Consider the following 56,720-nt stretch of genomic DNA (forward strand, 5'->3'; position numbering starts at 1 on the left):
GTAGCCGCACGAGTCGCTCACCCGCTCCACGTCGACCACGATCACCGCCCGCGCGGCCGGGTTGGCCGGGAACCGCGCCGCCCACGCGCCGTACTCCTCATCGTAGATGCTCACCACACGACCCTGGCCGTGCAGGCGTACGACGTTGGGCTCGCGCGCGAACGAGCAGAACATCAGCGTGATGCGGCCGTTCTCCCGGACGTGCGCAATGGTCTCCGCGCCGCTCGCCGTGAGGTCGAGGTAGGCGACCGTGTGCTCGTCGACCACCACGAAGGAGTCGGCCAGGCCCTTGGGCGAGAGGTTGACGTGTCCCCCTGCGCCCAGCGGCGCCGTCGCCACGAAGAAGACGTGCTGGGCCTCGATGAACGTCCGAAGACGTGCGTCGATCCCGTCGTGCACCTTGCCCATCGTCGGCCGTCAGCTGGTGACGGCGCCGTGGGCGGCCGACTGGACGACCTTGGCGTACTTGCCGAGCACCCCGCGGGTGTACTTCGGGGGCAGCGGCTCCCACCCCTCCTTGCGGCGTGCCAGCTCGGCGTCGTCGATCTCGACCTCGAGCGTGCAGTTGGCGACGTCGAGGGTGATGGGGTCACCGTCGGCCACGAACGCGATCGGACCACCGTCGACGGCCTCGGGGGCGATGTGGCCCACGCACAGGCCGGTGGTGCCGCCGGAGAACCGGCCGTCGGTGACGAGCAGGACGTCCTTGCCGAGGCCGGCGCCCTTGATGGCGCCGGTGATGGCCAGCATCTCGCGCATGCCGGGGCCGCCCTTGGGGCCCTCGTAGCGGATGACCACGACGTCGCGTGCCTTGATCTCGCCGGCCGCGAGCGCGTCGAGCGCCTTGCGCTCACCGTCGAAGACGCGGGCGGTGCCGGTGAAGGTCGTGTCGTCGAAGCCAGCGCTCTTGACCACGGCGCCCTCGGGTGCCAGCGAGCCCCGCAGGACCGTGATGCCGCCGGTGGCGTGGATCGGCTTGTCGAGCGCACGCAGGACGTCGCCGTCGAGGCCCTTCGGGTTGAGCGCCTCGAGGTTCTCGCGCATGGTCTTGCCGGTCACGGTGAGCGTGTCGCCGTGCATCAGGCCCGCGTCGAGCAGCGCCTTCATCACGACCGGGATGCCGCCGATCTTGTCGACGTCGTTCATGACGTAGCGCCCGAAGGGCTTCAGGTCGCCGAGGTGCGGGACCTTCTCGCCGATGCGGTTGAAGTCGTCGAGCTCGAGGTCGACGTCCGCCTCCCGGGCGATGGCAAGCAGGTGGAGTACGGCGTTGGTCGAGCCGCCGAGGGCCATGACGACGGCGATGGCGTTCTCGAAGGCTGGCTTGGTCATGATCTGGCGGGCCGTGATGCCCTGGCGCAGCATCTCGACGACCGCCTCACCGGAACGGTGGGCGAACCCGTCGCGACGGCGGTCCACGGCCGGCGGGGCCGCGCTGCCGGGCAGGCTCATCCCGAGCGCCTCGGCGACGCTGGCCATGGTGTTGGCGGTGTACATGCCGCCGCAGGCGCCCTCACCGGGACAGATCGCCCGCTCGACGCGGTCGACCTCCTCACGGGTGATCTTGCCCGCGAGACAGGCGCCGACAGCCTCGAAGGCGTCGATGATCGTGACGTCGTTGCCGTCGACGGACCCGGGCATGGTCGAGCCTGCGTAGAGGAAGACGCTGGCCAGGTCGAGGCGGGCTGCTGCCATCAGCATGCCCGGGAGCGACTTGTCGCAGCCCGCGAGCAGGACGCTGCCGTCGAGGCGCTCGGCCATCATCACGGTCTCGACCGAGTCGGCGATGACCTCGCGCGACACCAGCGAGAAGTGCATGCCCTCGTGGCCCATCGAGATGCCGTCCGAGACCGAGATCGTGCCGAACTCGAGCGGGTATCCCCCGCCGGCGTGCACGCCGTTCTTCACGGCCTTGGCCAACCGGTCCAGGCTCAGGTTGCAGGGGGTGATCTCGTTCCAGCTGGACGCGACACCGATCTGCGGCTTGACCCAGTCGTCGTCGCCCATCCCTACCGCACGGAGCATGCCACGGGCGGCGGCCTTCTCCAGACCGTCGGTGACGTCGCGCGAACGGGGCTTCATGTCGTGCTGCTGGGTCATGGCGGCAAGGCTACTGGCGCGGGGCGTCGGTCCCGCCTCGCGTCTCAGCCGGTGCCTGCCAGAAGAGACCCGCGCCGCGACCGATCCTGACCTCGTGGGGAAGGATCGGGAACGAGCCAGCCCGGCGGTTGCGTGACTTCCTCGAGTCGGCGTAGGCCCATTCGGGGATCGGCAGCACATTGCGCCGGGGCGGTCGCCAGCCCTCCCGCGCCTCCGCCACCAGCTCCTCCCACGTGGGGTGGTCGGCGACATCGGCGAGTGTCGGTCGGCGACCCAGCTGCCACCAGGTGCTGTACCTCACCCGCGGCAGGTCGAGGTCCTCGGAGCGGGCAAGAATCGCGGAGTACCACGAGGTCGTCTCCGAACCCTCAGGCGCCCACCAGCCCTGCGCCCAGACATACGTGTGTGCCGGGTATCGCCGGCCTGCCGCATCCCTAGCGGCACCTTCTCGCATGGGCCGCACCCGCTCACCGTCGCGCCGCACGGCAGCCAGCTCCAACTCTACCAGCTCCAGAACTCGCACCATCATCCGCGCCCCGGGCGTTGTCCGCCCCGTCTCCCACTTGGCCACGGCCGACTGCGACACGCCCAGCTCCTGCGCCAGGTCACGCTGGGAGAGCTTCGCCAGGCGGCGTACGCGCCGGATCAACCCGGCGACATCACCGGCCCGGCCGGTCATGGCGTCCTGCTGCTCGCTGCTGGTCCCCTGCTTGGTGCTCGATCCCTGCTGCTCGATCTCCATCCCATCTCCCCGATGGTCGCTCGTCCTGTCCGGAGACCCATCACAGCAGGGGGCACCGACAACACGCTTGGACCTGAGTCCTCAGAGGACTCAGGTCCAAGCGTGGCGGGGAGGGGTCTCCCCGTTGCCGGGATCAGCGCGACTCGGCGGACGTCAGTCCAGCGTCGCGGCGCGGACGACCATCACGTCGGGGAGGTCCTTGTGGATCTCCTGCCAGGTGCGGCCCTCGTCGGGCGAGCACCACACGGCTCCGTTGCGGCCCCCGAAGTAGAGCCCGGCGTCCTGGTGGTCGTCGGCACACATCGCGTCGCGCATCACGGCCGCGTAGAACCCGTCGGGCAGTGCGCCCTCGCCCAGCTGTTCCCACGAGGAGCCGCCGTCGGTGGTACGGCAGACGCGAGCTCTGCCGTCGACGGGCCAGCGTGCGCCGGCGTCGGCGATCGGGAAGGTGTAGGCAGTGTTCGCCCGGTGTGGGTGGGTGACCATCGCGAATCCGAACTCCGAGGGGAGGCCGGGGGCGATGTCCTGCCAGGAGGCGCCGCCGTCGTCGGAGCGGTAGACGCCGCCGTGGTTCTGGAGGAAGAGCCGGTCGGGGTCCGAGGAGTCGCGGGCCACCTTGTGCACGCACTGGCCGAACTCGGGGTAGTTGCGCTCCCCCGGCATGAACTCGGCCTTGATCCCCTTGTTGGAGGCGGACCAGGAGGCGCCGCCGTCCTCGGTGCGATAGACCCCACCGGTCGAGAGCGCGGCGAGGACCGACGAGCCGTCGGTGGGGTGCGGGAGGATCGTGTGGAAGGCCTGACCGCCGAAGCCCTCGTTCCACTCGGCGCGGTGCGGGTGGTCCCACAGGCCGCGCACGAGGGAGAACGACTCACCGCGGTCCTCGGAGCGGAAGATCGCGCCGGGCTCGGTGCCCGCCCAGACCACGTCGTCGCCGACGCCGGGCACGAGCTGCCAGACACGGGCCAGGGTTGCCGGCGAACCGTCCGGGAGCTGCGCGTCGTCGGGGAAGCGGATCGCACCGTTGGCGGTCTCCTCCCACGTCTGCCCGAGGTCGTCGGAGCGACGCACCTGCGGGCCGAACCAGCTGGACGAGCAGCCGGCGAACAACCGAGGAGTCGACCCGCGACGGTCGATCAGGACGGAGTAGACCTCCTCCATCGGGAAGTGTGGTCCCGACCAGGACCAAGCGGTGCGCGCGGCATCCGAGGTGCCGATCCACAGTCCCTTCCGCGTGCCCACCAGTGCGATCGTGCTGGTCATCGAATCTCCCCCTCGACTGCCGTTCCTACTAGGAATAGTCCTAGTAGGAACAGTAGTCTGATCCGACCATGGGTCAAGGCCTTCCAGTCACCTCCTACGCCCTGCTCGGGCTGCTCACCTTCGGCGACGCGCTGACGGGCTACGAGCTCAAGCAGCGAGCCGATGCGACCCTGCGGTTCTACTGGGTCTCCCCCGCGATGAGCCAGGTCTACAGCGAGCTCGCCAGGCTCGCCGAGCACGGGCTCGTCACGCCCAGCGGCGAAGGCCGCGGGACGACGTACACGATCAGCGACGCCGGCCGGGAGGCACTCACGACCTGGATGCGCGAGAGCGCGCCGGGGTTCCCCGTCCTCAAGCACCCGGTCGCGCTGCGGCTGCTGCTCGGGCACGTCGTGGACCGGGAGACGACCGTGGCCATGCTCCGCGACCACGTGCTCGCCCTCGAGAAGGAGGAGGCGGCCCTGGTCGAGGTCCGCGACGGCCTGCGTGGCCACGACGGCCCGGGCGAGATCTTCCGGCACCCGAGCCTCGTCGCCGACTGGGGCCTGGACTACTTCGAGAACGAGCGCCGTATCGTCGGCGACCTGATCCGGCGCCTGGAGGACGAGGGCCCGTAGGCCCAGGAGGACGCGCGTGACCCGAGCCGTGTGGTTGGTCGTCATCGGCATCGTGTCGGTCCAGGCCGGCGCCGCCATCGCCAAGGACCTCTTCGGCACGATCTCACCGACCTCGATGGTGTTCCTGCGCCTGGTCACCAGCACCCTCGTGCTGCTCGCGATCGCCCGTCCCTCGTGGCGGGGACGCAGCCGCGCCGACTGGCTGGTCGTGGCCGCCTTCGGCGCCAGCCTCGGCCTGATGAACTGGGCGATCTACCAGTCCTTCGCCCGCATCCCCCTCGGCATCGCGGTGACGATCGAGTTCATCGGCCCGCTCACCTTGGCCGTGCTCGGCTCGCGCCGGGCCCGCGACCTGATCTGGGTCGTCCTGGCGGCCGCGGGTGTCGCGCTGCTCGGCTTCGAGCCGGCCGACCTCGACCCGGTCGGCGTCGCGTTCGCCCTGCTGGCCGGGTCGGCATGGGCGGCCTACATCCTGCTCAGTGCGCAGACCGGGCAGCGCTGGCCGGGCTTCGACGGCCTCGCGATCGCCAGCGCCTTCGCGACGTTGCTGCTCACCGCTCCGGCGATCGTGTCGGGGGGTACGGCGCTGCTCGACCCCCGCGTCCTGCTCATCGGCGCCCTGGTCGGCGTGCTCAGCTCGGTCATCCCCTACAGCTGCGAGCTGGTGGCCCTCAGGTCCCTGGCACCCAGCGTGTTCGGCATCTTGATGAGCCTGGAGCCGGCCGCGGCGGCGCTGGCGGCGATCGTAGTGCTGCAGGAGCTGCTCGCCCCGACGCAGTGGCTCGCCGTGGCCTGCGTGGTCGTGGCGAGCGTCGGCGCCACGCGCAGTCGTCCGGTCCTCAGCGAGCCCGCGCCCGACTGACGGCCGCTGGGGCACAATCTGCGCATGGAGAAGACGACCCCCGGGCCGGTCAGCACCGACGCCCGAGTCCGTTTCGTCGACGTACTGTCCGACGACGGCACTCGCATCCGAGCCTGGACCAACGACCCCGAGGGCACCATCGACGGCCCGACCGTCGTGCTCTGCAACGGCCTCGGCACCAACCCGTGGGCGTGGCCGGCCCTGCTGGATCCCGACTGCGGCATCCGGGTCGTCTCCTGGAACCACCGCGGCGTCGGCGGCTCGGCGCGGCCGCTGGACACGAGCCGTGTCGGCATCAGCGAGTTCGTCGAGGACGGCTTGTCGGTGATGGACCACTTCGGCATCGACCGGGCCGTGCTGATGGGGTGGTCGATGGGCGTCAACACGATGTTCGAGCTCGCGCTGCGCCACCCCGAGCGGGTCACCGGGCTGTTCGCAGTCTGCGGCGTCCCGGGCAACACCTTCGGCACCATGCTCGGCCCGCTGCACGTCCCGCGTTGGGCGGCCCGGGTCGCCACGGTCAACCTGGCCCGGGCGGTCAAGCTCGGCGGACGCGCGCTGACCCCGATCGCCAGCCGGCTGCCCGTCGGCCCGAAGACCGTCAGCGTCCTGGGCCACACCGGTTTCATGCTCCCGCTGGCCGATCCCGCGATGACGGCGCGCGCGATCAAGGAGTTCCTCACGACGCCCGTCGAGTGGTACTTCCACCTCGCGATCAAGACCTCCGAGCACCCCCGCGTCTCCCTGAGCGCGATCACTGTGCCGGCGTTCTTCGTCGCCGGGACCTACGACCTGCTGGCCGGCGCCCGCGACATGGCCTCCGCGGCCGCGCGGATGAAGGAGGCGACCTACGTCGAGCTCCGGGCCAGCCACTTCGTCCAGATGGAACAACCCGAGGTCGTCCACCAGCTGCTCGTCGAGTTCGTCGAGCGCGTCGGCTGATGTCCCGCGCCCGCGCCGGACTCCCGATCGCGCTGCTGCTAGCGCTCGCCGGCTGCGGCGACCTGACCGACTCACCGCGCGACCCGGACGGCAGTGCCGGTACGGCGACGTCCGACCCGGCTCCGTCCTCGCCGGCCACCTCACCGCAGACCCGCACCGGCAAGCCCCGCGTCACCGGCACCGTGGCCAGCGGGCTCTCGGTCCCGTGGGGCATCGCCTTCCTGCCGGACGGCTCGGCGATCGTGACCGAGCGCGACTCCCGCCGGGTGCTGCTGCTGACGCCCCGCACCGGCGGCGAGGCCGAGGTGACCGAGCTCGGCGAGCTGGACCAGGCGGCCCCCGAGGTCGAGGCCGGCCTGCTGGGCGTGGCGGTCTCTCCCGACTTCGCGACCGACAGCACCGTGTTCTTCTACGCCACCACCGCCGAGGACAACAGCGTCTTCCGGGCCACCCTGGACGGCGACGAGCTCAGCGAGCCGACGCCGATCCTGACCGGCATCCCCAAGGGCGTCATCCACGACGGGGGCCGGCTGGCGTTCGGCCCCGACGGCTTCCTCTACGTCTCCACCGGTGAGACCGGCGAGCCGGACCTGGCCCAGGACCCCGAGTCGCTCGCCGGCAAGATCCTGCGCATCACCGCCGACGGCGACCCTGCTCCGGGCAACCCCGACGAGGGCTCCCCCGTGTGGTCGATCGGGCACCGCAACGTGCAGGGCCTCGCCTTCGACGAGTCCGGCCAGCTGTGGGCCAGCGAGTTCGGCGACCAGACCTTCGACGAGCTCAACCGGGTCACGAAGGGCGGCAACCACGGCTGGCCGGCCGTCGAGGGCCGCGGCGGCGCACCGGACTACGTCGACCCGCTGGTCACCTGGTCCACGGAGGAGGCGTCCCCCTCCGGCCTCGCCTTCGCGAACGGCTCGCTGTGGATGGCGGCACTGCGTGGGGAGACCCTCTGGCGGATCCCCCTGGACGGGGACACGACCGGCGAGCCGGTCGACCTCTTCACCGGCGACCACGGCCGGATCCGCACCGTCGTCACGACGCCCGACGGCGACCTCTGGGTCGCCACGTCCAACCGAGACGGCCGCGGGGACCCGGCGGACGAGGACGACCGCATCCTGCTGGTGTCACCCGGCGGTTGAGGAGGTCGCGCAGCGACCGTCACGAAACCCGGTTGATCACGCTGCGCTTCGATGCCCGGCGCAACGTGGTGAGGATCGCCGGCCCGAGCACGACCAGCGCGACCGAGGTGGTGATCGCCCGGCCGGTGTCCCAGCTGCCGGTCGAGGTCAACAGCGTGTAGACCCCGAAGCGGTGCAGGTTCTCGAGCAGCGGGGCGCCGGCGACGTACGACAACGATCCCTCGTGGCCCTGGACCACGATGCCGAGCGTGAACGGCCAGCTCGACAGGTTCATCAAGATGCCGAACAGGTAGGACGCCACGATCCCGTAGACCACGAGCGCGGCGACCTCCACACGACCTGAGAGGCGGCGCGGCAGGAAGCCCGCGCCCATCCCGATCCAGGCGGAGACGAGCATCTGGAACGGCAGCCACGGCCCGACGCCGCCGGTCATCAGCGCGGACGCGAACAGCGATGTGCAGCCGAGCACGAAGCCGAAGGCCGGGCCGAACACCCGCCCGGCGAGGATCAGCAGGAAGAACACGAGCTCGATCCCCGCGACCCCGGCGCCCAGCCCGCGCAGCACGGCGTTGATCGCGGAGAGCACCCCGAGGACGGCCAGCACCCGCGCGTCCATCCCGCCCTCGCTGAACTCCGCGAGCACGACCACGATCACCAGCGGCAGGAGGGCCAGGAAGATGAAGGGCGGGTCGATGCGCGCTGTCTCGGGGACGTCGAGGAGCAGCGGCCAGCCGAGCATCATCAGCCCGGCGAGCGAAGCGATCCCCAGCACCGCCGCGGAGCGCGGCCGGATCGGGAGCGCGGCCCGAACCGTGGGTCGAGCTCCGTCGAGACCGCTCACGACGACTCCAGGGCGGCGACGACCTCGTCGACCCGCAGCCACGGCGGCCCGAGGATCTTGGTGACCTGCGGGGCGTAGGACGGCGACGCGGCGACGACCTCGCGCGCCGGTCCGGACGAAACGACCTCGCCGTCGGCGAGGACCACCACGTCGTCGGCGACGGTCGCGACGAACTCGACGTCATGGGTGGCGATCAGCACAGCGTGCTCGTCGTCGGCCAGCTCGGCGACGATCCGCGCGAGCCCGGCCTTGGCGGTGTAGTCGAGCCCGCGGGTGGGCTCGTCGAGGAGGAGCACGCGCGGTCGCGCGGTCAGCACGATCGCCAGCGCCAGCGCCAGCCGCTGGCCCTCGGAGAGGTCGCGCGGATGCATGGTGGCGTCGATCCCCGGCACGAGGTGGTCGAGCAGGCCCCGGCAGGTGCCCGCGGTGCCCCCGGCCCCGGTGTCGGCGGCGGCGCACTCCTCGGCGACGGTCTCGAGATAGAGCAGGTCGGCGGCCGTCTGCGGCACGAGCCCGACGAGGGCGCGCCGGCCCGCGGCATCGAGGCGGCCGGGGTCCCGGCCGGCGACGGAGACGCTGCCGGAGCGTCGGGACTGGGTGCCCTGCAACGCCCAGATCAGCGTCGACTTGCCGGCGCCGTTGCGCCCCATCAGCGCCGTGACGTGACCGCTGCGGAGGTCGAGGTCGACCCCGTCGAGGACGACGTTGCGGCCGTGGGCGACGGTCAGCCCACGGGCCGACAGCACGGTCGACCCGGCAGGCGGCTCCTCGACGACGGGCGCCGGGAGGGCGAGCGACCTGGCTGCACGGCGGGCGTCGCGGACGCTCAGCGGCAGCGGCGACCAGCCCGCTGCCCGCCCGAGCTCGATGATCGGCGGCACCACGGGCGAGGTGGCGAGCACCACCGCGGGGGTGTCGACGAGCACTCCCCCGTCGCCGGTCAGCAGGCAGATGCGGTCGGCGAAGGGGACGACCCGCTCCAGCCGGTGCTCGGCGAGCAGGACGGTCAGGCCCAGATCGTGCACAAGTCGGGTCAGCGTCGCCAGCACGTCCTCGGCCGCGGTCGGGTCGAGCGCCGAGGTCGGCTCGTCGAGCACGAGCACGCGCGGGTGGGTGGTGAGCACCGCGCCGATCGCGACGCGCTGCTGCTGGCCGCCCGAGAGCGTGCGTAGGTCGCGGTTGCGCAGGTCGGCGATGCCCAGCAGGTCGAGCGTCTCCTCGACGCGGCGGCGCATGGTGTCGCCCGGCAGGCCCAGCTGCTCCATGCCGTAGGCGAGCTCCTCCTCGACCGTGTCGGTGACAAAACCCGCGACCGGGTCCTGGCCGACGTAGCCGACGACGTGTGCGCGCTCGCGCGGCGGCTGGTCGATGACGCTGACGCCGTCGATGAGTACGTCGCCGGACAGCGTTCCTCCGCTGAACCGCGGCACCAGGCCGGTCAGGACGCCGAGCAGCGTCGACTTGCCGACGCCGGTGCGACCGGAGACCAGCACCAGCTCGCCCTCCTCGAGGGTGAGGTCGATGCCGCGCAGGATCGGGCGCTGCTCTTCGGACTGCCCAGCGCCGTACGCGAAGTGGATGTCGCGGAGCTCGATCATCCGCCGACCTCCAGAGGTGTCGAGATGGGCTGACGCGGCGGCGGCGCCGCGAGCGCGGGGACGAGCCCGAGGAGCGCACCGCCGAGGGCGAGCACGCTGAGGTAGGGCATGGCCGACACGGACGGGTAGACCACCAGCGGCTCGGCGCGGCCGAGCTGCCAGATGACGACGCCGACGGCGAGCCCGGACCCGGCCACGACGAGCTCGGCGAGCCGCCATCGGTCGGGGCGGTAGCGCGTGCGCTCGACCCGACGGCCGGCGCTGACGAGCCCGATCACCGCGACCACGACCCCGCCGACCAGGAACGGCACTCCCAGCCACCGGGGTGCGGTGCGGTCGAGGAAGGCGAACGTGCCGACGCACAGCCCGCAGAGCGCGCCGAGCAGGAGGACACCCGTGGTCCATCGCTGGCCGCGCGTCGCCGTACCAGCGCGACCGTAGCCCCGCGCGTCCATGCCGGCGGCCAACGACAGGGAGCGTTCGAGGGCGTCCTCGAGCACCGGCACCAGGAAGCGGCGGAGCCGACCGACGCGACTGCTGGCGTCACCGCGCAGCGCCTGGGCCGCGCGGACGCGGCGGGCGCTGTCGGCCAGCTGCGGGAACACGGTCACGGCCACGACGAGCGCGGTGCCGATCTCGTAGAGCGCCGGCGGGACCGACTTGAGCAGCCGCTTCGGGTTGGCCAGCGAGTTGGCCGCGCCGATGCAGATCACGATGGCGGCGAGACGCAGTCCGTCGTAGAGACCGGCGAGGAGCGCCTCCTGCGTGATCGGCCCGAGCAGTCGCACACCCGCGACCCAGTCGGGCAGCGGGATCGCAGGCAGGTCGACCAGCACCCGGCCGTGGCTCGCGCCGCCGAAGAGGATCCGGAACGCGACCCGGATGATCACGATCATCAGCCCGAGCAGGAGGTAGAGCCGGAACGACCGCGCCCACGGGTGGTCGGAACGGCGCGCCATCACCACCATCGCGGCGGTCGTGACCAGCAGCACGAGCAGCAGCGGGTTGGTCGTCAGCGTCGCCGCCGCCGCCAGCCCGACGGCCCAGATCCACCACGCGACCGGGTGCAGGTCGCGCGACAGCCGGGGCTGGGCGCGGGGCGTCATCAGCTGCGCGTACGCCGACGCGCAGCGTAGGCCGACATGCCGATCGCCACCAGCAGCATCGCGAGGATCGCGAGCGTGAGCCAGGTCGGGACGCGGCCCGACTCCTCCTCCGCAGCGCGCGGCTCGGTCGTCGGGGAATCAGTGGGCGTCGTGGTTGACGGCGCCGGTGCGGACGTGTCGCTCGGGGAGTTCGTCGCGGTGGTCGAGGACGGCGCGGAGGGGCTGGACGGTGTCCGATCGGTCGTCGCAGGGCCGCTCGGATCGGCGGTCGCGGACGCGCTCGGGGCGGACTCCGTGGGCGTGGCCGTCGGGGTCGTCGGGGCCGATGACGTGGCCGATGGCGTCGGAGTCGTCGTGGGGGTGCGTGCCGGCTGCGGAGTCGGCTTCTTCGTGGGCGACGGAGTTGGCTTCTCGCTGGGGCTGGGCGCCGCCTGCACCGGTGCGGCGACTGCCGGCGTGCGGCGCGCCGCGCCCTGCTGCCAGGCGAGGGCGACGGCACCGCCGTCAGGGACGTCGAGGGACGTGACCGCCTCGCTGGAGTAGTTCCACGCGCCACTGGTGCCGTCGGTCCACCACAGGCTCCAGTAGGCATCGGGTGGCGGGGTGTTCACGCACGGGTCGCTCGCGGGGGCACCGTTGACCCGGCACACGAACCCGGGGAATCGCTGCACCTCGGTGAGGGCGAACCCGCTCTGCTCGAAACGGGTGGCAGCGACCTCGCCGGAGCCGGGGTCGCAGACCGTGGCGATGCTGCCGCCGAGTGCCCCGGGATCGACGACCACGCTCACCCCGGAGGTGGTGGAGCAGGCCGCCGACGAGGCCGGGGCCTGGCTGAGCACGCACGCCGCCGCGACCACGAGCGGAACGGTGGTCGCGGCGGCGATGCGGGACAGAAGACCTCGGGTCAACTCAGTTGCGCACCTGGATGGTGGTCTTGGCGGCGGTGTCAGCCGTCTTGACCTTCACGATGCGGCTGCGGTTGCCGGTGGGCAGCTCGAGCTTGCGAGCAACCGGGCCGGCACTGGCCTTGCCCACGATCCGCTTGAAGTCACCCTTGACAGCCAGGCAGGCACGCTCGCCCGGGGCCAGGCCGCTGACCTTGAAGCGCACCTTGTCGCCGGCCTCGCCACTCGTGCGACGGCTCGAGACGCTCAGCGCGTCCACGGCGGCGGGTGCCCACTGGAGCACGGCCATCGCCTGGGCGGTGGCACGGCGCCACTGGTAGGCGGTCTTGTCGGTGATGCCGTCGTTGCGGGCATCGCGGACGTCCTTGGGCTGGTAGGCGATGGCTCCGGTGTCCTTGGTCAGCGCGCTGCGGCACTTGTTCTTCTCGATCGGCTGCTGCTTGCGGACCCACACGGCCGCCCTGGTGGCCGCCTCGCGGTTCTTGAGGAGGCCGAGCGCCCAGCCGGCCAGGCCGGTGCTGTTGGTGTTGACACCCAGGTCACCGCCGCCGAACGCGCCGTTCGCCTTCTGCTGGGCGGCCAGCCAGGTGCCCGCCTTCGCGACGGCAGCGACGACGGTCTTGTCGCGACTGCCCGACTCCAGGAGGTTGACGACGGCCAGTGCCGTGGAGTCGAGGCTTGCCGCGGAGTCCGCCTGGCCCTCGATGCAGCCCTGGGCAGGGGCGGCCTTGTCCTTGGTGAAGGACTCGCGGAAGAATCCGGAGGCGCACTGCTGGGCCAGCAGGAACGCGGTGGCGTCGGCGGCCCGCTTGGACTTGGCCTCGATCAGTGCCCGGGCGGCGTAGCCCTGGCCGATCACGTTGGCGAAGTCACCGAAGGACGACTTGTCCTCGATGCGACCGGTGATCGGGGCGGTCGCACTGACGCGCTCCTCGAGCCGGGTGACCAGGTTGACCCCGCCGTACGACGTGGTGTTGGCGCCGGCGACGCGCGCGAACGTGGCCGCCTTGGCGGTGGCTCCGGCGTAGGTGCTGCCGGCGTCGCCGAAGGCGTCGCCCGCGATGTACTCGTTGATCTTGGGCTGCAGTGCGGTGTTGACCGTGGTGACACCGGACTTGTCGCCGGCCTGGTCGAGGGCGAGACCGGTGTCGATGCTCAGGCCGTAGTCGGTGAACCCGTCAGAGACCATGAGGCCGCTCGTGAGCTCACGCTTGAGCCACGTGCCGGCCAGGGTGATGGCGCCGTCGTCGGTCTTGGCAGGGGCAGGTGCGGGGGCCGCCATGGTGGGCTGCCCCATGACGGTCACCGCCAGGGTGGATGCGGCCAGCAGTGCGCCAGCGGTGCGCAGGGAGTGAGACATGATTTCCTTCCCGCTGTGCGGGAAGCGCCTGACGGCGGCGACCCGCTGGTTCCTCGCAGCGTGGGTTCATGCGCTCGCAACGGGCGGTCCGGCTCGCGCTCCGACCTGGATCGGAACGCCTACGGTTGCGGGTCAGCGCCGGGCTTGGACCGGCTTCCCCGCTGCGGGCGGTTGATGGTGTTGTCGAGCGCAGCGTACAAGACGCCGTCAGGTCAGCTTCTCCAAGATGAGCTCGCGCACCCGACCGGCATCGGCCTGGCCGCGCATCTCCTTCATCACCGCTCCGATGAGCGCGCCGGCGGCGGCGACCTTGCCGTCGCGGATCTTGTCCGCGACGTCCGGGTTGGCGGCGATCGCGTTGTCGATCGCAGCGCCCAGGGCGCCGTCGTCCGACACGATCGCCAGCCCGCGCTGGGCCACGATCTCCTCGGGCGTGCCCTCGGCGGCGTACAAGCCCTCGAAGACCTGGCGCGCCAGCTTGTCGTTGAGCGAACCGGCATCGATCAGCTTCTGTACGGCGACGACGTCGGCCGGCGAGACGCCGAGCCCGGCGATGTCGGTGCCGGTGTCGTTGGCGCGACGGGCGAGCTCGGAGAGCCACCACTTGCGCGCGACCTGCGGGGTCGCACCGGCGGCGATGGTCTCCTCCACGAGGCCGAACGCGCCGGCTCCGATGGTGTCGCGCATCTCGAGGTCGGAGAAGCCCCACTCGCCCTGCAGGCGCTGGCGCTTGACGGTCGGGTTCTCCGGCAGCGTGCCGCGGAGCTCCTCGACCCACTCGCGGCTCGGCGCGACCGGGACGAGGTCGGGCTCGGGGAAGTAGCGGTAGTCCTCGGCGTCGGACTTCTCGCGGCCGCTGGTGGTGACGCCGGTGTCCTCGTGCCAGTGGCGGGTCTCCTGGAGGATCGAGCCCCCGGAGTCGAGGATCGCGGCGTGCCGCTGCATCTCGTAGCGCACGGCGCGCTCGACCGAACGGAGCGAGTTGACGTTCTTGGTCTCGGTGCGGGTGCCGAGGCCGCCGCTGCCGGCCGGGGCCAGCGAGAGGTTGACGTCGGCGCGGATCGAGCCCTGGTCCATCCGGGCGTCGGAGACACCGAGGGCGACGATCAGCTCACGGAGCTGGGCGACGTAGGCCTTCGCCACGGCCGGCGCGTTGGCGCGGGTGCCCATGATCGGGCGGGTGACGATCTCGATCAGGGGGATGCCGGCGCGGTTGTAGTCGACCAGCGAGTAGTCGGCGCCGTGGATGCGGCCGGTGGCGCCACCGACGTGCAGCGACTTGCCGGTGTCCTCCTCCATGTGGGCGCGCTCGATCTCGACCCGCACGACCTCGATGCCGCCGTCCTCGGTCGGCACGTTGACGTCCATGTAGCCGTCGAAGGCGATGGGCTCGTCGTACTGCGAGGTCTGGAAGTTCTTCGGCATGTCCGGGTAGAAGTAGTTCTTCCGGGCGAAGCGGCACCACCCGGCGATCTCGCAGTTGAGCGCGAGGCCGATGCGCATGGCCGACTCGACGGCGATCCGGTTGACGACCGGCATGGCGCCCGGCAGGCCCAGGCAGGTCGGGCAGACCTGGGTGTTGGGCTCGGCGCCGAACTCGGTCGGGCAGCCGCAGAACATCTTCGAGTTGGTGTTCAGCTCGACGTGGACCTCGAGGCCCATCGCCGGGTCGAACTTCGCCAGCGACTCCTCGAAGGTGAGCAAGGTGTCGGTCATCGGGTCTCCTCGGCGATCTCGGGAAGGGCGGGAGCCTTGTCGAGCAGCGGAGCGCCCCACTCCTGCGCGAGCAGGGTCTCGAGCGCGGCACCGACGCGGTAGAGGCGCTCGTCCTCGAGCGCGGGGGCGAGGATCTGGAAGCCGGCAGGCAGCCCGTCCTCGTCGGCGAGGCCGCTCGGGACCGAGATGCCGGGGACGCCGGCCAGGTTGGCGGGGATCGTCGCGAGGTCGTTGAGGTACATCGCGATCGGGTCGTCGAGCTTCTCCCCCAGCTTGAAGGCCGTGGTCGGAGCGGTCGGCGAGACCAGCACGTCGACCTGCTCGAAGGCCGCCTCGAAGTCGCGACTGATCAGCGTGCGCACCTTCTGGGCCTGGCCGTAGTAGGCGTCGTAGTAGCCGCTGGACAGGGCGTAGGTGCCGAGGATGATGCGGCGCTTCACCTCGTCGCCGAAGCCGGCGTCGCGGCTGGCGCGCATGACGTCCTCGGCGCTCGGGTCGCCGTCGGGCACGACGCGCAGGCCGTAGCGCATGGCGTCGAACTTGGCGAGGTTGGAGGACGCCTCCGCCGGCAGGATGAGGTAGTAGGCCGCCATCGCGTGCACGAAGCTCGGGCAGGAGACCTTGACGACCTCGGCGCCGGCCTTGACCAGCAGGTCGATCGACTCCTGGAAGCGGGCCATCACGCCGTCCTGCCAGCCGTCCCCGGCCAGCTCGGTGATGACGCCGATCTTGACGCCGGTCATGTCACCGGTCGCACCGGTCGTGGCCGCGTCGGTGAACGAGGGCCACGCCTGGTCGATGGAGGTCGAGTCGCGCGGGTCGTGCCCGCCGATGATGTCGTGCAGCAGCGCCGAGTCGAGGACGGTCCGGGCGACCGGGCCCGCCTGGTCGAGGCTGTTGGCGAGGGCAACGAGACCGTAGCGGGACACTCCGCCGTACGTCGGCTTCACGCCGACCGTGCCGGTGACCGCGCCGGGCTGGCGGATCGAGCCGCCGGTGTCGGTGCCGATGGCGAGCGGCGCCTCGAAGGCAGCCACGGCCGCGGCCGAGCCACCGCCGGAGCCGCCGGGGATCCGGTCGAGGTCCCACGGGTTGCGGGTGGGGCCGTAGGCCGAGTGCTCGGTGGAGGAGCCCATGGCGAACTCGTCCATGTTGGTCTTGCCAAGGATCGGGAGACCGGCGGCCTTGAGCTTCGCCACGACGGTCGCGTCGTACGGCGGGATCCAGCCCTCGAGGATCTTCGACCCGCACGTCGTGGGCAGGCCCTCGGTGGCGAGCACGTCCTTGACCGCGATCGGCACGCCGTCGAGCGGGCTCAGCGTCTCACCGGCCGCGCGGCGGGCGTCGGAGGCGGCAGCCTGGTCGAGCGCGCCCTCGCGGTCGATGTGCAAGAAGGCGTGGACAGCGCCGTCGACCGCGGCGATGCGGTCGAGGTGGAGCTCGGTGAGCTCGACGCTGGTGGTGGTGCCGTCGGCGAGCGCCTGCGCCATCTCGGCGGCGGTGTTTCGGATCGTGATCGCGTTGCTCACTGCTCGTCCCCCAGGATCCGCGGGACGGAGAACCGCTGCTGGTCGACAGCGGGCGCCATGGCGAGCGCCTGCTCGGCGGTCAGGCCGGGCGTCACGACGTCGTCGCGGAAGACGTTGGTCAGCGGCAGCGCGTGCGACGTCGGCGGGACGTCGTCACCGGCCACGCCGTTGATGGAGGCGACGGATTCGAGGATCACGCTCAGCTGGGGGGCGAGGTGATCGAGCTCTGCGTCGTCGAGGTCGATGCGGGCGAGGTTCGCGAGGTGCGCGACCTCGTCTCTGGTGATCTCGGGCATGGGCTGAATCCTAGGTGCGGCCAACCGATGTGCCGCACGCGGCGTCTGTTGGGGTGACAATCCATTCGAGGAGGACTGATGGCTCGACCACCCTCTGGCGCGCGACACGACGGTGACTTCACCGAGTTCGTGCAGGCCAGCTGGCCGGGGCTCTACCGCACGGCCTACCTGCTGCTCGGCGATCGCGGCCTGGCCGAGGACCTGGCGCAGACCGCCCTGGCCAAGACGTACGCCGCCTGGTCGCGCATCGACGACCGCGCCGCCGCTCCGGCCTACGCCCGCCGAACCCTGGTCAACACGGCCTCGTCGTGGTTCCGCAAGAAGGGCTGGCGCAACGAGCTGCCGACCTCGTCGATGCCCGAATCGGCGTACGCCGTGGACCCCAGCACCCGGCCCGCGGTCATCGACGCCCTGGGCCAGCTGCCGCCGCGACAACGCGCGGTCGTGGTCCTCCGCTACTACGAGGACCTCTCCGTCGTCGAGACCGCCGACGCCCTCGGCTGCTCGACCGGGACGGTCAAGAGCCAGACCTACGAGGCCTTCGCCAAGCTGCGCGTGCTGCTCGGCGATGCCGTGATTCCCGAGACCCTGGGAGCCCACCATGACTGAACGACTCACCGCCCTGCTCCGCGACGAGGCGGCCGCGCTCGACGTGCCGTCGGTCGACCACGCGACCATCCTCGGCCGGGGTCGACAAGCCCGCACCCGCCGCCGCGCGACGGTGTTCCTCGCCGCCGCAGCGGTCGTGGCCGTCATCGGCACCGGCACCGCGCTGGCGCTCGGCGGCTCCGATGGTCCCGGGGACGACAAGGCCACCGACTCGATCGCTTCGACGGAGTCGGCACGCGACGTCGTGGCGTACGGCGCCGGCTCGACCGTCGTCGTCGACGGCGTGAGCGCCACCATCCCGGACACCCTGCACTCGCTGCACTACACGTCGGTCGGCGTGCTGACCCGCAGCAATCCCAACGACGGTGCCTCCGACGGCTCGGGTCCCGAGAGCCTGACCCTGGTCGCCGCCGACGGCACCACGACCGACCTCGGCACGATCCCGGAGGGGGTCGGTCCGGCCACGGATCCCGACGAGCCGGTCTACGCACTGGCCGAGAAGTCGGGCGACGGCTTCCGGGTCGTGGTCCGCGATGCCACCACCGGTGACGAGGTGGGCTCGGTCCCGCTGCCCGACCTGCCGATGAGCTACTGGCCGGTGCCACCGCTCGCCCTCGACGGCGACGTCGTCTACGCCGGGTTCGAGGAGGAGGCCTACGCCGTCAACTGGCGCACGGGTGAGAAGCAGCCCGCGGACGGACTCGGCGGTGGGATGCCGCAGGTCAGCGGCGGCTTCGCGGTCGACTCCGGCGAGAAGCTCGTCGACGGCCGCCCCGAGCTGGTCGTGTCGGTCGTCGATGCAGCCACGGGCGCCAGCGCCCTCGTCGTCCCACTGGAGGAGGGTGAGTACGGCTTCGGCACCCTCTCCCCCGACGGGAAGTACCTGCGCTTCACCCGGGACGGGATCAACGCCGACGGCGTCGACATCTACGACGTCGCCACGCAGCAGCGCGTGACCCTCGCGGGCGATCCGTACGCCTGGGGCTGGACGTCCGACGGCAGGCCCTACCGGGTGTCGGGCACGGAGGTCGAGGTGTGCGACCCGGTGACGGCTGCCTGCACGACCGAGGCTGGACCTGGTGTGGGGCAGAACCTGAGGCTCGGCGGGAACGCCTACGACAGCTGAGCTCGGCCGCGACGGCGGTGGCGACCCCTCGGGTCCGCCACCGCCCTCGCTCGTCGGGACACAATGCGTGTCATGACCTTCGCCAGCGCACGCGAGCTCGACGCCGACGACCTCGACCTCGTGGCCCTGGCCACCCGCACGATCGACGCGAACACGGATGCGGCGCCACCCGAGGACGACGGCATCCACACCGTCGGCGCCGCGGTGCGGGCTGGCGACGGGCGGATGTTCGCGGGCGTCAACGTCTACCACTTCACCGGCGGGCCCTGCGCCGAGCTGGTGGCGCTGGGGGCCGCGCGAGCCAACGGGGCGCGCGAGATCGTGACCATCGTCGCGGTGGGCGACGGCGGCCGGGGCATCCTGGCGCCGTGTGGTCGCGACCGCCAGGTCCTCGTCGACTACCACCCGGCCTGCCGCGTGCTCGTCCTGACCGCGGACGGCCCGCGCAGCGTGCTCGTCACCGACCTGCTCCCCGGCGCCTACGTGCGCAACGGGAGCGCGGGCTCCCCGACGGCCTAGCGCCGGTCCTCAACAGCTCTTGCGGCGCTCGATCAGCTTGCACGTGTCCTTGCCGCCCTTGCCGAACCCGAGGTCGAAGCCCCTGCCGCCGATCAGCAGGTCCTTCTCGTCGGATCCGGTGAGTACGTCGGAGCCACCGCGCGCCTTGATGATCGCGCGGAAGTCGGGGTGGGCGTCGATGACCTCGCCCTTCTTCGTGCCCTTGTAGATCGTCTTGGCGTTGCCCGGCAGCGAGACCTCGGTGAAGCTCTGGATCTTGCCGACGACGGTGAAGGACTGCAGCTTGGTGATCGTGGTCCGGCCCTTGCGCTGGTCGATGCGCACGGTCGGGAAGAGGGCCGGGTTGGCGTAGGCGACGAGGCGCAGCTTGTCCTGCCCGCTGTTGCCGACGACGTCGAAGCCGGCCTCCCCCGGCACCGGCACGGTCACGGTGTCCCCGCCGGAGCCGCCCTTGATGAAGGTCTTGTTGAGCGAGGTGTTGGTGATGACGTCGCTGCCCTGCCCGCCGATCAGGGTGTCGTAGCCGGCCACGCTGGTGATCTTGTCGGCGCCGGAGCCGCCGTCGACGATGTCGTTGCCAGCGCTGTCGTCGCCGTCGGGGGTGATGACGTCGTCGCCGTCCTGGCCGAAGATCTGGTCGTCACCGGCCATGCCGTGGAGCCGGTCGGACTTGTAGGTCCCGCGGATGACGTCGTTGAAGGGTGTCCCGACGAAGCCGATCGGCGAACCGGCCGCGATCACGATCGTGTCGGCGCCGTCGGCGCCCACCGTGGCCGGAACGGCGCGCAGGTCGACCACCGCAGCGGTGGGAGCGCCGGCGTAGCTGATGGTGTCGGGCTTGACGTCGATGCCGGGCGAGACCGCGCGGGCGTCGTAGCCGGGGTCGACGTAGTCGTTGCCGGCACCCGGGACGATCGTGTCGCCGGCGCGGTGGAAGCGACCGAACTTGTCGGCGGCATAGCCGTCGAGCTCACCGAAGATGCGGTCGTCGTCGGGGCCGCCCGAGATCCGGTCGGCCCCGCCACCGCCGCAGATGAGGTCGTTGCCCGCGAGCCCGGAGATCGTGTCGTTGCCGTCGCCGGCCCAGATGACGTCACGCTTCGCCGTACCGGTCAGCTTGTTGGCCTTGGCGTTGCCGACGATCGATGCCTTCTCCCCCGCACACGTCGGAGCAGCCGCGTGGGCGGGTGCTCCCAGCGCGACGACGGGCAGGCCCAGGACCACAGCAGCGGTGATGGTGGGGAGCAGACGCATTTCAAACCTCCGAGAAGACGACCTCTGTGGTTCCTAACCACAGGTGGGACGTCGCAAACCTGGTCGGAGTTGTCCTACGCCTCACTGGCGACGGCCGGGCCGTCGGCCAGCAGGGCGTCGAAGCCTGCTTCGTCGAGGATGGGCACGCCGAGCTGCTCGGCCTTCTCCGCCTTGGACCCGGCGTTGTCGCCGACCACGACGTAGTCGGTCTTCTTCGACACCGAGCCCGAGGCCTTGCCACCGCGCACGATGATCGCCTCCTTGACCGAGTCACGGGTGTAGCCCTCGAGCGAGCCGGTGACCACGATCGTGAGCCCTTCGAGGGTGCGGCTGACCGAGGCGTCGCGCTCGTCCTGCATGGTCACCCCGGCCTCGCGCCACTTGCGCACGATCTCCTTGTGCCAGTCGGCCTCGGGCCCGTCGAACCACTCGCGCACCGACGCCGCGATCGTCGGCCCCACTCCGTCGGTGTTGGCCAGCGTCGCCTCGTCGGCCTCCTCGATCGCCTGCATGGAGCCGAACTGGGTCGCCAGTGCCCGCGCGGCGGTCGGTCCGACGTGGCGGATCGACAACGCGACGACGACCCGCCACAGCGGCACGGCCTTCGCCTTGTCGAGGTTGTCGAGCAGGCGTTGACCGTTGGCGGACAGCTCCCTGGATCCCGGTTCCTGAGGAGACGCGCCAGCGCCGTCTCGAAGGGCTCCCTTCTTCGCCGCGCGCGTGAACAGGTCGGTGGTCAGCAGCTGGTCAGCGGTGAGGCCGAAGATGTCACCCTCGTTGGCGATCACCTCGGCATCGATCAGCGCGACGGCGGCCTCATAGCCCAGGCCCTCGATGTCGAAGGCACCACGACCGGCCACGAAGAAGGTGCGCTCGCGCACCTGGGCTGGACACTTCGCGTAGTTGGGGCAGCGCATGTCCTTGTCGCCGTCCTTCTGCTGGACCAGCGGGGTCTCGCACGCCGGGCAGGTCGTCGGCGCGACCCACGGCTCCAGACCCTCGGGGCGCAGCGCGAGCACCGGGCCGACGATCTCGGGGATCACGTCACCGGCCTTGCGCAGCACCACGGTGTCCCCCGGGCTCCCGGGCCGGACGTCCTTGCGCTGCACCTCGTGGAAGTTGTGCAGCGTGGCGTTCTCGACGGTGGAGCCCGCGACCCTCGTCGGCTCCATGACGCCGTACGGCGTGACGCGACCGGTGCGCCCGACGTTGACGCGGATCTCGAGGAGCCGCGCGTTGACCTCCTCGGGCGGGTACTTGAACGCGATCGCCCAGCGCGGTGCACGGCTCGTCGAGCCGAGCCGTCGCTGCAGCGAGACGTCGTCGACCTTCACCACGACGCCGTCGATCTCGTAGCCGACGATCGTGTGGCGGTGCTCCCCCACGTGCTCGATGTAGGCCTCGACGTCGGCCAGGCCTGAGACGACCTTGACCTGGTCGGAGGTCGGCAGGCCCCAGGCCCGCATGGCGGCGTAGGACGCGGACTGCGCCGTGGGCTCGAAGCCCTGCCGGGCGCCGAGCCCGTGGCAGACCATGCCGAGGGCACGGGTCGCGGTGACCTTGGGGTCCTTCTGGCGCAGCGAGCCGGCCGCGGCGTTGCGGGGGTTGGCGAACAGTGGCTTGCCGGCGTCGGCCATCGAGGCGTTGAGCCGCTCGAAGGCGGCGGCCGGGAGGAACACCTCGCCGCGCACCTCGACGAGCTCCGGGACCGGGAACTCGTCGGTGCCGCTCAGGCGGTGCGGGACCGAGTCGATGGTCTTGACGTTGGGCGTGACGTCCTCGCCGGTGCGGCCGTCGCCGCGGGTCAGGGCGCGGACCAGGCGGCCCTGCTCGTAGAGGAGGTTGATCGCCAGGCCGTCGACCTTGAGCTCGCAGAGCAGGTCGGCGGACGCCACACCGTCGCGGGCGAGCCGGGCGTGCCACGACGCCAGCTCCTCGAAGGAGAAGGCGTTGTCGAGGCTCTCCATCCGCTGGAGGTGGTCGACGGCGGTGAACTCGGTCGACACCGCACCGCCCACCGTCTGGGTCGGCGAGTCAGGGGTCCGCAGCTCCGGGTGGGCCTCCTCGAGCGCTTCCAGCTCGCGCATCGACACGTCGAACTCGGCGTCGGACAGCGTCGGGTCGTCGAGGACGTAGTAGCGCCAGCGGGCGTCCTCCACCTGCTCGCTCAGCTCCTGGTGACGCTCACGGGCCTCGGGCGCCGCGGGCTCGACGGCTGGGCTCTCCGACTCATTCATGGGGCTAGTTTGCCCGTCCGCACCGACACCCGGCTGCAGGGCCGACGCGTGCAGGCACGCCCACTCGTCCCGAACCTGGGGAAGTTTGCCGCGCGTTCGATGAAACGAAGTTGTTCCATCGGAATATTTCCCCTACTTTCCTGCTTGGGAACGAAACCGTTTCGTTTCATCACGACAGGAGCACCACCATGACGTCCCCGGAACCGCAGGCGACGCGCCCGCGCATCGAGGGCGACCGTGAGCAGGAGATCCTCACCTCCACCCTCGACGTGCTCGCCGAGGTCGGCTACGACCGCCTGACCATGGACGCCGTCGCCTCGGCTGCCAAGGCCAGCAAGGCCACGCTCTACCGCCGCTGGAACGGCAAGGTGAGCCTGGTCATCGACGCCCTGCTCTCCCAGAAGCAGCCGAGCGAGGTGCCGGACACGGGCACCCTGCGCGGTGACCTGATGGCCGCCTACTGCGGCATGGGCGGCTTCGGCGACGCCCGCGCCGTCTCCACCTTCACCAGCGTGCTGACCGCGATGGTGCGCGACGAGGAGTTCGCCGAGGCCTACCGCCGCGACGTGCTCGCGCCCAAGGTGGCGGCCAGCTCCGCGATCTTCGCCCGTGCCCTCGAGCGCGGAGAGCTGGGCGCGGGCGCGGACATCTCCGTCCTCGCGCCGGCCCTGGCCGGCATCGTCATGCACCGCTTCTTCCTCCACGGCGAAGAACCCAACGAGGAGCGCATCGCGCGAATCGTCGACCAGATCATCATTCCGGCCGCAACCTGTCCGCATCTGCCGACAGCCTCAGACCAGTTCCCCACCGACCCCACTGAGAAGGAAACTTCATGACTGACACCGCAGAGGTCACCCCCGAGGTGACCCCGGAGGAGCACAAGCGCCTGCGCTGGGCGCTCGTCCTCATCTCGCTCGCCCAGCTGATGGTGGTGCTCGACAGCACCATCGCCAACATCGCCCTGCCCTTCATCGGCCAGGACCTCGACATCTCCCAGTCCAACCTGCAGTGGATCGTGACCGGCTACGCCCTCGCCTTCGGTGGCCTGCTGCTCCTCGGTGGTCGCCTCGGCGACCTCTACGGCCGCCGCCGGATCTTCATGATCGGTGTCACGATCTTCGCGATCGCCTCCCTGGCCGGTGGCCTCGCGCAGAACGAGGCCATGCTGCTGTCGTCGCGGGCCGTCCAGGGCCTCGGTGCCGCACTCGCCTCCCCCGCCGCCCTGGCGCTGATCACCACGACGTTCCCGGCCGGCAAGGAGCGCAACCGCGCCTTCGCCGTCTACGCCATGATGTCCGGCGCGGGTGCCGCGGTCGGCCTGATCCTCGGTGGCTGGCTCACCGGCATCCACGACCTCGAGCTGCTCGGCACGCCCGTCAACGGCTGGCGCCTGACCTTCTTCATCGTCGTCCCGATCGGCCTGGTCGCCGCCGCTTTCGCACCCCGCTACTTCCAGGAGTCCGAGCGTCACCCCGGCGAGCTCGACATCCCCGGCGCGATCACCGGCACCCTCGGTCTGCTGGGCCTCGTCTACGGCTTCTCCCGCGCCGGTGACGCCGCCCACGGCTGGAGCGACCCGGTGACCCTCGCGTCGCTCGCGGGTGGTGTGGCCCTGCTGGCGATCTTCGCGGTGATCGAGTCGCGCGTGGAGCACCCGCTGCTGCCCATCCGCATCTTCGCCAACCAGACGCGTGCCGCGTCGTTCGCGGCGATGATGCTGATGCCGGCCGCGATGTTCTCGATGTTCTTCTTCCTCAGCCTCTACATCCAGAACATCATGGGCTACTCCCCGCTCAAGGCCGGCGTCGCGTTCCTGCCGTTCAGCGTCGGCATCGTCATCTCGGCCACCATCGTGTCCAACCTGGTGAGCCGGATCGATCCGCGCTTCATCGCCGGCACCGGTACGGCGATGGCCGCTGCCGCACTGTTCGGGTTCTCCCGCCTCAGCGTCCCGGACGGCGCCGACAGCGTGTTGTCCGCGCTGACGAGCGGCGCATACCTCGGTGCCGACGTGAACTACTGGACGAGCATCTTCCCGTTCATCATGTTGATGTCGCTCGGCATGGGCGCGGTCTTCGTGCCGCTCACCCTGACGGCCGTGCACCACGTGCGCTCCGAGGACTCCGGCATCGGCTCCGGCGTGCTCAACACGATGCAGCAGGTCGGCGGCGCCCTCGGCCTCGCGATCATGTCCACGGTCGCGAGCAACTACGCCACCAGCCACGCCGACAAGATCGCGCCCGGCATCGCCCAGGGCCTCGGCACCAACCCCGAGCCCGGACTCCTCGAGGCCGCTCTCCAGCTGGGCTCGTTCCCGAGCGGCGCAGCCGCGGCCTTCTTCTTCGGGACGTTCCTGATGCTGGCCGGCTCGGCCATCGTGTGGCTGTTCCTCGACGTGAAGCACGAGGAGCTCGCCACCGACGGTCCCGCGAGCGTCCCGGGTCACTGAGCAACCCCATGAAGCGTCCACGCCGACCCGCCCGAGCCGCTCGGGTGGGTCGGCGTGTCCAATCCGGAGGGGCGGGCGGCTCCGAAGGGATCCACGTGAGCGAACCCACCCTGACGACCTACGCCGCCGGCGGGCCTGCCGAGGCCGTCGTGCTGATGCTCCACGGCGGCAAGCCCCGCTCGCGGCAGCCCGTCGACCGCCGCAGCGCGTCGTGGCGTCGCTCGGAGTGGATGGCGCGGTCGATCGCCGCCAAGGCACACGCCGCCGAGGCGCACGTGTGGTTGCTGCGCTACCGCGAGCGCGGCTGGAACGGCGGCCGGGACCGGATCGAGGACGCCCGCTGGTCACTGGATGCGGTGCGTACGGCGCACGGCGACGTACCCGTCGTGCTGCTGGGCCACTCCATGGGCGCTCGGGTGGCGGTCCATGTCGCCGACGACCCGTCCGTGGTCGGCGTCGTCGGGCTGGCGCCGTGGTGGGCGGCCGAGGACCCCGTCTCCACGCTGTCCGGCCGGGCCCTGGTCGCAGCCCACGGTCGCCGGGACCGCATCACCTCGTTCGCCGAGACCACCCGCTACGTCGAGCGCGCCAAGGGCATCGCCACCGCCGTCGAGCTCGTCGACATGGGCGCGCTGGGCCACTACATGCTGACCGGGGTCGAGGCCTGGAACACCGTCGCCTCGACCTCCGCCCTGCAGCTGCTACGGCTGCACCAGGACGCTCGCGACTCGTAGGCCGCGCGCTCAGAGGTGACCGGCGACGTCCCGGCTCAGGGACAGCGCCCGGCGGCTCCAGTCGGGCGACGCCCCGGCGAGGCCGCACGACGGCGTGATCACCAGTCGATCCGACACCTCGGCAGGGTCGAGGCCGAGCATGTCGAGCCAGCGCAGGACCTGCTCGGTCAGCACCGCATCGGTGGGAGCGGTGGTCGGATCGGTCGAGGGCACGACCCCGAGGGCGACGACGAGCCCGTCGTCGAGCGCCTGCGCCATCGCGTCGAGGTCCTTCGGGGTCAACATGGCGTGGTCCACGGACAGTCCGCGCGCACCGGCGTCGGCGACCAGGCCCCAGGGCACCCCGGGGGCGCACGAGTGCACCCACGGCTCCGCGCCCGCGTCCGCGATCGCACCCAGGACGATCCCCAGCGCAGCCGAGGCCTCGGGCGGGTGCACCGTGCGGTGGCGCCCGAAGCCGGAGGCGGTCGGCACCTGGGCGGCCAGGACCGCGGGCAGCATCGGCTCGTCGACCTGGACGATCAGCCGCTCCACGCCGGTCAGCCGGCGTCGCAGGTCGGCGACGTGACCACGCAGGCCCTCGGCCAGCGCCTCGGCCAGCTCACGGCGGGCGCCGTGGTCGGAGAGCACCTTGTCCCCGCGCGGCTTCTCCACCGTCGCGGCCAGGGTCCACGGTCCGGCGACCTGAGCCTTGAACGCCCCGGTGAAGCCCTGCGCCTGCTCCTCGACCTGGTCGAGGTCCTGCGCGAGCAGCGACCGGGCCCGGCGGTGGTCGATGCCGGACGCGTCGGTGAGCCGCCACCCGGCCGGCTGGAGGTCGACTCCCAGGCCGTCGACGATCGCGAGCGCGCGACCGGTCATGTTCGCGGTCACTCCCCTGCCGGGCAGCTCCGGCACGAACGCCAGGTCGGGCACCTCGCCCAACGTGAAGCGCACCGCCTCGGCGTACGCCCGGTCGTCGTCCCCGGGCAGGGAGCCGACGCCGGTCGCGAGGGTCACGCGCTGGCCTGCTCGAGCTCGGCGCTGCGGGCGGTCGCGCTGATGGTGGCCGAGCCGACGACGCGGGTGCCGTCGTAGATCACGGCTGCCTGGCCGGGGGCGATCCCCTCGGCCGGGTCGAGCAGCTCGATCTCGACACGCGGTCCGTCATGCCGATCGGCACCGATCGATGCGGATCCGGATGACGGATCCGCAGGGACCACGCGGACGTTCGCGCGGTGCTCGCGACCGTGGGCGCGCAGCTGCACGGTCACCTCGGGTCCGTCGAGCACGGACGGGACGGTGCCGCACCAGCGCGGCTTGATGCCGGCGATCCGGTCGATGCGCAGCCCTTCGCGCGGGCCCACTGAGACGGTGCCGGAGACCGGCTCGATGTCGAGGACGAAGCGCGGCTTGCCGTCGGCGGCGGGCACGCCGAGGCGCAGGCCCCGGCGCTGGCCGATGGTGAAGCCGACCGTGCCGTCGTGCTGTCCGAGCACGTCGCCGGTCGTCGAGTCGACGATGTCACCGCCGGTGTTGGGATTGCGGTCGCCGAGCTTCTCCTTGAGCCACCCGGCGTTGTCCCCGTCGGCGACGAAGCAGATGTCGTGGGAGTCGGGCTTGTCGGCGACCAGCAGCCCGCGCTCGGCCGCCTCGAGGCGTACGACCGGCTTGGTGGTGTCGCCGAGCGGGAAGAGCGAGTGCGCCAGCTGGTCCTGGGTGAGGACCCCGAGGACGTAGGACTGGTCCTTGCCCATGTCGACCGCGCGATGCATCTCGATCAGGCCGTCGGCGCCGGTGCGGAGCTGGGCGTAGTGGCCGGTCGCGACCGCGTCGAAGCCGAGCGCGAGGCCGCGGTCGAGGACGGCCGCGAACTTGATCTTCTCGTTGCAGCGCAGGCACGGGTTGGGGGTGCGGCCGGCTGCGTACTCGTCCATGAAGTCCTCGACCACGTCCTCGTGGAAGCGGTCGGAGAGGTCCCAGACGTAGAAGGGGATGCCGATGATGTCGGCCGCGCGGCGGGCGTCGTTGCTGTCCTCGATGGTGCAGCACCCGCGCGCGCCGGTGCGGTAGGACTTCGGGTTGCGCGAGAGCGCGAGGTGTATCCCGGTGACGTCGTGACCGACCTCGGCGGCGCGGGCAGCGGCGACGGCGGAGTCGACCCCGCCCGACATGGCAGCGAGGACCTTCATCAACGTGCCTTTGCCGTCCTGGCCCGCTCGACGACCGGACCGATCGCCTCGACGACCGCGTCGATGTCGGCGGCGGTGCTGGTGTGGCCGAGGGAGAACCGCAGCGAGTGGCGCGCGGCCTCCTCGTCACAACCCATCGCGAGCAGCACGTGTGACGGCTGGGGCACCCCGGCGCTGCAGGCCGAGCCGGTCGAGCACTCGATCCCGCGGGCGTCGAGCAGCATCAGGAGCGAGTCGCCCTCGCAGCCGGGGAAGCCGAGGTGGGCGTTGCCCGGGAGGCGCCGCTCGGGGTCGCCGTGCAGGTGTGCCTCGGGGACGACCTCCACCACGCGGCGTACGAGGTCGTCGCGCAGCGCACGCAGGCGGCTGGCGTGCTCGTCCTGGTTCTTGACCGACTCCTCGATGGCCGCAGCCAGGCCGGCGATCGCCGGCGGGTCGAGGGTGCCGCTGCGGATGTCGCGCTCCTGCCCGCCGCCGTGGACGAGCGCGGAGACCTGGAGGTCGCGGCGCACGATCAGGGCACCGACGCCGTAGGGGCCGCCGACCTTGTGCCCGGTCAGGCTGAGGGCGTCGACACCGGACGCGGCGAAGTCGACGGGTACGGCGCCGATGGCCTGAACCGCGTCGGTGTGGACCGGGATGCCGTGCTCGGCGGCCAGCGCGACGACCTCGGCGATGGGCTGCAGCGTGCCGACCTCGTTGTTGGCCCACATCACGGAGATGAGCGCGACCGAGGCGGGATCGCGCTCGACGGCCTCGCGGAGCGCGTCGAGGCGCAGGTGGGCCTGCTGGTCGACCGGCATCAGCTCGACCTGGGCACCCTCGGCCTCGCCGAGCCAGACCAGGGGGTCGAGGACGGCGTGGTGCTCGATCGCGGTGGACAGGATGCGGACGCGGCGCGGGTCCTCGGCCCGTCGGGCCCAGTAGATTCCCTTGAGCGCGAGGTTGTCGGACTCGGTGCCGCCGGCCGTGAAGACCACGTCGCCCGGACGACAGCCCAGGGCCCGGGCGATGGTCTCGCGGGCCTCCTCGACGACGCGGCGCGCGTTGCGGCCCGAGGCGTGCAGCGAGTTGGCGTTGCCCACCTCGACCAGTCGCGCGGTCAGTGCCTCGATCGCGACCGGCAGCATCGGCGTGGTCGCGGCGTGGTCGAGATAGACGGGTGCGGTGTTCATGACCGACCAAGCCTATCCGGCACCGGGGCGCGGACGACTTTCCGCGACGCCGGGCTCACTGCGCCATCGTGCCCGACAGCCACGGGTGGTCGGCGCGCTCGAGGTGTACGGCGCCGCGCAGCCAGTCCCGGGCCCCGGCATCCAGCAGGGGCCAGGTGGAGGCGAGGTCGGCGGTGTCCTTGGGACGCAGCAGTCGCGCCTTGTGGTGCAGGACCACCTCGGGTCGCATGTAGCGGATCGCGTCGTCGGCGACCCAGGTGACGTCGGCCAGCGGCACGACGTGGTCGGGGTCGCGGCGACTGACCCACAACCCGTCGCGGTCCTCGGAGAGGATGCAGTCGAGGAACCACGGGGCCGTCGCGTGGTCGCGCAGCCACACCTGCCCGGCGTCCACGTGCGGCTCGGGCCAGTCGTCGTTGAGCGGGCGGATGGCGCCGCTGCCGGCGCTCCAGATGTGGTGCCGGTCCCCCACGTGCTCGCGGAACAGCGCCAGGTCCCGCCGCCAGATCACGAGATCGATGTCCTCGTGCGGGCGCGACACCCCGGTGAACGCCTCGATCGCCCAGCCGCCGACGATCCACCACTCCCCCGGATAGCCGGCCATGAAGTCGGCCGTGCCCGCCGGGTCGAGCGCCTGCCAGTCGCCGTACAGCCTGCGAAAGGCGAGCTCCTCGACGTCCTCCTCGGTGGTTGCCACGCGGGCAACCTACCGCTGGCGGTGGAGGTTCAGAGGACGATCAGGTCGTCGCGGTGCACGACCTCGCGCTCGTACGCCGATCCGAGCTCTCGCTTCAGGTCCTTGCTCGACCTGCCGAGCAGGCCGGGCAGCTCGTCGGCGTCGAAGTTGACGAGACCACGCGCCACCGCTGCGCCCGACGCGTCGACCAGCGACACCGGATCACCAGCGCTGAAGACACCGGTCACGGCGGTGATGCCGGCGGCGAGGAGGGAGGCGCGGCGCTCGGTGACAGCCGCGACGGCGCCCGGGTCGAGCACGAGCGAGCCCTTGGGCTCGGTGGCGTGCGCGAGCCAGAGGAGACGGGTGGGGCGGCGCTTGCCGGTGGGGAGGAAGACGGTGCCCACCTCAGCACCTGCCAGCGCGGCCTCCGCCTGGTCGGCAGAGGTGAGGATGACCGGGATGCCGGCACCCGTGGCGATCCGGGCGGCATCGACCTTGGTGACCATGCCGCCGGTGCCGACGCCCGCGGTGCCGGGTGTGCCGATCGAGACGGTGGCCAGGTCGTTCGCCGAGCGCACCACCGGCACGAGCTGCGAACCCGCGCGGCTCGGGGGTCCGTCGTAGAGGCCGTCGACGTCGGAGAGCAGGACCAGCAGGTCGGCGTGCACGAGGTGCGCGACCAGCGCGGCCAGCCGGTCGTTGTCACCGAAGCGGATCTCGGAGGTGGCGACCGTGTCGTTCTCGTTGACGATCGGCAGGACGCCGAGCTCGAGCAGCTTGGCGAACGTCTGGTAGGCGTTGCGGTAGTGGGCGCGCCGGATGACGTCGTCCACCGTGAGGAGCACCTGCCCGGTGACGAGGTCGTGGCGGGCGAACTCCTCCTGGTAGCGGTGCGAGAGGAGTCCCTGCCCGACCGAGGCCGCCGCCTGCTGGGTGGCGAGCGAGCGCGGGCGCTTCGTCAGGCCCAGCGGGGCCAGCCCGGCGGCGATCGCCCCGGACGAGACCAGCACGACCTCGGCTCCGCGGGCACGCACCGAGGCGAGCACGTCGACGAGCCGGCTCATGCGCGCCGGGTCGATCCCGCCGGCCGCCGTGGTCAGCGACGACGAGCCGACCTTGACGACGACACGGCGTGCCTCACCGACGAGGGCGCTGCGGTCCAGCGTCGAGCGCTGGGCCACCCGATCGGTCACTCCTCACCGTCCCAGTCGGGGTCGTCCTTCGAGCCGATCTCGTAGGACATCGGCCCGATCCCGGAGCTGGTGACGGTCTTGGGCGTGGCGGCCTTGCCGGAGCGGTCGATGCGGCGGGCCACGTCGGCGCGCGTCTCGTTCTCGGCGCGCTCGGGCATCTGCTCCTGGATGTCCTTGCGACGGGTGGCCGCGGGACGCTCCTCGCGCAGGCGCTCGTCCTCGCCGCGGCGACCGAGCATCTCGGCGCCGGCCTCGATGCCGGGCTTGAAGTCGAAGACCACCGCGTTGTCCAGCGGGCCGATGAGCACGGGGTCGCCCTCCTCGGCGCCGAGCTTGGCGAGCTGGGCCTCGATGCCGAGACGGGTGAGGCGGTCGGCCAGGAAGCCCACGGCCTCCTCGTTGCCGAAGTCGGTCTGGCGGACCCAGCGCTCGGGCTTCTCGCCGCGCACGTGCCAGCCCTCGGGGCGCTCGGTGATCTCGAAGTCGCCGCCGCCGTCGAGCCCGGGGGGCCGGATCACGATGCGGGTGGCCTCCACGACCGGGCGCTCCGCCCGGGCCTGGCCGACGATCTCGCCCATGGCATAGATCAGGGCGGGCATGCCGACGCCAGAAGCTGCGCTGACCGGGAAGACGCGCAGGCCGCGTGCCTCGAGGTCCTCACGGACCATCTCGGCGATCTCGTTGCCGTCGGGTACGTCGACCTTGTTGAGCGCCACCAGCCGGGGACGATCCTCCAGGCCGCCGTAGCGGCTCAGCTCGTTCTCGATGACGTCGAGGTCGTCGAGCGGGTTGCGACCCGGCTCGATGGTGGCGGTGTCGATGACGTGCACCAGGGCGGCGCAGCGCTCGATGTGGCGCAGGAAGTCGTGGCCGAGGCCGCGACCGTCGGCAGCGCCCTCGATCAGGCCGGGCACGTCGGCGACGGTCAGGGTCACGTCGCCCGCGCGGACGACCCCGAGGTTGGGCACGAGGGTGGTGAACGGGTAGTCGGCGATCTTGGGCCGCGCCCGCGACATCGCGGCGATCAGCGAGGACTTGCCGGCGCTGGGGAAGCCGACCAGGCCGATGTCGGCCACGACCTTGAGCTCGAGACGGACCTCGACCTCCTCGCCGGGCTCGCCAAGGAGCGCGAAGCCGGGCGCCTTGCGCTTGGCACTGGCCAGCGCGGCGTTGCCGAGGCCGCCACGACCACCCCGGGCGATCACCATCTCGGTGCCGGCCCCGACCATGTCGCCGAGGATCTCGCCGTCGAGGTTCTTGACCAGCGTCCCGTCGGGCACGGGCAGGTAGAGGTCCCCGCCGTGCGCACCGTTGCGGTGGTTGCCGGCGCCGTGGCCGCCGTGGTCGGCCTTGCGCTTGTTGCCGTGGTGGTAGTCGATCAGCGTGGTGATGTCGGGGTCCACGCGCAGGATCACCGAGCCACCGGGGCCGCCGTTGCCGCCGTCGGGGCCACCGAGGGGCTTGAACTTCTCCCGGTGGACCGACGCGACACCGTGCCCACCCCGGCCGGCGCTGATGTGCAGCGTGACCTGGTCGACGAAGGTGGGTACAGCCATGGGAGTTCCTAACGAAGATGAAATGGCGCGAAGGGCGTTCCCCAGAGTCTAGGGACGCCCTTCGCGAAAGAAGTGGTGCGTTTGTCTAAAGGTTTCGTCACTCACCGGGGAGGATGTTGACGACCTTGCGGCCACGCTTGGTGCCGAACTGCACGGCACCCGCGATGAGCGCGAAGAGGGTGTCGTCGCCACCGCGGCCCACACCCGAACCCGGGTGGAAGTGGGTGCCACGCTGGCGGACGATGATCTCGCCCGCGTTGACGGCCTGGCCGCCGAAGCGCTTCACACCGAGGCGCTGGCTGTTGGAGTCGCGGCCGTTCTTGGTGGACGCGGCGCCCTTCTTGTGAGCCATGAGTTCAGTCCTTTATCAGCAGATAAGAGAGCTCCGAGCGTGAGCTCAGAGGGAGATGTCGGTGACCTTGACCTGGGTGTACTTCTGGCGGTGACCCTGGCGCTTCTTGTAGCCGGTCTTGTTCTTGAACTTCTGGATGACGATCTTCGGACCCTTGGTGGCGCCGAGGATCTCGACGGTCACCGCCGCCTTGTCGAGGCCGGTCGCGGTGACGGTCTCGCCGTCGACAACCATCACCACGGGGAGAGTCAGGGAGCTGCCGACCGCGTTGGCCTTCAGGTCCATCTTGTCGATCTCGATGACGTCGCCAACAGCAACCTTCTGCTGCTTGCTGCCACTGCGCACAACTGCGTACACGGCGGACTCACTCTCCTCAGGCCTTGTGGTTGCCAATTGACTGGCACGGTGAAAAACACGGTGAAAATTCGGGGTTCGGCTCCTGCTCGGGCTTCGCGACGAGATGTCAGCAGAGGCCATGCAGGAGGGGCACGCCGGGGCGCACGAGGAGCAACTTTACGGCTCCGAAGCCAACCGGGTCAAAACGAGCCGACCCGAGCGGGCTTCAGCGCTTGCGAGTGCCCTTCTTCTTGATCGGGACGTGCTCGACGTGGGGCGCCTCGTCGTGCTCGCCGTCGTGGTCGTTGCCGGGCTCGAGGTCGGCCGTTCCCGGCTCCACGATGCCCGTCTGCGGCACGTCACCGGCCGCGCCCACGGGCGCGGCGACCGGCGGACCGGCAGGTCGGGTCGCGGACCGACGACGCGTGCGCGTCACGACCTGCGGCTTCGTCGGCTCGGGGGCCTCAGTCGTCGCAGGAGCCGGCTGCGCACCTTTGGGCTGCTCGGCCTCGGGCTGGTCGACCGCGGGCGCCTCGGCGGCCGGTACGTCGACCGCGACCGGGGCAGCGGCCTCGGCCGGTGCCGGGGTCTCCGTGGGGGCCGTGGGGGCCGTCGTGGGGGCCTCGGTCGCGACCCGCCTGGGCTGGCGGGTGCGCCTGGAGGTCTGCACGCGGGGCTGCTCGGCCTGGGGGGCCTCCGTGGCCTCCGTGGGCTCGGTGGTCTCGGGCGTCTCGACGCTCGCGGCAGCCGCGACCGGCGCCTCGCTGGCGGCAGGAACGGGTGCGTCCTGCGTCGGCTCGACCTCGGGCTTCTCCGAGCGCGGCATCGCGGCGACGTCCTTGGGCGACGGGGCAGCACCCTGGCCACCGTTGCCGCCGTTGCCGCCGTTGCCACCCTGTCCGGCGTTGCCGGAACCGTTGCCGGAGCCGTTGCCGGCGTTGTCCTGTCCGTCGCGGCCACGGCCACGGTTGCGTCGTCCGCTGCTGCGGCGATCGCCGTCGTCGCCCTCGCCCTTGGGCTCGACGGGCTCGCTGGTGATCACGACGCCGCGTCCCTGGCAGTGGTCGCAGTCGGAGCTGAACGCCTCGAGCAGACCCGTGCCGATGCGCTTGCGGGTCATCTGGACCAGGCCCAGGGACGTGACCTCGGCGACCTGGTGGCGGGTGCGGTCGCGACCGAGGCACTCCACCAGGCGGCGTACGACCAGGTCACGGTTGGACTCGAGGACCATGTCGATGAAGTCGACGACGATGATGCCGCCGATGTCGCGCAGCCGGAGCTGGCGGACGATCTCCTCGGCGGCCTCGAGGTTGTTCTTGGTCACCGTCTCCTCGAGGTTGCCCCCGGAGCCGGTGAACTTGCCGGTGTTGACGTCGACGACCGTCATCGCCTCGGTGCGGTCGATGATCAGCGAGCCGCCCGAGGGCAGCCAGACCTTGCGGTCGAGGCCCTTGGCGATCTGCTCCTCGATGCGGTAGGTGGCGAAGACGTCCTTGCCGGACGCACGCCCCTCGGTGGCCGGCTCGAACTTCTCCAGCCGGTCCTGCAGGTCGGGGGCCACGTGGGAGACGTATCCCTGCACGGTGTCCCAGGCGTCGTCGCCCTCGATGACGAGCTTGGCGAAGTCCTCGGTGAAGAGGTCGCGGACCACCTTGAGGGTCAGGTCGGGCTCGCCGTACAGCAGTTGCGGGGACTGGCCCTTGGCCTTGGCCTCGATGTCGTCCCAGCGAGCCTTGAGCCGCTCGACGTCGTGGGTGAGCTCGTCCTCGCTCGCACCCTCGGCTGCCGTGCGGACGATGACGCCCGCGGTGTCCGGGACGATCTCCTTGAGCAGCGTCTTGAGGCGGTTGCGCTCGGTGTCGGGCAGCTTGCGGGAGATGCCGCTGGTGGTGCCGTCGGGGACGTAGACCAGGAAGCGACCCGCGAGGCTGATCTGCGAGGTCAGGCGGGCGCCCTTGTGGCCGACGGGGTCCTTGGTGACCTGCACGAGGACCGACTGGCCGCTGGAGAGCACCGACTCGATCTTGCGCTGCTGGCCGTCCTTGTGGCCGAGCGCGGCCCAGTTGACCTCACCGGCGTAGAGCACGGCGTTGCGGCCCTTGCCGATGTCGATGAAGGCGGCCTCCATCGACGGCAGGACGTTCTGCACGCGGCCGAGGTAGACGTTGCCGATCAGCGACGTCTGCGACTCGCGGGCGACGTAGTGCTCGACGAGGACCTTGTCCTCCAGCACGGCGATCTGGGTCAGCTCCTTGCGCTGGCGGATCACCATCACGCGGTCGACCGACTCGCGGCGGGCCAGGAACTCGGCCTCGCTGACGATCGGGGCGCGGCGGCGACCGGCCTCGCGGCCCTCGCGACGGCGCTGCTTCTTGGCCTCGAGCCGGGTCGAGCCGGCGAGCGCGGTGATCTGGTCCTCGGGGGCGCGGCGGTTGCGGACGCGGGTGACGGTGTTGGGCTCGTCGTCGCGCTCGTCGGAACCCTCTTCGCCGGCACGGCGACGACGACGGCGGCGGCGCGAGGTGCCGTCGCCCTGCTCGCCCTGCTCGTTCTGGTCGCCCTGGTCGGCGTCGGTGGCCTTGTCGGCCTCGTCGGCCTCGTCCTCGGACTCGTCGTCGGAGTCGTTGTCCTGGCTGTCGGTCGAACCCTCGCCACCCTTGCGGCGGCGGCGACCGCCACGACGGCGGCGGCGACGGGCGGGGCCGGTGCCGTCGGTGTCGGAGTCGCTGTCACCCTCGGCGGTGCCGTCGGTGTCGGTGTCCTGGTCGGCCTGGTCGGTCTCGACCTCGTCCTCGTCCGCGGTCTCGGGACGGGCTGCGGCCTTCTTGGCCGGCGCCTTCTTGGCCGCAGTGCGCTTGGCGGCGGCCTTCTTGGCCGGCGGGGTGTCGCTGGCGGCCTCGGTCTCGGCGGCGGTCTCGGTGTCGGCGGCGGTCTCGGCGGCGACCTCCTCGACCGGGGCTGCGGCGACCTTCTTGGTCGTGCGGGTGCGTCGCGTCGAGGTCACGACCGGCGCCTGGAAGAGGGGCACAGCCGTGCTGGCGGCACCGGTCTCGGTCGCCTCGGCGGTCTCGTCGAGGGCCGGGCTCTCGACCTCGGCGGCCTTCTTCGTGGTCTTCTTCGCCGCCGTCTTCTTGGCCGCGGGGGCCTTCGCAGCAGCGGGAGCCTTGGCCGACGCGGTCTTCGCGGCGGCCGTCTTCTTGGCGGCAGCCTTCTTCGCGGGCGCCTTCTTGGCGACCGGCGCGTCGGCTGCGTCGCTCGTGGTGTCGGGGATCAGCGCGTCCTGGACGCTGGCGTCCTGAGCAGCGGACGTCTTCTTCGCGGCGCTGGAGCGGGTGCGCGTCGTCTTCTTCACCGTCGGCGCGGCGGGGGTCTCCACCGGCTCGGCGGCCGGGGCGACCACGGTGGCCGGCTCGGCGACCGGGCTGGCCGCGCTCGCACGCGTCGTCGCGGTCTTGCGCGGCGCCGCCTTGCGCGTCGTCTTCTTCACGACCGGAGCGGCCGGGGCGGAGGCCTCGGGCGAACCAGCGGGCTCAGAGCCGCCGGTGGTGGTGTTGTCGTTGTCGTTCGGGTTGTCGTCGAGCATGTCGCTCTCCTCGCCGGCACCCGGATCGAAGCCGGGACCGTGTCGGCGCCTCGAGACCCGGGTGAGGGGCGTCGGACGCAAAGCCTTCGTATGGCGGCGACACCCTCCGCGTGCGCGTCATCCGATGCGCGTCGGTCGCCATTCCGCGGTCGCTGGGCCTGGAGAGTGCATCACTGTCACTGATGCACGAGCCGCGTCGCGGAGCTGGTGACGAACAACATCTGGATGTGCCGGACCTTGAGGGGGCCCGGCGAGAACGTCGTCGGCTCGTCGTGGATGGCGGACCATCCGCGTCGAACGTGGCGAGTATCGCACACTCGCTCCCAAACCCCGGCAACGTTGACCCGGCGCAACGCGTGCCGCGTCGGCTAGAGGAGGGGGTCGCCGATGGCGCCGGAATCCTCGAGGGGACCCTGGGCGAGCCGCGTCATCAGCGGGGCCTCACCCATCGCCGTACCGGAGATCGAGGTCAGCGCGCTGAGCACGTCATCGGGGCGGACCGCGGGGACGCCGTGGCGCAGGACCAGCTCGAGGGCGGCTCCCTCGCGCTCGGTGGAGGCGTCGGCCGCCAGGTCGAGCACGGCGCCGCGCGCATCGAACTCGCGCAGCCCCTTCTTCGTCATCCGCTCGACCAGCACCTCGTCGGCGGCCAGGAAGGCCTCGACCGCGGCCCGCACGTCGGCGAGCGGCGCCGAGACGTCGATCCGCCAGCGGCTGGCCTCCAGGCGGTCGGCCAGCGACCCGCCGGGCGACTCCACGACCTCGAGGATGTCGAGGCCGGGCGGCAGCGCCTCGTCGAGCAGCGCGTGCACCTCGGCGGGGACCAGCACCTCGGCCAGCGCGATCTCGAGGTATTCGGCCTCGCTCGCCGAACCGGTCGGCGCTGCGCCCGCGTAGGACATCCGCGGGTGCGGGTTGAACCCCGACGAGTAGGCCATCGGGATGCGCGCACGGAAGACCGCGCGCTCGAAGGCGCGGCTGAAGTCGCGGTGACTGGTGAACCGGAGGCGGCCTCGCTTGGCGTAGCGCACACGAAGTCGCTGGACCGGGGGCGGCTGCTGAGGTGGATCCTTGCGTGCCATATCGCCGCACAGGCTAGCCGTGGGCAGCCGCAGTTGCCGACTTCAGGGCAGCCTCACGGCAACTTCGACTCACGCATCAGTCGCGACGCGTAGATGCTGTTGACGATCTCCCCGTCCAGCCACGCCGTGAGCCGGGCGGCCTCGTGCTCGAGCGCGGCCCGCCCGTCGGCACCGACGTCGTCGCACAGCACCACCCGGACCGACGCGTCGAGGTCCTGCACCCAGCAGCCCACGACCCGGCCGTTCCACCACGCGGTCGTGCCGCCGTTGCCGTTGGTGTCGAAGAGGTACGGCGTGTGGCCGGGGTCCAAGTAGAAGTCGCGCTGCTTCCAGCCCATCAGGGTCGGGTCGAGCGCCGGCAGCAGCGCGGCCCAGGGCTCGACGGCCGGCTCGGGGGCGGCGTCGTCGCGCAGCAGCCAACCGGTGTCGCCGGAGTCGAGGGTGACCGTGACCGCGCCGACGTCGACCAGCGCCCGGCGGACCGCGGACTTGGTCGAGCCCAACCACCACACGATGTCGGTCTCGGTCCCGGGCCCGAAGGTGCGCAGCCAGCGGCGTACGAGCTCGGCATAGCCGGCCGCCTCGTCGAGCGGTGCGGGCGACTCCCCCAACCACGCCGTCATCGACGTCCACCTCGGCTGCGAGACCCGCCAGTGGCTGCCGTTCTGGCCGCGCACGATGCGGGCGTCCGCGCCGAGCTGGGTGAGCACGCGCGGTGCGATCGGGACCTCTCCCGCCCACTTCGTCCCGACGCCGATGTCGACCCGGCCGGCCAGCTCGCCCAGCTCCTCGCGCAGCGACTTCGCACCCAGCTCGTCCCCGCCTGCGAGCCGGGCGAGGACGGCCGCACGCGCCTCGCGCAGCCACGCGTCGCCGTCGGCGGCCAGCCCGCTCACCACCACGTCCTTGGCGATCCTCTTCCACTCCTGGGCCGCGACCCTGGCGGAGGCACTCCCCCACGCCGCCGGCAGCAGGTCGCGCGGGAAGACGAACAGCGTCCGGCGCATGGCCAGCTGCTTGACCAGGCTGCGGTCGTCGTAGAGCGCCCGGTCCACGTCGGCCCGGGTCAGGCCGTCCACCCGCGCCTGCAGGGAGAGGTACGGCGTCGGCGGCTCGGTCGAGTGCAGGACGGTCATCGCCCGGGTGGCTGCGAGCGCGTCGGCGACGCGGTGCCCAGGATGGAGGGCGTGCCGTCGCGCGAGGCGGGTGCGGCGCTCGTCGTCGTCGACGTGGCGGACCGGTCCGTTCATGGCTGCGGGCACCTCAGCGACTCACATGGCGATGCTGTCGAGGCCTGCGAGCGCCGGCGAGGCGGCGTACAGCAGGAGGGCCGCGAGGGCGACGACGACCGAGGTGCGGCTGCGCAGCAGGAGTGCGGCGAAGGCGAGGCCCAGCGGGAAGAGGGCCAGGCCGTAGCGGAACTGGATCCCGATGTACTGCCCCGTCGTCACGAACACCATCAGGTCGAGCACGATCGGCGCCAGCGCGGCGCCGAGCAGGAAGCCGGGCGCCAGCTGGCGCACGAACGGCAGCTGCGGGCGGGCCAGGCCGGTCCAGATCGCGAGCGCCGAGCCGGACATCGCCATCAGGAACCACAGGCCCGGTGCGAGCAGCGGCCCCTCGCCGAGCAGGCTGAGGAAGCGGATGCTGTCGGTCACCAGGGCGGCCGGGGCGAGCGAGTCGACGGCGTAGTCGCCGGGCGGGGGCGGCTCGACGAGCTGGGTGGCCTTCACGACGAGCATCCAGGCGACCGTGAACGCCACCGTGCTGCCGGCCAGGGCCACGCCGGCCACGAGGGCGCGCAGGCGGACGGCGGCACCCAGCGGATGTTCCCCGGCGGCCGCAGCGCCGGCGCCGCGCAGCCGGGGCCAGGCCATGACGGCGAGCAGCGCGATGCCGAGCCCGACGACGACCGCGATGTTGGACCCCTTGACCCCCGCGACGCCGAGACCGGCGAGGACCAGGGTCCACCAGGGCCACTCGGCGCGCAGGAAGCGCAGGGTGGCCAGCGCCGCGAAGGCGCCGACCGGGATGTCGAGGGCGTGCGGGGTGATGAACGTGTACTGCTGGAGGAACGCCGGCACCAGCAGCGGCGTGAGCGCGACCACCAGGGAGCCGGCGCGGGTGGCGCCCACGGCGCGGAACAGCAGGAACAGCGACCACATGCTCAACGCGGCCCACAAGATGCCCACCAGGCGGCCCGTGGTGACGGCGTTGTCGGTGATCCCGGTGGCCAGCAGCACGCCCGTCACCGCGCCGGTGGCGACGAAGTAGGGCGGCGGGTCCGACGCGGCCGAGTTGGCGATCAGGACCGGCTCGTTGCCGAAGCAGGGAGCCGGCTGGGGCGGCACGACCCGGATGATCCCGCGGCAGGCCCGGGTCCCCTGCGCCCACGGGCCGATCACCTCACCGTTGCGCATCCAGACGTCGCCGGTGGCGACCTGGTGCACCCGCTCGGCGTACTGCCACTCGTCGAAGATGCTCAGCTCGCGGTTGTGCGTCGCCTCGTGGGCGATCAGCGGAGTCGCCAGCAGCGCGAACATGAGCAGCAGCAGTGCGTGCGCCCGCCAGCCCCGCATCCCGCGCGCCCGCTCGACGAGCGCACCCGACCTTCCCCCTGAGTTCACGCCGGGGAGTATGCCGCAGTTCCAGATTGCTACGATCCCCCGCGTGCCGCGAACTGAATCACCACCCCGCGTGCTCGTCATCGTCCCGGCGTGGAACGAGCAGGACAGCGTGGGCCGGACGGTTCGCGAGATCCTCGAGGTCCACCCCGAGGTCGACGTCCTCGTCGTCGACGACGGCTCTGGCGACGCGACAGCCGAACGAGCAGAAGCAGCCGGTGCCCGCGTGGCCCGGCTGCCCTTCAACCTCGGGGTCGGCGGAGCCATGCGCACCGGCTACCGCCACGCCGTGCGCGAGGGCTACGACATCGCCGTCCAGATCGATGCCGACGGCCAGCACGACCCGCGCTTCCTGCCGGCGCTGATCGCCGAGCTCGACCACGCCGACATCTGCATCGGGGTGCGGTTCGCCAAGCCCGACGACCCCTACACCGTGCGCGGTCCGCGCCGCTGGGCGATGTTCCTCCTGGCCAAGGTGCTCAGCCGGCTGGCCGGCACCCGGCTCACCGACGTCACCTCCGGCTTCCGCGCCTGCAACCGCCGCGCCATGACCGTCTTCGCCGAGCACTACCCCGCCGAGTACCTCGGCGACACCGTCGAGTCGCTCGTCATCGCCACCCGTGTGGGCTGCACGGTCACCCAGGTGCCGATCGACATGCGCCGCCGGATCGCCGGGACGGCCAGCGCCTCCCCGATCCGCGCAGCGGTGTTCCTGTTCCGTGCCGTCGTCGCCCTCGGCCTGGCCCTCGTCCGCAAGTGGCCGGCCAGCTTCGACGAGGGTGTCGTCGCCGAAGACGGCCCGCTCCCCCTGGACGCGGCATGACGAGCGCCAACGTGCTGGGCCTGGCCGCAGCGATCATCGTCGTCGTCACGCTCTTCGAGATGCTGCGCCGCCACCGGCTGCGCGAGAAGTACGCCCTGATCTGGTTCGTCCTGGCGATGGGCTCGCTGGCCATCGCGGCGTTCCCGGCGATCCTGTTCGGCCTCTCCGACCTGCTCAACGTGCAGGTGCCGTCCAACCTGATCTTCTTCATCGCCTCGCTGCTGCTGCTCGCGATGAGCCTGCAGCACAGCTTCGAGATCGGGAAGCTCGAGGAGCGCACCCGGACCCTCGCCGAGGAGGTCGCCCTGCTGCGGCTGAACGCCGACGCGACCGAGCGCCCGACCGACCCGATCGACCGCAGTGCCGAATGACGCGGACCGGGACGAGTTCCTGCACGTCCTGATCCCCTACTGGGGCGACCCGGCACTGCTCAACGCCACCATGGCGACGGTGCTGTCCCAGAGCGACCCGCGCTGGCGGGTGACCATCGTCGACGACGGTTATCCCGACCCGACGGCCCGACAGACCTACGAGCACCACGCCGACCCGCGGGTCTCCTACGTCCGCAACGAGGTCAACCTCGGCATCGCGGGCAACTTCGAGAAGTGCCGCACCCTCGCGACGGGGCGGCTCGCGATGTTCCTCGGCTGTGACGACCTGCTCCACGACGACTTCGTCGCGACCGTCTGGCGCCACCACACGGCGTACGGCGATGTCGAGATGATCCAGGTCGGCGTGCGCGTCATCGGCGGTGACGGCCAGCCCGCGAACGGCCTCGCCGACCGGGTGAAGGCGTTGATCCGGCCCCGGATCACGGGACCGACGGTGCTCGGCGGCGAGCGTCTCGCGTCCAGCCTGCTGCGCGGCAACTGGCTCTACTGGCCCTCGCTCGTCTTCCGGGTCGACGCACTCGCGCCCCGCTCGTTCCGTGCGGACCTGCCGATCATCCTCGACCTCGCGCTGATCATGGACGCGGTGATGGCCGGCAACCGCCTGCTCCTCGCTCCCGAGGTCTGCTTCGACTACCGCCGCCACGACGAGAGCGCCTCGTCGACCAGCCTGTTGCAGGGCGACCGGCTCGCTGACGAGCGGCGCTGGTTCGGCGAGGTGGCTGCCACGCTCCGCGCCCGCGGCTGGTCCCGTGCGGCCCGGTCGGCGCGCACGCACTGGACGTCACGGTTGCACGCGGTGTCGCTGCTCCCGGTCGCACTGCGCAGCCGCTCCCGTGCGGCGACCGCACGCGTGCTGCGCCACGTCCTGTCCCGCTGACGCGTCAGGCTGGAGCGGTCACGGGCTCGCTGGGCACTGCCGCGCCCGGCACGGGCCGCTCGACGGTCCGGAGCAGGGAACGGCTGAGGACCAACCACGTGAGCACGACCAGCACCGTGAGCAGGGCGAACTGCACCTCGGCTGTCAGCGGCGGCTCCCAGCCCCCGTCGAAGGCGTCACCGGACGCGCCACCGACGTTGCGGCGCAGCTGCACGAAGTAGGCCCGGACGTGGACGTAGGCCAGCAACCCGGTGACCGGCACGAAGGCGAAGGCGATCCGTTCGGTGAGGGGGTGCTCGGACTGCGCGGCCACCATCGCGGCCATCGTCGGCACCAGGATCAGCAGCGGGATCGTGTAGCGCCCCTGCCAGACCGGGCCGACCGAGTTCCACTGGGCCGCCTGGATCGCGACCGGCACGAAGTAGGCCGCCGCGATCAGCGTCGCGATGGCGACGAGGCGGCGGCGATCCACGAAGGTGGCGAGGATGCCGATCAGGAACACCGCGGCTGCGATGTAGAAGGTGTAGTCACGCGGCGACAGCGTCGTGTCGAGCCACCCGAACTGGCCCACGACCTCGTTGAGGCCGCCGTCGATCCGCGCTGCCGACAGCGACCACGCCTGCGAGGCCGACACCTGGGCCGCGACCGGGGTGCCCGACAGGGCGCCGGCCGAGCTGAACGTCCAGGCGCAGTTGACCAGGCTGGCGACGATCGGCAGCGCCGTCCACGCGAGCATCCGACGTTCGAGGAGCCGCTTGACGAGGACGCCGCCGAAGGCGACGAGCAGCACGCCCAGCCAGATGGCCAGCCAGACCGGGGAGATCATCCGGGTGATGCACACGACGCTGCCGGCGAGCAGCGCGTGCCGCAGCAGCGTCGGCGAGATCGGCGAGTCGGGACGCAGCAGCGCCGCGAGGCTGCTCGCGCCGACCGCGGCCATCGCGGTGATCTCGAGGGAGTTGGGGTTCACGACGCCGCCGAGGTAGCCCACCATCGGCGAGCAGCCGATGACGACACCCGTGACCGCGATCGCGGGGCGGCGCATGGTGCACGCCGCGGCCAGTGCCCAGGCGAGGAAGAACGAGCTGATCAGCAGCGCGGCGACGCGCTCCGCCGGCATCGCCAGCGAGAGCGGCACGACCAGGCTCGGCACACCGGTGGCGACGTAGTAGGTGGGGATGTAGCGGCCCGCGGGGTTGTCGTAGCGCACCAGCTTCTCGTCGGTGCCCAGCGGCGCCATGCAGCCGGCCGACACCTCCGGCTGGAAGGCGTAGCAGGCGGCCGTGCCGGCCGAGGAGACCAGCCCGGCGGGCACGCGGTCGACGCCGGTGGTGCCGAACACCCGCTCCCCCGGCGGCGGGGCCGGCGTGAGGTTGCCGTGCGCCGCGCCGTACGCACGCAGGTCGTGGGCGATGGAGTCGGGGGCGGACCACAGCGGGGTCGCGAGCGACCACAGGGAGAAGAAGAGCGCGCCCCACACCCAGAAGACGACGGTGTTGCGCCAGAGACCGCCACGGGTGTCGGCGTCGCCCGGCAGCAGCGATGCTGCCCACCTGCCCCTTGGTGTCTGCACGAACCGCAGTCCTCTCCTTGCCCCGTCCCGAGCCGTTTCGATCTCGGGATCCCGGGCGAGTGTAGGGTTCCGACGCGTGGATCACGACTCGGACCCGACAGCGGCGGGCAGCCTCGCTGACGCGAGACGTGAGCTCGACCTCTCCCGTCGCGAGACCAAGTGGGTGCGCAACGAGCTCGAGCACCTGACCGAGGCTCTCCAGCGCGTACGGCGCCAGCGGGCCCGGCTCCGCGCGCAGTCCGAGGCACTCGCGACCGCCCTCGCCGCCGAGCTCTCGGCGGGCTACTGGCGCGAGCAGGAGTCCGGTCTCGGCCGGCTGCGCCGCCGCGATCTCGAGGCCGAGCTGGTGCGTGAGGTCGAGGCCAGCGCGCTCTTCGACGCCGGCTGGTATCTCCGGCAGCACCAGTCCGAGATCCTCGAGCAGCGCCTCGCCCCGGCGCTGCACCACGTCCGCCACGCCAACGCCCGTCGCCTGGACCCGAGCGAGGGCTTCAGCACCGGGCGCTACCTGCGTCGCCACCCCGAGGTCGCCGAGGCCGGGCTGCCGGCCGTCGTGCACGCCCAGCGGCACGGGCGGCTCGACGACGGCCGCGTCCTCGTCGACGCTGCGGAGAGCTGATGTTGGCCCTCGGGGCCTACCGCACCCGCTGGCTGGCCTTCTGCGAGACGTTCCTCGGCGCCGACGAGGAGACCCGCGCCCGGCTGGTCGCCGATGCCGTCCGTGACGGGCTCCCGCCCGGCGAGCCCTCGTCGTCCTTCGACCCGAGCGCACGCGAGCGGGGCCGCGCCGAGGCGGCCGTCATCCAGGCCGCCGGCCTCTTCGACACCATGGGCTACTGGGCCCACAACAAGGACCTCTTCTGGGACCTGTGCGGCCGCAACGAGCAGCTCGAGCACTTCGTGCTGCGCGGGTGGAAGGAGCTGCGCCACCCCTCCGCGGACTTCGACATGTGGAGCTATTGGTGCGACCACCTCGACGCGACGCGCGAGGACGTCAACCCGGTGGTGCACTACGCCGTCGAAGGCCGTCGCGCCGGGCTGTCCCCGCTCCCGAGCCTCGAGACCCTGCCGCCCCCGGCGGCGCCCGGTCCCGACCACGCCCCGCGCCGCGTCTGCCTGTTCGCCGGCTACGACGGCGACGGGGTCGTCGACGACACGGTCGTCACCTACATCGCCGACCTGAGCCGGTTCGCCGACGTCTACTACCTCGCCGACTGCGAGCTCGCGCCCGGCGAGCTGGAGAAGCTGGCGCCGTACACCCAGGGCGCGTGGGGAATCCGGCACGGCCGCTACGACTTCGGCTCCTACTCGATGCTCGCCAAGGACCTCGTGGGCTGGGACGTCGTCGACGGCTACGACGAGCTGATGTTCGCCAACGACTCGTGCTTCCTGGTGCAGCCGCTCGACCAGGTCTTCGCCAAGATGGACGCGACGACCTGCGACTGGTGGGGGCTGCAGGCGACGTACGACGACTTCGACGACCGTGCCTTCGACGCCCTCGGGCGGCGGCTCGGCCTCGACGAGGTCGGCGAGCAGATGCGCGAGCTGGCGCTGTGGCGCTACTCCGACTTCATCCACGTCGGCTCCTACTTCCTGTGCTACCGCCGTCGCGTGCACACCGACCCGCGGTTCCGGAAGCGGCTCGACGAGGTGGCGTCGCAGTCGGAGAAGGTCACGATCATCCTCAAGTACGAGATCGGCTTCTCCCGGCTGCTGATCCTGGCCGGCTTCACGATGGCCACGTTCGTCGACGGGATCCTGGCCTACCACCCGGTCTACCGCGCGTCGGCCTTCGAGCTGATGCACGAGGGCTTCCCGCTGCTCAAGCGCCAGCTGCTGACGGAGAACCCGTTCGAGACACCCGACCTGCACCGGTGGAAGGAGCGGGTGCTCGAAGCCGCTCCGGGCGCCGACGTCGAGGCGATGGACCGCAGCATGCGTCGCACCGCGCCACCCTGGAGCCTCGTGCGCAGCTTCGGCTTCCGCTCCCGCCGCGACGGCACCGCGCAGCCGCCCGGGCACATCGGGCCGGCCGAGTTCGCCGACGAGGACCGCTGGGTACCGAAGTTCGACCACTGGTGGATCTTCCCGGTCGACCCACGCACCGGCGTGCTGTCCGGCGCGGTGCGCGCGGTCTTCGAGGAGGTCCGCGACGACCCGTCGGTCAAGAAGGTCGTGCTGCTCGGTGGACACCGCGTGAAGCTCGGCGGTGACAACGTCGCGGCCGTGCCCTCGGAGAGCACGGCCGGTCAGATGTACGGCCTCCGCGCCGCCACCGTCTTCTGCACGATCGGTCCCCGAGCCGACGTCAACCACCCGCTGGGCCGTCGCCACCACCGGTTCCTCGACCTCGGGCACGCCACCGGCCTGCAGCCGGCCGTCGTGGCGCTCGCTGGCTCGAGCCTCGCCGGAGAGCGGCCGCTGCCGCCCGCGGACTACGAGGCGCACCTGACCCGAGCGCTTGTCACCGCCCACGACGGGGCCGGGACCGACTACCCCGACCTCGACCCCGACGGCCTGTGGGCGATCGGCTCGCCACGCGTCGACCTGCTGCTGCGCGACGAGGAGGGGCTCTTCGGTGAGCTCCGCAGCGAGCTGACCGCCCTGCGCGGGCTCCTCAAGGGCCGCCGGCTCGTCCTGCTCTCACCTGCTCGCGGCGGGGAGATCGACCTCGCGGCGCTGGCCACGTGGGCGGGCACGCGCGCGGACGAGGTGGTGGTGGCGGTGCTGCCCACCTCCGGCGCGACACCCCGCGTGCCGTCACCGCTCGTCGACCTGATGGACGTGTCGTGGCTCGAGGGCACCCTGGGCCTGCGGGCCCCGCTGGTCCCGGAGATGGTGTGGCGGCTCGCGGACGTCCTGGTCAGCGGCACCCCCGCCGACCTCGCCGACTTCTCCCCGACCGGTCGGCCCGCCGTCGCCTCCCCTGGGACGCCGGACCTGCCGTTCGCCGTGCCCGCGGACACCGGCGCGCTGGTCGCGGCCGTCGAGCACGCGCTCTCCGACGGTCAGGTCGAGGCGCCGTACGCCGAGTGGGGCCGTGCCCTGCACGCCCTGTCCGACGGGCGCAGCGCCGCGCGGCTGGTGGACCGGCTCAAGCAGACCTACCTGCCGTGGCAGGAGTGGGTCGCCGAGGCCGACGCCCCCGCTGTCAGCGACGCCTGAGCAGCCGCAGCCGGTGCACGAACCGGCGGGCGGCGGCACCGTCGAGCGGCGCTGCACCGTCGGGCACGGTCACCTCGCGGAGCGGGAACCCGGCCAGCGCCAGCTCGGTGAGCCTCGCTCGCAGGGCGTCCTCGTCGGGGCAGCTCGTCGGCTGCGCCCAGCCGTGGTCGGCGGCCGCGGAGAGGTCGTCACCGGTCAGCCGCAGCAGCGGGACGCCGGTGACCAGCGCGTCGAGGGCGTGCGGATCGTCGTCGGTCACGATCGCCGAGGCGACCCGGTGCACCGGCACCGGTGAGGTCACGGAGCGGTCGGACAGGCCGATGAGCCGCGGCAGGTCGGCGTCGAGCAGGGCGCGCGTCCAGCCGTCGGGGCGGTCGACTCGCGGCTCCCGGACCCCGACGACGACGTCGTGCTCGCGCGCCCAGTCCGCCAGGCCCGACGGGAGGGCTCGGGCCGGACCGCGCGCCCACCAGACGACCAGCGGCCGGCCGGCGAGATCGCCGCGCAGCGTCTCCTCCAGGGCTCGCAGGTCGGCGGGCAGCAGCTCCGGGGCGAGCAGCAGGTGGTCGTGACGGGGCAGGCCGGTCAGCCACAGGCGCGCGAGGTCCAGGTCGGGCAGTGTCGCGGCCCGCGCGAGGGCCTCGCCGGGTGAGCAGGCTGCGACCGCTTCGAGCCGGCCCCAGTCACCAGCGTGGGGACCCGGGACGTGCGGCAGCCCGAGGTGGACGTGGTCGTGGCGCGAGCGCGGGAACGAGAAGGGATAGGTGACGTCGGGGGTCTCGTCGGTCAGCATCAGCCCACAGCGCACCATCGCCGCCTGACCGTCGGGCGTGTCCATCGGCAGCACGGTGACCCGTTCGCCGGTGAGCTCGTCGGCGAGGGGGCGCCCGCGGGTGAGCACGACCTTGTGCACGCTGGGGTCCGTCCGGACCTCCTCGAAGACCGCGCGCAGGCCCGGGTCGAGGCGCCCGGAGGCGGCCACCGGGAAGGCCCACCAGTGCGCGAAGGTCGGCGTCTCGCGGTCCAGCCGGCGCAGGCCGTAGCCCTGGGTGGCCCGGAGCGGGATCTGGCGTCGGCCGTCGTCGGCCAGCCGGGCGCCGTACGCCTCACGCAGCATCGCGGGAGCGGTGACGCGCTCGAGGTGGGCGCGCATGGCCTCGAAGGGGGCATCGGGGACGAGGGGGCGCAACCGCTCCTCCCACTGCTCCAACCCGGCGACGTGGCGCGGGTTCTCGCCGAGGTAGTTGCGCTTGACGAGCGGGAAGCCGCGCTCGACCAGCTCGAAGAAGTGCCGTCCGTAGAGCGGGTGGAAGGCCCACAGGTCGGGCAGCAGGGTGTCGAAGTCGAAGCCGGCGTCGAGGAGGTAGCGGCTGATGCCCACTTCGTACTTGTGGATCACCAGGCGCTTCTCCTGCTGCTTGGTCACCGTGTCGAGGCGCCAGCGGAAGCCGGGGTCGTCGAGGACCGGGCGGCGGAAGGCCAGGAAGTAGGAGCTCAGGTGCACGAAGCGGTCGTCGGTCCAGTGGCGAGGGCCGATGAGGCGCTGCTTGGCCTCGGCCAGCGGGATCGGGGAGTCATCGCTGATGTAGGACTCGTCGTGCTCCATCGAGGTCGCCTGCAGGCTCCACCAGTCGCACGCGCGGGTGTCCATCTCCGCGAAGACCCCGTCGAGGGGGCGCAGGAGATAGCAGCTGTCGTTGGCGAGCACGACCTCGTCGTAGTCCGCGAGGCGTTCCCAGCCGACGAGGTCGCGCGCGAGCAGGGAGAACGAGCCGAAGTCGTAGGCGCCGTGCGGGACGCTCCAGGCTCCCTGCACGACGCCGTCGAGCTTCGCGAGCTCACCCGGCTCGAGGACCCCGTCGGCGAGGTAGAACACGTCGGCGTGGCGGGACAGCTCGGTGAGGTAGGCGACGACGGTGGCGTCGACCAGGCCGTCGCGGTCGTAGCCGGCGAACAGGCAGGCCCGTTGCGGCGGGCTGTCGAAGATGGTCGGCGGCCGGGTCGGGGCCGGGGTCGGCAGCGGCGCGAGCCCGTCGTGCCGTCCGCGGAGGAGGTAGTGGAGCAGCGGGTTGACGGTGTCGTCGGTGGGGTCGAGGTGCTCGGTCCAGTAGGTCCACAGGTCGAAGCGCAGGCTCGGGGTGCGCAGGCTGCGCCAGCCCTCGTCGACGAAGTGGCGGACCGGGTCGGTTCCACGTCGCAGCCGGTGCTGGACGGTGTAGTCGTCGGCGTCCAGGAAGCCGCTGGCGGCCACGACCGCGCGCGCGCACGCGACCTGGACCGCGGGCGGGGGCGGCGCGGGGTCGGCGTCGCCGACGGGCGGCAGGCCCTCGGCCAGCGCCTTGTCGAGCAGCGTGCGCGCCTCGTCGAGGTCCCGGAGCGAGGCCGCGCGCCAGCGTCGCGCGAAGCGGTGCCAGCGCCGCCGGAAGTCGGCCACCTCGGCCCGGCGCCCGTCGATCGGACCGGTCATCTCAGCGGGGCTTGGGCGGGTAGGCGTCGGCACCCTGGGACTCCGGCGTGAGCAGGAAGTGGACGAGCGGGTTGATCCGCTGCTCGACCGCGTCCGGGTGGTCGATGAGGTACTGCCGGACGTCGAAGCGCGGGCTCGGGTGCCGGACCGGGTAGTAGGGGTGGCGCACGAAGTGCAGCGCCGGGTCCTCCCCCAGCTCGATCACGTCGGGATAGGTGCGGAGGTACCACGCGGGGTCCCACAGCTCCGAGCCGCGGATCAGCTCGAGCTGCGCCTCCTCGTCGCGGGTGACCGGCTTCTGCCGGCCCTTCAGCAGCCCGCTCCCCCGGCCTCGACCTGCGGCGTCGATGCGCACCCGGTCGGCCAACGCCTCGGAGAGCGTCCGCGCGATCCGCTCGGCTGCGTCGCGGGCGGCGACCAGCTCGGCCTCCCGCTCGGCGACCTGCTCCTGGGCCGTGCGCAGCTGCGCCAGCTCGGCCCGAGCGGCCGCCAGCTCCGCCATGAGCGCGGTGGAGTCGGGCTCAGGAGGGTGCACGGTCACGAGCGCGACCCTATCGCCCGCCGTACCGTGGTCACGTGAGGTGCACCCGCCGACTCGTTGCCGTGGCGCTCACGGCCGTCCTGCTCACGGCGTGCACCCCGGCGGCGCCTCCGGGCACCACGCCCGCGGACACGTCCCCCGTCCTGCCGGCACCCCGCTCACCGGCCGGCACTGCGTCCGTCGCCCCGACCACGCCCCTGGACCCGGTGTCGATGGCTGCGCTGCAGGCGACCTCGCACCGGGGCTCGAGACTGCGGCTCGGTGCCGTGCGCGAGAGCACGGCGGCGTACACCTCGTACGACGTGACGTACGGCTCCACGTCCGGCCGGCGTTCCCTGGTGGTCAGCGGCGTGCTCAACATCCCCACGGGGTCCGGGCCGTTCCCGGCGGTGGTGCTGGCGCACGGCTACATCGACCCGGCCGTCTATGCCAGCGGCCAGGGGATGACGCGTGAGCGCGCGGTGCTCGCGAGCCGGGGCTACATCGCGTTGCACGTCGACTACCGCGGGCACGCCGGATCGAGCGACGATCCGCGCCCGGCCCGCGACCTGCGGCTCGGCTACTCCGCCGACGTGATCGCGGCGGTGAAGGCACTGCGCGCAGCACGCGCCGTGCCGCTGGACGATGACCGGGTCGCGCTGATGGGCCGCTCGATGGGCGGCGGGGTCGTGATGAAGGCCCTGATCGCCGCGCCCGGACTGGTGCGCGCAGCGTCCCTGTGGGCATCGGTGTCGTCGCTGGAGGGCGAGAACTTCAACCACTTCGTCCGGCGCGACGGCGACTCCCGCGCGGCGGCGATCGTCGAGGCCCACGGGCTGCCCGAGGACCAGCCTGCCTTCTGGCAGGCAGTCTCCGCCCGCCCATACCTGTCGGCGATCACCGAGCCGGTGCTGATCGTGCACGGTCGCTTCGACGACACCTGCCCGCCCCGGTGGGCCCGAGCCACCCAGGACGCCATGCGCCTCGCCGGGGTCGACTCGACCCTGGAGTGGTACGACGACGGGCACGCCTTCGGACCGGCGTTCACCGCCGCGATGGACCGGACGATCCGCTACTTCGACAGTCAGGTCTGATCCAGCAGGGCGAGCACGTGCCGCGCCTGGTCCTCCGTCGAGCCCGCCGGGTTGCGCTTGAAGCCGCCGTTGCCCGGCAGCAGCATCATCAGCCAGAAGCAGGCGAGCAGCAGCCGGTGCACCGCGAGCCGCTCCCGTTGCGTGGGGTCGAGGTCGAGGTCGGCGAGGAGGGCGTCCACGTCGAGGCTGCGGGTCAGCCGCGACGACGCGTGCTCGACCACGTCCGCGATCTCGTAGGTGAGGTCGGAGGCGCCGTACTCCTCCCAGTCGATCAGCCGGCAGACCTCGCCGTCCCAGAGCACGTTGTCGAGGTTGCCGTCCCCCTGTGCCACGACGTGGTCGACGAGATCCGGCAGCTGAACGGCAGCGAGCCACGCGACGGCACGATCCTTGGCGGTGCGGACCAGTGCCTGGTCCTGGCACTGGGTGAGGTCGTAGTCCTCGGCCAGCCATTCGCGTACGTGGTCCCGCATCACCTGCGGTCCGTTCGCGCGCTCCGCCAAGTCTTCCGGCACGGGTACGGCGAACAGCCGGCGCAGCACCTCGGCGAAGGCCTTCGACTGGGCGGCGCTCAGCGTGCCGGTCAGCGGCTCGCCGGGGACGAGGGACATCACGACCACGGGCCGACCGTCCTCGACCTCACGTGCGACCGGGGTCGGCGCCAGGCCGGGCGACTCACGGGACAGGTGCACCAGTCCCGCCCACTCCCGCTCCGGCTCGCGGTCGTCCCACGAGACGTAGCGCTTGCGCACGACGTCGCCCATGACCGTGACGTCGTGGGTGTGCACGATCGTCAGCCGTAGTGGCAGACGTAGCTCAGCGTCTCGAGCACCTCGATGTCGAAGGAGGAGTCACCGGGAACGGCGAACGACTCCCCCGCGCCGTACGACGTCATCTGGTCATCGAGGGTGACCCGGCACGACCCGGCCTCGATCTCCATGACCTCGGGCGCGGCAGTGCCGAAGGTGAGCGTGCTGGGGAAGATGACGCCCGCGCTCTTGCGGGTGCCGTCGGCGAGGTGGAACGTGTGGCTGACGCACAACCCGTCGAAGTAGACGTTGGCGGCGGTGTCGAGGGTGACGTTGTCGATCGTGGTCATGCGCACATCATCGTGGACAGCGGTATCGCGCAGTCACCCGGTGGCTGCGGAATACCGCTGTCTCTCGACTAGCGTCAGATGACCGCGAGCGGGAGCAGCCGCTGCCCCGTCGGGCCGATCTGGATCTCGGTGTTCATCTCCGGGCAGACACCGCAGTCGTAGCACGGGGTCCAGCGGCAGTCCTCGATCTCGACGTCGGAGGAGCCGTCGGCGACCGCGAGGGCGTCCTCCCAGTCACCCCACAGCCAGTCCTTGTCGAGGCCCGAGTCGAGGTGGTCCCACGGGAGCACCTCGTCGTAGTCGCGCTCGCGGGTGGTGTACCAGTCGACGTCGATGCCCGTGCCGGCCAAGGCGACCGAAGCGGCTTCCATCCAGCGGTCGTAGGAGAAGTGCTCGCTCCAGCCGTCGAAGCGGCCGCCGTCGCGCCAGACCTGCTCGATGATCCCGCCGACGCGTCGGTCACCGCGCGAGAGAAGTCCCTCGACGATGCCGGGCTTGCCGTCGTGGTAGCGGAAGCCGATGGCGCGGCCGTAGCGCTTGTCGTCGCGGACGGTGTCGCGCAGCTTCTTCAGCCGCACGTCGGTCGTCTCGTGGTCGAGCTGGGCGGCCCACTGGAACGGCGTGTGCGGCTTCGGCACGAAGCCGCCGATCGACACGGTGCAGCGGATGTCGTTGTGGCCGGAGACCTCGCGGCCCTTGGCGATCACCTTCTTCGCCAGCTCGGCGACCTGCAGCACGTCCTCGTCGGTCTCGGTGGGCAGGCCGACCATGAAGTAGAGCTTCACCTGGCGCCAGCCGTGGCTGTACGCCGCTGCGACGGTCCGGATCAGGTCTTCCTCGCTGACCATCTTGTTGATGACCTTGCGCATCCGCTCACTGCCGCCCTCGGGCGCGAAGGTCAGGCCCGAGCGGCGACCGTTGCGGGAGAACTCGTTGGCGAGCGTGATGTTGAAGGCATCCACCCGGGTCGAGGGCAAGGAGAGCGAGACGTTGGAGCCCTCGTAGCGGTCGGCCAGGTCCTTGGCGATCTCGCCGATCTCGGTGTGGTCGGCGCTCGACAGCGAGAGCAGGCCGACCTCCTCGAAGCCGGACTTGCGGATGCCGTTCTCGACCATCGCACCGATGGTCTCGATCGAGCGCTCGCGCACCGGTCGGGTGATCATCCCGGCCTGGCAGAACCGGCAGCCGCGCGTGCAGCCGCGGAAGATCTCGACGGAGAAGCGCTCGTGGACGGTCTCGGCCAGCGGCACGAGGGGCTTGGCGGGGTAGGGCCAGGCGTCGAGGTCCATCAGGGTGTGCTTGGCGACCCGGAACGGGATCCCCGGACGGTTGGGCACGACGGCCTCGATGGTGCCGTCCTCGGCGTACGCGACGTCGTAGAACTTGGGGACGTAGACCCCGCCGCTGACGGCGAGGCGGCGCAGCAGCTCGTCGCGACCGGACGGCTCGCCCTCGGCCTTCCACTCGCGCACGACCTCGGAGATCGCGAGCACGACCTCCTCGCCGTCACCGAGCACGGCGGCGTCGATGAAGTCGGCGATCGGCTCGGGGTTGAACGCGGCGTGACCGCCGGCGAGCACGATCGGGTCGTCGTCGGAGCGGTCGGCGGCGTGCAGCGGGATGCCGGCCAGGTCGAGGGCGTTGAGCATGTTGGTGTAGCCGAGCTCGGTGGAGAAGCTCAGGCCGAAGACGTCGAAGGCACGCACGGGGCGGTGCTGGTCGACGGTGAACTGCGGGATGCCGTGCTCGCGCATCACGGCCTCCATGTCCGGCCACACGGCGTAGGTGCGCTCGGCGACGATCCAGTCGCGCTCGTTGAGCACCTCGTAGAGGATCTGGACGCCCTGGTTGGGCAGGCCGACCTCGTAGGCGTCGGGATACATCAGCGCCCAGCGGACGGTGGTCTCACCGCCGCAGTCCCATTCCTTGAGGGTCGAGTTGAGCTCGCCGCCGACGTACTGGATCGGCTTCTGGACGGACGGGAGCCGGGACTCCAGCTGGGGGAAGACCGATGCCGGGGAAACAGCGACGGACACGAAGAGACACCTCGAGGACTGGCAGGAATGGAGCAGCCTCCAAGGCTACGCCGGATGCAAGGGGGATGCGCAGTTCTCGGGTACGGCGACCTCGTCGCCCTCCCCGGACCGGGTCTGCGGCACACTTCTCCCGACGACCGCGCGACGTGGCGCGTAGAGATCCCGGGGGAAGCCAGTGACCAAGCGCGAGAACCTCGTCCGCGCGGGCCTGCTGCTCCTCGTCCTCGGCATCATCGCGACGCTGGTCGTCCTCGATCGCACCCGCGGCGATGACGCGCCCGACGCGGCGCCCACCCCCACCGCGACCCAGAGCCCGAGCGGGACCGTCGTGCCGCTGCCGACCGACGAGACGGAGGAGCCCGGCAAGCCGGGCAAGGGCGAGACCGACGTGATCCCGACGCCGCCGCCCGGCATCGAGGCCATCGCGTGCAAGAAGCTGCAGCAGTCGGTCAAGATCCGGGTGCTCGACTTCAACACCCACCGCTCCTACGGCGGCATCGGCACCGTCGCCGCCGAGATCAGGGCCCTCGACCCCGACATCGTGCTGCTGCAGGAGATCGACCGGTTCAAGGGCAGCACGGGCAACATCGACCAGGCGGCCTACTTCGCCGAGGCGCTGGGGATGAACCACGCCTTCGGCGCCAACGTGCGCTCGGGCGGCGGGGAGTACGGCGTCGCGATCCTGTCCCGCTTCAAGATCCTCGGCTCCGAGAACTACCTCCTGCCCAACGGTCCCGGAGGCGAGCAGCGCGGGCTCCTCGGTGTGGGGGTCGAGATCGGCGGCCAGGAGGTGCGTATCTACAACACCCATCTGCAGAACAAGATCGTCGGCCTGCGCGAGGCCCAGGCGCGCCACGTCGCCGGCATCATCGCCAACGAGGAGAACCCCGTCATCCTCGGCGGCGACATGAACGCCACCATCAACACTGCCACCCTCGCGCCGCTGACCAGCGTGCTGGTCGACGCCTGGTCCGTCGGCTCCGGCCCCGAGGGCACCGGCCCCAACGGCTCGCGCATCGACTTCCTGCTCGCCAGCCCCACCATCGAGCCGCAGCGCGCGGCCGTGCTCCGCTCCTCGATCTCCGACCACGCGCGGTTGTACGCCGACTTCGTGGTCCCCGCCGCGACGGACTGTCCCAAGCGGAGACGGTGAGTCCCCGACGAAGTCGGGAACTCACCGTCGACGCGCAGCCCCGCAGCCGCTCCGCGGCAAGGGGAACCCGGTTTACGCCCGACGAAGTCGGGAGCTCACCGTCGACGCGCAGCCCCGCAGCCGCTCCGCGGCAAGGGGAACCCGGTCCACGCCCGACGAAGTCGGGAGCTCACCGTCTCCGCGCAGCCCCGCAGCCGCTCCGCGGCAAGGGGAAACGTCCTAGCGGCGGACCAGCACCCGCTGAGTGGCGAGCAACCTGGTCGGGAGTGCCGACGACGAGCGCAGGTGGATGTTCTGCAGCAGGCCGAGCGCGAGCATGCCGGCGAACATCGAGCTTCCGCCGTACGACACGAAGGGAAGCGGGACGCCGGTGACCGGCATGATGCCCAGGCACATGCCGATGTTCTGGAAGGCCTGGAAGCCGAACCAGCAGGCGATGCCGGCGGCGGCGATCCGGCCGAACATGTCGTCGGTGTCGGCCGAGATGGCCAGCGCCCGCCAGATGACGACGGCCAGCAGGGCGATGACGAGGCCTGCGCCGACCAGCCCCAGCTCCTCGCCGGCGACGGTGAAGATGAAGTCGGTGTGCTGCTCGGGCACGAAGCCGGAGCGGGTCTGCGAGCCGTCGAAGAGTCCCTGACCGAACAGGCCGCCGTTGCCGACCGCGATCCGCGCCTGCTCGGTGTTGTAGCCGGCACCGCGCGGGTCGAGGCCGGGGTTGGTGAAGGCGAGGAACCGGTCGACCTGGTAGTCCTTCAGCACGCCAGCGGTGACGGCGAGGGCAGCAGCCGCGATGCCCGCTGCGGTGAGCCCGATCAGCCAG

50 protein-coding genes (2 of these 50 only partly in view) are annotated in these 56,720 nt (G+C 71.7%); 17 read left to right on the forward strand and 33 right to left on the reverse strand.

Annotated features, from left to right (window positions below):
- The 4 genes from C9J87_RS05540 to C9J87_RS05555 form a co-directional block, all read right to left on the reverse strand.
- Positions 1-408, reverse strand: partial view of a pyridoxamine 5'-phosphate oxidase family protein gene (locus C9J87_RS05540; RefSeq protein ID WP_010833794.1) — the 5' portion only. The gene continues 156 nt to the left of window position 1, outside the view; 408 of the gene's 564 nt are visible here — the first part of the coding sequence; the start codon lies at positions 406-408; the stop codon falls past the left edge of the window.
- A gap of 9 nt (positions 409-417) precedes the next feature.
- Positions 418-2,100 carry a dihydroxy-acid dehydratase gene (gene ilvD / locus C9J87_RS05545; protein WP_010833795.1) on the reverse strand — a complete coding sequence of 561 codons (1,683 nt, stop codon included), beginning with the start codon at positions 2,098-2,100 and terminating at the stop codon, positions 418-420.
- Positions 2,101-2,110: 10 nt separating this feature from the next.
- Complete coding sequence (locus C9J87_RS05550) at positions 2,111-2,842, reverse strand: helix-turn-helix domain-containing protein (RefSeq protein ID WP_010833796.1); 732 nt, start codon at positions 2,840-2,842, stop codon at positions 2,111-2,113.
- A gap of 153 nt (positions 2,843-2,995) precedes the next feature.
- A complete protein-coding gene (locus tag C9J87_RS05555) occupies positions 2,996-4,105 on the reverse strand; it encodes a WD40/YVTN/BNR-like repeat-containing protein (RefSeq protein WP_010833797.1) in 1,110 nt (369 codons plus the stop codon).
- Positions 4,106-4,173: 68 nt separating this feature from the next.
- Here C9J87_RS05555 and C9J87_RS05560 point away from each other — a divergent pair, with 68 nt between their 5' ends.
- Genes C9J87_RS05560 through C9J87_RS05575 form a run of 4 tightly spaced genes read left to right on the forward strand, consistent with a single transcriptional unit; the run spans position 4,174 to position 7,668 of the window.
- Positions 4,174-4,722 (forward strand): PadR family transcriptional regulator, encoded by a 549-nt coding sequence (locus tag C9J87_RS05560; RefSeq protein ID WP_010833798.1) that lies wholly within the window; start codon positions 4,174-4,176, stop codon positions 4,720-4,722.
- A 16-nt stretch (positions 4,723-4,738) separates the two neighbouring features.
- On the forward strand, positions 4,739-5,584 hold the full coding sequence (locus tag C9J87_RS05565) for an EamA family transporter (protein WP_232211516.1): 846 nt from the start codon (positions 4,739-4,741) through the stop codon (positions 5,582-5,584).
- A 24-nt stretch (positions 5,585-5,608) separates the two neighbouring features.
- Positions 5,609-6,526 carry an alpha/beta fold hydrolase gene (locus tag C9J87_RS05570; RefSeq protein WP_010833800.1) on the forward strand — a complete coding sequence of 306 codons (918 nt, stop codon included), beginning with the start codon at positions 5,609-5,611 and terminating at the stop codon, positions 6,524-6,526.
- Entirely contained in the window at positions 6,526-7,668 is a 1,143-nt protein-coding gene (locus C9J87_RS05575; protein WP_010833801.1) for a PQQ-dependent sugar dehydrogenase, read from the forward strand. The genes C9J87_RS05570 and C9J87_RS05575 overlap by 1 nt, the downstream gene beginning before the upstream one ends.
- A 19-nt stretch (positions 7,669-7,687) precedes the next feature.
- On the opposite strand, the gene C9J87_RS05580 is transcribed toward C9J87_RS05575, so the two are convergent.
- The 8 genes from C9J87_RS05580 to gatC form a co-directional block, all read right to left on the reverse strand.
- Complete coding sequence (locus C9J87_RS05580) at positions 7,688-8,509, reverse strand: ECF transporter S component (protein WP_010833802.1); 822 nt, start codon at positions 8,507-8,509, stop codon at positions 7,688-7,690.
- The gene (locus tag C9J87_RS05585; RefSeq protein ID WP_010833803.1) at positions 8,506-10,107 is read right to left on the reverse strand and encodes an ABC transporter ATP-binding protein; all 1,602 of its coding nucleotides are present in this window, start codon (positions 10,105-10,107) and stop codon (positions 8,506-8,508) included. The genes C9J87_RS05580 and C9J87_RS05585 overlap by 4 nt, the downstream gene beginning before the upstream one ends.
- Positions 10,104-11,213 (reverse strand): energy-coupling factor transporter transmembrane component T family protein, encoded by a 1,110-nt coding sequence (locus tag C9J87_RS05590; protein WP_010833804.1) that lies wholly within the window; start codon positions 11,211-11,213, stop codon positions 10,104-10,106. The genes C9J87_RS05585 and C9J87_RS05590 overlap by 4 nt, the downstream gene beginning before the upstream one ends.
- On the reverse strand, positions 11,213-12,121 hold the full coding sequence (locus C9J87_RS05595) for a hypothetical protein (RefSeq protein ID WP_010833805.1): 909 nt from the start codon (positions 12,119-12,121) through the stop codon (positions 11,213-11,215). Before C9J87_RS05595 ends, C9J87_RS05590 begins: the two co-directional genes overlap by 1 nt.
- Position 12,122: 1 nt before the next feature.
- On the reverse strand, positions 12,123-13,478 hold the full coding sequence (locus tag C9J87_RS05600; protein ID WP_107704927.1) for a prenyltransferase/squalene oxidase repeat-containing protein: 1,356 nt from the start codon (positions 13,476-13,478) through the stop codon (positions 12,123-12,125).
- Between the two features lie 207 nt (positions 13,479-13,685).
- A complete protein-coding gene (gene gatB, locus C9J87_RS05605; protein WP_010833807.1) occupies positions 13,686-15,194 on the reverse strand; it encodes an Asp-tRNA(Asn)/Glu-tRNA(Gln) amidotransferase subunit GatB in 1,509 nt (502 codons plus the stop codon).
- Positions 15,191-16,723, reverse strand: coding sequence for an Asp-tRNA(Asn)/Glu-tRNA(Gln) amidotransferase subunit GatA (gatA, locus tag C9J87_RS05610; RefSeq protein WP_010833808.1), 1,533 nt, complete (start codon positions 16,721-16,723; stop codon positions 15,191-15,193). Before gatA ends, gatB begins: the two co-directional genes overlap by 4 nt.
- Positions 16,720-17,019, reverse strand: a complete 300-nt coding sequence (gene gatC, locus C9J87_RS05615; RefSeq protein ID WP_010833809.1) for an Asp-tRNA(Asn)/Glu-tRNA(Gln) amidotransferase subunit GatC — start codon at positions 17,017-17,019, stop codon at positions 16,720-16,722. Before gatC ends, gatA begins: the two co-directional genes overlap by 4 nt.
- A 78-nt stretch (positions 17,020-17,097) precedes the next feature.
- Between gatC and C9J87_RS05620 the strand changes: the two genes are divergently transcribed.
- The 3 genes from C9J87_RS05620 (at position 17,098) to C9J87_RS05630 (ending at position 19,273) form a co-directional block, all read left to right on the forward strand.
- Positions 17,098-17,628 (forward strand): SigE family RNA polymerase sigma factor, encoded by a 531-nt coding sequence (locus C9J87_RS05620; RefSeq protein ID WP_010833810.1) that lies wholly within the window; start codon positions 17,098-17,100, stop codon positions 17,626-17,628.
- Positions 17,621-18,754, forward strand: a complete 1,134-nt coding sequence (locus C9J87_RS05625; RefSeq protein WP_010833811.1) for a hypothetical protein — start codon at positions 17,621-17,623, stop codon at positions 18,752-18,754. Before C9J87_RS05620 ends, C9J87_RS05625 begins: the two co-directional genes overlap by 8 nt.
- A gap of 72 nt (positions 18,755-18,826) precedes the next feature.
- Positions 18,827-19,273: a cytidine deaminase family protein gene (locus tag C9J87_RS05630; protein ID WP_010833812.1), complete on the forward strand. Its 447-nt coding sequence runs from the start codon at positions 18,827-18,829 to the stop codon at positions 19,271-19,273.
- Between the two features lie 9 nt (positions 19,274-19,282).
- Here the strand turns inward: C9J87_RS05630 and C9J87_RS05635 are convergent, their stop codons facing one another.
- Positions 19,283-20,527, reverse strand: coding sequence for a calcium-binding protein (locus tag C9J87_RS05635; RefSeq protein WP_010832128.1), 1,245 nt, complete (start codon positions 20,525-20,527; stop codon positions 19,283-19,285).
- Between the two features lie 74 nt (positions 20,528-20,601).
- Positions 20,602-22,764 carry an NAD-dependent DNA ligase LigA gene (ligA, locus tag C9J87_RS05640; RefSeq protein WP_010832127.1) on the reverse strand — a complete coding sequence of 721 codons (2,163 nt, stop codon included), beginning with the start codon at positions 22,762-22,764 and terminating at the stop codon, positions 20,602-20,604.
- Between the two features lie 188 nt (positions 22,765-22,952).
- Here ligA and C9J87_RS05645 point away from each other — a divergent pair, with 188 nt between their 5' ends.
- The 3 genes from C9J87_RS05645 (at position 22,953) to C9J87_RS05655 (ending at position 25,947) form a co-directional block, all read left to right on the forward strand.
- Positions 22,953-23,600 (forward strand): TetR-like C-terminal domain-containing protein, encoded by a 648-nt coding sequence (locus tag C9J87_RS05645; RefSeq protein WP_010832126.1) that lies wholly within the window; start codon positions 22,953-22,955, stop codon positions 23,598-23,600.
- Complete coding sequence (locus C9J87_RS05650; protein ID WP_107704928.1) at positions 23,597-25,213, forward strand: MFS transporter; 1,617 nt, start codon at positions 23,597-23,599, stop codon at positions 25,211-25,213. Before C9J87_RS05645 ends, C9J87_RS05650 begins: the two co-directional genes overlap by 4 nt.
- A 95-nt stretch (positions 25,214-25,308) precedes the next feature.
- A complete protein-coding gene (locus tag C9J87_RS05655) occupies positions 25,309-25,947 on the forward strand; it encodes an alpha/beta hydrolase (RefSeq protein WP_232819835.1) in 639 nt (212 codons plus the stop codon).
- Positions 25,948-25,956: 9 nt separating this feature from the next.
- On the opposite strand, the gene C9J87_RS05660 is transcribed toward C9J87_RS05655, so the two are convergent.
- From C9J87_RS05660 to C9J87_RS05715, 12 genes are all read right to left on the reverse strand, one after another.
- Positions 25,957-26,946 (reverse strand): uroporphyrinogen decarboxylase/cobalamine-independent methonine synthase family protein, encoded by a 990-nt coding sequence (locus C9J87_RS05660; protein WP_107704930.1) that lies wholly within the window; start codon positions 26,944-26,946, stop codon positions 25,957-25,959.
- Entirely contained in the window at positions 26,943-28,118 is a 1,176-nt protein-coding gene (gene mnmA, locus C9J87_RS05665) for a tRNA 2-thiouridine(34) synthase MnmA (protein WP_107704931.1), read from the reverse strand. Before mnmA ends, C9J87_RS05660 begins: the two co-directional genes overlap by 4 nt.
- The gene (locus C9J87_RS05670; protein ID WP_010832121.1) at positions 28,118-29,293 is read right to left on the reverse strand and encodes a cysteine desulfurase family protein; all 1,176 of its coding nucleotides are present in this window, start codon (positions 29,291-29,293) and stop codon (positions 28,118-28,120) included. The genes mnmA and C9J87_RS05670 overlap by 1 nt, the downstream gene beginning before the upstream one ends.
- Before the next feature lie 55 nt (positions 29,294-29,348).
- Entirely contained in the window at positions 29,349-29,990 is a 642-nt protein-coding gene (locus C9J87_RS05675; protein WP_010832120.1) for a hypothetical protein, read from the reverse strand.
- Positions 29,991-30,019: 29 nt separating this feature from the next.
- Positions 30,020-31,165 carry a glutamate 5-kinase gene (gene proB, locus C9J87_RS05680; RefSeq protein WP_232819836.1) on the reverse strand — a complete coding sequence of 382 codons (1,146 nt, stop codon included), beginning with the start codon at positions 31,163-31,165 and terminating at the stop codon, positions 30,020-30,022.
- On the reverse strand, positions 31,162-32,721 hold the full coding sequence (gene obgE, locus C9J87_RS05685; protein ID WP_010832118.1) for a GTPase ObgE: 1,560 nt from the start codon (positions 32,719-32,721) through the stop codon (positions 31,162-31,164). The genes proB and obgE overlap by 4 nt, the downstream gene beginning before the upstream one ends.
- A 97-nt stretch (positions 32,722-32,818) precedes the next feature.
- Positions 32,819-33,073, reverse strand: a complete 255-nt coding sequence (gene rpmA / locus C9J87_RS05690; RefSeq protein ID WP_010832117.1) for a 50S ribosomal protein L27 — start codon at positions 33,071-33,073, stop codon at positions 32,819-32,821.
- Between the two features lie 45 nt (positions 33,074-33,118).
- Positions 33,119-33,430 carry a 50S ribosomal protein L21 gene (gene rplU, locus C9J87_RS05695; protein ID WP_036490308.1) on the reverse strand — a complete coding sequence of 104 codons (312 nt, stop codon included), beginning with the start codon at positions 33,428-33,430 and terminating at the stop codon, positions 33,119-33,121.
- Positions 33,431-33,635: 205 nt separating this feature from the next.
- The gene (locus tag C9J87_RS05700) at positions 33,636-36,992 is read right to left on the reverse strand and encodes an Rne/Rng family ribonuclease (protein WP_107704932.1); all 3,357 of its coding nucleotides are present in this window, start codon (positions 36,990-36,992) and stop codon (positions 33,636-33,638) included.
- Positions 36,993-37,360: 368 nt separating this feature from the next.
- Positions 37,361-38,074: a TIGR03936 family radical SAM-associated protein gene (locus C9J87_RS05705; RefSeq protein WP_010832113.1), complete on the reverse strand. Its 714-nt coding sequence runs from the start codon at positions 38,072-38,074 to the stop codon at positions 37,361-37,363.
- Positions 38,075-38,127: 53 nt separating this feature from the next.
- Positions 38,128-39,324 carry a winged helix DNA-binding domain-containing protein gene (locus tag C9J87_RS05710; protein WP_010832112.1) on the reverse strand — a complete coding sequence of 399 codons (1,197 nt, stop codon included), beginning with the start codon at positions 39,322-39,324 and terminating at the stop codon, positions 38,128-38,130.
- A 21-nt stretch (positions 39,325-39,345) separates the two neighbouring features.
- A complete protein-coding gene (locus C9J87_RS05715) occupies positions 39,346-40,701 on the reverse strand; it encodes a glycosyltransferase family protein (protein ID WP_010832111.1) in 1,356 nt (451 codons plus the stop codon).
- Positions 40,702-40,744: 43 nt separating this feature from the next.
- Between C9J87_RS05715 and C9J87_RS05720 the strand changes: the two genes are divergently transcribed.
- From C9J87_RS05720 to C9J87_RS05730, 3 genes are read left to right on the forward strand one after another with little or no spacing between them, the layout of a single operon-like run.
- Positions 40,745-41,521 (forward strand): glycosyltransferase family 2 protein, encoded by a 777-nt coding sequence (locus C9J87_RS05720; RefSeq protein WP_232819837.1) that lies wholly within the window; start codon positions 40,745-40,747, stop codon positions 41,519-41,521.
- Positions 41,518-41,892, forward strand: a complete 375-nt coding sequence (locus tag C9J87_RS05725) for a DUF2304 domain-containing protein (RefSeq protein WP_107704934.1) — start codon at positions 41,518-41,520, stop codon at positions 41,890-41,892. Before C9J87_RS05720 ends, C9J87_RS05725 begins: the two co-directional genes overlap by 4 nt.
- Positions 41,882-42,790: a glycosyltransferase gene (locus C9J87_RS05730; RefSeq protein WP_198652280.1), complete on the forward strand. Its 909-nt coding sequence runs from the start codon at positions 41,882-41,884 to the stop codon at positions 42,788-42,790. The genes C9J87_RS05725 and C9J87_RS05730 overlap by 11 nt, the downstream gene beginning before the upstream one ends.
- A gap of 4 nt (positions 42,791-42,794) precedes the next feature.
- Here the strand turns inward: C9J87_RS05730 and C9J87_RS05735 are convergent, their stop codons facing one another.
- Positions 42,795-44,363 (reverse strand): DUF2142 domain-containing protein, encoded by a 1,569-nt coding sequence (locus C9J87_RS05735; RefSeq protein ID WP_157953123.1) that lies wholly within the window; start codon positions 44,361-44,363, stop codon positions 42,795-42,797.
- Positions 44,364-44,439: 76 nt separating this feature from the next.
- On the opposite strand from C9J87_RS05735, the gene C9J87_RS05740 reads away from it, so the two are divergent.
- Positions 44,440-44,982: a hypothetical protein gene (locus C9J87_RS05740; RefSeq protein ID WP_107704936.1), complete on the forward strand. Its 543-nt coding sequence runs from the start codon at positions 44,440-44,442 to the stop codon at positions 44,980-44,982.
- The gene (locus C9J87_RS05745; protein ID WP_107704937.1) at positions 44,982-47,528 is read left to right on the forward strand and encodes a rhamnan synthesis F family protein; all 2,547 of its coding nucleotides are present in this window, start codon (positions 44,982-44,984) and stop codon (positions 47,526-47,528) included. Before C9J87_RS05740 ends, C9J87_RS05745 begins: the two co-directional genes overlap by 1 nt.
- Here the strand turns inward: C9J87_RS05745 and C9J87_RS05750 are convergent.
- Together C9J87_RS05750 and C9J87_RS05755 are read right to left on the reverse strand one after the other, a co-directional pair.
- Positions 47,515-49,995 (reverse strand): rhamnan synthesis F family protein, encoded by a 2,481-nt coding sequence (locus C9J87_RS05750; protein WP_107704938.1) that lies wholly within the window; start codon positions 49,993-49,995, stop codon positions 47,515-47,517. The genes C9J87_RS05745 and C9J87_RS05750 overlap by 14 nt on opposite strands.
- 1 nt (position 49,996) lies before the next feature.
- Positions 49,997-50,536 carry a hypothetical protein gene (locus C9J87_RS05755; RefSeq protein WP_107704939.1) on the reverse strand — a complete coding sequence of 180 codons (540 nt, stop codon included), beginning with the start codon at positions 50,534-50,536 and terminating at the stop codon, positions 49,997-49,999.
- Between the two features lie 35 nt (positions 50,537-50,571).
- On the opposite strand from C9J87_RS05755, the gene C9J87_RS05760 reads away from it, so the two are divergent.
- The gene (locus C9J87_RS05760; protein ID WP_232819838.1) at positions 50,572-51,609 is read left to right on the forward strand and encodes an alpha/beta fold hydrolase; all 1,038 of its coding nucleotides are present in this window, start codon (positions 50,572-50,574) and stop codon (positions 51,607-51,609) included.
- Here C9J87_RS05760 and C9J87_RS05765 read toward each other — a convergent pair.
- The 3 genes from C9J87_RS05765 to C9J87_RS05775 form a co-directional block, all read right to left on the reverse strand.
- Positions 51,600-52,397, reverse strand: a complete 798-nt coding sequence (locus C9J87_RS05765) for a phosphotransferase family protein (RefSeq protein WP_107704940.1) — start codon at positions 52,395-52,397, stop codon at positions 51,600-51,602. The two genes, C9J87_RS05760 and C9J87_RS05765, sit on opposite strands and share 10 nt — an antisense overlap.
- A gap of 5 nt (positions 52,398-52,402) precedes the next feature.
- On the reverse strand, positions 52,403-52,708 hold the full coding sequence (gene ppnP, locus C9J87_RS05770; protein ID WP_107704941.1) for a pyrimidine/purine nucleoside phosphorylase: 306 nt from the start codon (positions 52,706-52,708) through the stop codon (positions 52,403-52,405).
- Positions 52,709-52,782: 74 nt separating this feature from the next.
- Positions 52,783-54,744, reverse strand: coding sequence for a TIGR03960 family B12-binding radical SAM protein (locus C9J87_RS05775; RefSeq protein WP_107704942.1), 1,962 nt, complete (start codon positions 54,742-54,744; stop codon positions 52,783-52,785).
- A gap of 175 nt (positions 54,745-54,919) precedes the next feature.
- On the opposite strand from C9J87_RS05775, the gene C9J87_RS05780 reads away from it, so the two are divergent.
- The gene (locus tag C9J87_RS05780; RefSeq protein WP_107704943.1) at positions 54,920-55,897 is read left to right on the forward strand and encodes an endonuclease/exonuclease/phosphatase family protein; all 978 of its coding nucleotides are present in this window, start codon (positions 54,920-54,922) and stop codon (positions 55,895-55,897) included.
- Between the two features lie 219 nt (positions 55,898-56,116).
- Here C9J87_RS05780 and rodA read toward each other — a convergent pair whose 3' ends face one another.
- Positions 56,117-56,720: the 3' portion of a rod shape-determining protein RodA gene (rodA, locus tag C9J87_RS05785; RefSeq protein WP_010832096.1), read on the reverse strand. Its footprint extends 584 nt past the window's final position; the window shows 604 of its 1,188 coding nt (coding positions 585-1,188); the start codon falls outside the window, past its right edge — the gene reads right to left on this strand; it ends in the stop codon at positions 56,117-56,119.

It is taken from the genome of Nocardioides allogilvus (genome assembly GCF_003047285.1).
Lineage (GTDB): Bacteria > Actinomycetota > Actinomycetes > Propionibacteriales > Nocardioidaceae > Nocardioides > Nocardioides allogilvus.

What these genes read in the sequence shown, in the direction of transcription:
- ilvD (WP_010833795.1), bottom strand. Translation starts at nt 2,100, where the DNA reads ATGACCCAGCAGCACGACATGAAGCCCCGTTCGCGCGACGTCACCGAC.
- C9J87_RS05550 (WP_010833796.1), bottom strand. Translation starts at nt 2,842, where the DNA reads ATGGAGATCGAGCAGCAGGGATCGAGCACCAAGCAGGGGACCAGCAGC.
- C9J87_RS05555 (WP_010833797.1), bottom strand. Translation starts at nt 4,105, where the DNA reads ATGACCAGCACGATCGCACTGGTGGGCACGCGGAAGGGACTGTGGATC.
- C9J87_RS05560 (WP_010833798.1), top strand. Translation starts at nt 4,174, where the DNA reads ATGGGTCAAGGCCTTCCAGTCACCTCCTACGCCCTGCTCGGGCTGCTC.
- C9J87_RS05570 (WP_010833800.1), top strand. Translation starts at nt 5,609, where the DNA reads ATGGAGAAGACGACCCCCGGGCCGGTCAGCACCGACGCCCGAGTCCGT.
- C9J87_RS05575 (WP_010833801.1), top strand. Translation starts at nt 6,526, where the DNA reads ATGTCCCGCGCCCGCGCCGGACTCCCGATCGCGCTGCTGCTAGCGCTC.
- C9J87_RS05585 (WP_010833803.1), bottom strand. Translation starts at nt 10,107, where the DNA reads ATGATCGAGCTCCGCGACATCCACTTCGCGTACGGCGCTGGGCAGTCC.
- C9J87_RS05590 (WP_010833804.1), bottom strand. Translation starts at nt 11,213, where the DNA reads ATGACGCCCCGCGCCCAGCCCCGGCTGTCGCGCGACCTGCACCCGGTC.
- C9J87_RS05600 (WP_107704927.1), bottom strand. Translation starts at nt 13,478, where the DNA reads ATGTCTCACTCCCTGCGCACCGCTGGCGCACTGCTGGCCGCATCCACC.
- gatB (WP_010833807.1), bottom strand. Translation starts at nt 15,194, where the DNA reads ATGACCGACACCTTGCTCACCTTCGAGGAGTCGCTGGCGAAGTTCGAC.
- gatC (WP_010833809.1), bottom strand. Translation starts at nt 17,019, where the DNA reads ATGCCCGAGATCACCAGAGACGAGGTCGCGCACCTCGCGAACCTCGCC.
- C9J87_RS05620 (WP_010833810.1), top strand. Translation starts at nt 17,098, where the DNA reads ATGGCTCGACCACCCTCTGGCGCGCGACACGACGGTGACTTCACCGAG.
- C9J87_RS05625 (WP_010833811.1), top strand. Translation starts at nt 17,621, where the DNA reads ATGACTGAACGACTCACCGCCCTGCTCCGCGACGAGGCGGCCGCGCTC.
- C9J87_RS05630 (WP_010833812.1), top strand. Translation starts at nt 18,827, where the DNA reads ATGACCTTCGCCAGCGCACGCGAGCTCGACGCCGACGACCTCGACCTC.
- C9J87_RS05635 (WP_010832128.1), bottom strand. Translation starts at nt 20,527, where the DNA reads ATGCGTCTGCTCCCCACCATCACCGCTGCTGTGGTCCTGGGCCTGCCC.
- ligA (WP_010832127.1), bottom strand. Translation starts at nt 22,764, where the DNA reads ATGAATGAGTCGGAGAGCCCAGCCGTCGAGCCCGCGGCGCCCGAGGCC.
- C9J87_RS05645 (WP_010832126.1), top strand. Translation starts at nt 22,953, where the DNA reads ATGACGTCCCCGGAACCGCAGGCGACGCGCCCGCGCATCGAGGGCGAC.
- C9J87_RS05650 (WP_107704928.1), top strand. Translation starts at nt 23,597, where the DNA reads ATGACTGACACCGCAGAGGTCACCCCCGAGGTGACCCCGGAGGAGCAC.
- mnmA (WP_107704931.1), bottom strand. Translation starts at nt 28,118, where the DNA reads ATGAAGGTCCTCGCTGCCATGTCGGGCGGGGTCGACTCCGCCGTCGCC.
- C9J87_RS05670 (WP_010832121.1), bottom strand. Translation starts at nt 29,293, where the DNA reads ATGAACACCGCACCCGTCTATCTCGACCACGCCGCGACCACGCCGATG.
- obgE (WP_010832118.1), bottom strand. Translation starts at nt 32,721, where the DNA reads ATGGCTGTACCCACCTTCGTCGACCAGGTCACGCTGCACATCAGCGCC.
- rpmA (WP_010832117.1), bottom strand. Translation starts at nt 33,073, where the DNA reads ATGGCTCACAAGAAGGGCGCCGCGTCCACCAAGAACGGCCGCGACTCC.
- C9J87_RS05700 (WP_107704932.1), bottom strand. Translation starts at nt 36,992, where the DNA reads ATGCTCGACGACAACCCGAACGACAACGACAACACCACCACCGGCGGC.
- C9J87_RS05705 (WP_010832113.1), bottom strand. Translation starts at nt 38,074, where the DNA reads ATGGCACGCAAGGATCCACCTCAGCAGCCGCCCCCGGTCCAGCGACTT.
- C9J87_RS05710 (WP_010832112.1), bottom strand. Translation starts at nt 39,324, where the DNA reads ATGAACGGACCGGTCCGCCACGTCGACGACGACGAGCGCCGCACCCGC.
- C9J87_RS05725 (WP_107704934.1), top strand. Translation starts at nt 41,518, where the DNA reads ATGACGAGCGCCAACGTGCTGGGCCTGGCCGCAGCGATCATCGTCGTC.
- C9J87_RS05745 (WP_107704937.1), top strand. Translation starts at nt 44,982, where the DNA reads ATGTTGGCCCTCGGGGCCTACCGCACCCGCTGGCTGGCCTTCTGCGAG.
- C9J87_RS05750 (WP_107704938.1), bottom strand. Translation starts at nt 49,995, where the DNA reads ATGACCGGTCCGATCGACGGGCGCCGGGCCGAGGTGGCCGACTTCCGG.
- ppnP (WP_107704941.1), bottom strand. Translation starts at nt 52,708, where the DNA reads ATGACCACGATCGACAACGTCACCCTCGACACCGCCGCCAACGTCTAC.